This is a genomic window from Ensifer sp. EB106-05-01-XG146 (assembly GCF_058791875.1).
In genome coordinates, this window is the sequence record NZ_JBYTDX010000002.1 from 168811 (window position 1) to 225760 (window position 56950).

At 62.9% G+C, this 56950-nt stretch carries 50 protein-coding genes (2 of these 50 running past the window's edge); 32 read left to right on the forward strand and 18 right to left on the reverse strand.

What is annotated here, in order from left to right:
• The 3 genes from AC3WVQ_RS21010 to AC3WVQ_RS21020 all read right to left on the reverse strand — a co-directional run.
• Window positions 1-734 carry the 5' end (the start) of an autotransporter outer membrane beta-barrel domain-containing protein gene (locus AC3WVQ_RS21010; protein ID WP_440657432.1) on the reverse strand. The gene continues 2251 nt to the left of window position 1, outside the view, so 734 of the gene's 2985 nt are visible here — the first part of the coding sequence; its start codon is at window positions 732-734; its stop codon lies beyond the left edge, outside the window.
• Between the two features lie 186 nt (window positions 735-920).
• Window positions 921-2315, reverse strand: coding sequence for an NAD(P)/FAD-dependent oxidoreductase (locus AC3WVQ_RS21015; protein WP_192356920.1), 1395 nt, complete (start codon window positions 2313-2315; stop codon window positions 921-923).
• 14 nt (window positions 2316-2329) lie between these two features.
• Window positions 2330-2707: a cupin domain-containing protein gene (locus tag AC3WVQ_RS21020; protein WP_192356918.1), complete on the reverse strand. Its 378-nt coding sequence runs from the start codon at window positions 2705-2707 to the stop codon at window positions 2330-2332.
• Between the two features lie 385 nt (window positions 2708-3092).
• On the opposite strand from AC3WVQ_RS21020, the gene AC3WVQ_RS21025 reads away from it, so the two are divergent.
• The gene (locus tag AC3WVQ_RS21025) at window positions 3093-3977 is read left to right on the forward strand and encodes a helix-turn-helix transcriptional regulator (protein WP_051659169.1); all 885 of its coding nucleotides are present in this window, start codon (window positions 3093-3095) and stop codon (window positions 3975-3977) included.
• Window positions 3978-4036: 59 nt separating this feature from the next.
• On the opposite strand, the gene AC3WVQ_RS21030 is transcribed toward AC3WVQ_RS21025, so the two are convergent.
• The 4 genes from AC3WVQ_RS21030 to AC3WVQ_RS21045 are packed head-to-tail and all read right to left on the reverse strand — an operon-like array spanning window position 4037 to window position 7974.
• Window positions 4037-4831, reverse strand: a complete 795-nt coding sequence (locus AC3WVQ_RS21030; RefSeq protein WP_192356916.1) for an ABC transporter permease — start codon at window positions 4829-4831, stop codon at window positions 4037-4039.
• Between the two features lie 10 nt (window positions 4832-4841).
• Window positions 4842-5759, reverse strand: coding sequence for an ABC transporter permease subunit (locus tag AC3WVQ_RS21035; RefSeq protein WP_404524493.1), 918 nt, complete (start codon window positions 5757-5759; stop codon window positions 4842-4844).
• 11 nt (window positions 5760-5770) lie between these two features.
• Window positions 5771-6838 carry an ABC transporter ATP-binding protein gene (locus AC3WVQ_RS21040; protein ID WP_348646561.1) on the reverse strand — a complete coding sequence of 356 codons (1068 nt, stop codon included), beginning with the start codon at window positions 6836-6838 and terminating at the stop codon, window positions 5771-5773.
• A gap of 29 nt (window positions 6839-6867) precedes the next feature.
• A complete protein-coding gene (locus AC3WVQ_RS21045) occupies window positions 6868-7974 on the reverse strand; it encodes an extracellular solute-binding protein (RefSeq protein WP_060585636.1) in 1107 nt (368 codons plus the stop codon).
• A 239-nt stretch (window positions 7975-8213) separates the two neighbouring features.
• Between AC3WVQ_RS21045 and speB the strand changes: the two genes are divergently transcribed.
• Window positions 8214-9167: an agmatinase gene (speB, locus tag AC3WVQ_RS21050; protein ID WP_089042994.1), complete on the forward strand. Its 954-nt coding sequence runs from the start codon at window positions 8214-8216 to the stop codon at window positions 9165-9167.
• Window positions 9168-9242: 75 nt separating this feature from the next.
• Here speB and AC3WVQ_RS21055 read toward each other — a convergent pair whose 3' ends face one another.
• Window positions 9243-10211, reverse strand: a complete 969-nt coding sequence (locus AC3WVQ_RS21055) for a DUF808 domain-containing protein (protein ID WP_192356914.1) — start codon at window positions 10209-10211, stop codon at window positions 9243-9245.
• Window positions 10212-10475: 264 nt separating this feature from the next.
• Between AC3WVQ_RS21055 and AC3WVQ_RS21060 the strand changes: the two genes are divergently transcribed.
• Genes AC3WVQ_RS21060 through AC3WVQ_RS21070 form a run of 3 tightly spaced genes read left to right on the forward strand, consistent with a single transcriptional unit; the run spans window position 10476 to window position 15474 of the window.
• Entirely contained in the window at window positions 10476-11084 is a 609-nt protein-coding gene (locus AC3WVQ_RS21060) for a TetR/AcrR family transcriptional regulator (protein ID WP_034789660.1), read from the forward strand.
• 56 nt (window positions 11085-11140) lie between these two features.
• Window positions 11141-12292: an efflux RND transporter periplasmic adaptor subunit gene (locus AC3WVQ_RS21065; protein ID WP_192356912.1), complete on the forward strand. Its 1152-nt coding sequence runs from the start codon at window positions 11141-11143 to the stop codon at window positions 12290-12292.
• A 26-nt stretch (window positions 12293-12318) separates the two neighbouring features.
• The gene (locus AC3WVQ_RS21070) at window positions 12319-15474 is read left to right on the forward strand and encodes an efflux RND transporter permease subunit (RefSeq protein WP_404524489.1); all 3156 of its coding nucleotides are present in this window, start codon (window positions 12319-12321) and stop codon (window positions 15472-15474) included.
• 54 nt (window positions 15475-15528) lie between these two features.
• On the opposite strand, the gene AC3WVQ_RS21075 is transcribed toward AC3WVQ_RS21070, so the two are convergent.
• Complete coding sequence (locus AC3WVQ_RS21075; RefSeq protein ID WP_440657431.1) at window positions 15529-16326, reverse strand: C1 family peptidase; 798 nt, start codon at window positions 16324-16326, stop codon at window positions 15529-15531.
• Window positions 16327-16666: 340 nt separating this feature from the next.
• On the opposite strand from AC3WVQ_RS21075, the gene AC3WVQ_RS21080 reads away from it, so the two are divergent.
• The 21 genes from AC3WVQ_RS21080 to AC3WVQ_RS21180 all read left to right on the forward strand — a co-directional run bounded on the left by AC3WVQ_RS21080 (window position 16667) and on the right by AC3WVQ_RS21180 (window position 40104).
• On the forward strand, window positions 16667-17596 hold the full coding sequence (locus AC3WVQ_RS21080; RefSeq protein WP_404524485.1) for a sugar ABC transporter substrate-binding protein: 930 nt from the start codon (window positions 16667-16669) through the stop codon (window positions 17594-17596).
• 111 nt (window positions 17597-17707) lie between these two features.
• A complete protein-coding gene (locus tag AC3WVQ_RS21085; RefSeq protein WP_113188592.1) occupies window positions 17708-18199 on the forward strand; it encodes an EamA family transporter in 492 nt (163 codons plus the stop codon).
• 19 nt (window positions 18200-18218) lie between these two features.
• Window positions 18219-18599 carry an EamA family transporter gene (locus tag AC3WVQ_RS21090; RefSeq protein WP_404524482.1) on the forward strand — a complete coding sequence of 127 codons (381 nt, stop codon included), beginning with the start codon at window positions 18219-18221 and terminating at the stop codon, window positions 18597-18599.
• 276 nt (window positions 18600-18875) lie between these two features.
• The gene (locus AC3WVQ_RS21095) at window positions 18876-20495 is read left to right on the forward strand and encodes an ABC transporter substrate-binding protein (RefSeq protein ID WP_404524824.1); all 1620 of its coding nucleotides are present in this window, start codon (window positions 18876-18878) and stop codon (window positions 20493-20495) included.
• Window positions 20496-20514: 19 nt separating this feature from the next.
• Entirely contained in the window at window positions 20515-21498 is a 984-nt protein-coding gene (locus AC3WVQ_RS21100; RefSeq protein ID WP_034789647.1) for an ABC transporter permease, read from the forward strand.
• Window positions 21495-22397 (forward strand): ABC transporter permease, encoded by a 903-nt coding sequence (locus AC3WVQ_RS21105; RefSeq protein WP_192356905.1) that lies wholly within the window; start codon window positions 21495-21497, stop codon window positions 22395-22397. Before AC3WVQ_RS21100 ends, AC3WVQ_RS21105 begins: the two co-directional genes overlap by 4 nt.
• Entirely contained in the window at window positions 22394-23209 is an 816-nt protein-coding gene (locus AC3WVQ_RS21110; protein WP_060519302.1) for an ABC transporter ATP-binding protein, read from the forward strand. The genes AC3WVQ_RS21105 and AC3WVQ_RS21110 overlap by 4 nt, the downstream gene beginning before the upstream one ends.
• Window positions 23206-24147: an ABC transporter ATP-binding protein gene (locus tag AC3WVQ_RS21115; RefSeq protein WP_113188590.1), complete on the forward strand. Its 942-nt coding sequence runs from the start codon at window positions 23206-23208 to the stop codon at window positions 24145-24147. Before AC3WVQ_RS21110 ends, AC3WVQ_RS21115 begins: the two co-directional genes overlap by 4 nt.
• 86 nt (window positions 24148-24233) lie before the next feature.
• Complete coding sequence (locus AC3WVQ_RS21120) at window positions 24234-26258, forward strand: beta-N-acetylhexosaminidase (RefSeq protein WP_440657428.1); 2025 nt, start codon at window positions 24234-24236, stop codon at window positions 26256-26258.
• A gap of 256 nt (window positions 26259-26514) precedes the next feature.
• Window positions 26515-27393: a LysR substrate-binding domain-containing protein gene (locus tag AC3WVQ_RS21125; protein WP_192356904.1), complete on the forward strand. Its 879-nt coding sequence runs from the start codon at window positions 26515-26517 to the stop codon at window positions 27391-27393.
• A gap of 195 nt (window positions 27394-27588) precedes the next feature.
• Window positions 27589-29013, forward strand: a complete 1425-nt coding sequence (aldA, locus tag AC3WVQ_RS21130; RefSeq protein ID WP_060528954.1) for an aldehyde dehydrogenase — start codon at window positions 27589-27591, stop codon at window positions 29011-29013.
• 107 nt (window positions 29014-29120) lie between these two features.
• Entirely contained in the window at window positions 29121-30398 is a 1278-nt protein-coding gene (locus AC3WVQ_RS21135) for an MFS transporter (protein WP_210333180.1), read from the forward strand.
• A gap of 5 nt (window positions 30399-30403) precedes the next feature.
• Entirely contained in the window at window positions 30404-31621 is a 1218-nt protein-coding gene (locus AC3WVQ_RS21140; protein WP_034789633.1) for a mandelate racemase/muconate lactonizing enzyme family protein, read from the forward strand.
• A gap of 21 nt (window positions 31622-31642) precedes the next feature.
• Complete coding sequence (locus AC3WVQ_RS21145) at window positions 31643-33256, forward strand: GMC family oxidoreductase (RefSeq protein WP_060519375.1); 1614 nt, start codon at window positions 31643-31645, stop codon at window positions 33254-33256.
• 242 nt (window positions 33257-33498) lie between these two features.
• Window positions 33499-35238, forward strand: a complete 1740-nt coding sequence (ggt, locus tag AC3WVQ_RS21150) for a gamma-glutamyltransferase (protein ID WP_113135817.1) — start codon at window positions 33499-33501, stop codon at window positions 35236-35238.
• Between the two features lie 207 nt (window positions 35239-35445).
• Window positions 35446-35802: an SPW repeat protein gene (locus tag AC3WVQ_RS21155; RefSeq protein WP_034789629.1), complete on the forward strand. Its 357-nt coding sequence runs from the start codon at window positions 35446-35448 to the stop codon at window positions 35800-35802.
• 679 nt (window positions 35803-36481) lie between these two features.
• Window positions 36482-37615 (forward strand): YdcF family protein, encoded by a 1134-nt coding sequence (locus AC3WVQ_RS21160; protein ID WP_113135818.1) that lies wholly within the window; start codon window positions 36482-36484, stop codon window positions 37613-37615.
• 235 nt (window positions 37616-37850) lie between these two features.
• Window positions 37851-38561, forward strand: coding sequence for a 7-cyano-7-deazaguanine synthase QueC (queC, locus tag AC3WVQ_RS21165; RefSeq protein WP_113135819.1), 711 nt, complete (start codon window positions 37851-37853; stop codon window positions 38559-38561).
• Window positions 38561-38917, forward strand: coding sequence for a 6-carboxytetrahydropterin synthase QueD (queD, locus tag AC3WVQ_RS21170; protein WP_113135820.1), 357 nt, complete (start codon window positions 38561-38563; stop codon window positions 38915-38917). Before queC ends, queD begins: the two co-directional genes overlap by 1 nt.
• Window positions 38914-39651: a 7-carboxy-7-deazaguanine synthase QueE gene (gene queE / locus AC3WVQ_RS21175; RefSeq protein ID WP_440657426.1), complete on the forward strand. Its 738-nt coding sequence runs from the start codon at window positions 38914-38916 to the stop codon at window positions 39649-39651. Before queD ends, queE begins: the two co-directional genes overlap by 4 nt.
• Before the next feature lie 102 nt (window positions 39652-39753).
• Window positions 39754-40104: a DUF488 domain-containing protein gene (locus AC3WVQ_RS21180; RefSeq protein ID WP_060585677.1), complete on the forward strand. Its 351-nt coding sequence runs from the start codon at window positions 39754-39756 to the stop codon at window positions 40102-40104.
• Between the two features lie 14 nt (window positions 40105-40118).
• Here the strand turns inward: AC3WVQ_RS21180 and AC3WVQ_RS21185 are convergent, their stop codons facing one another.
• Window positions 40119-40967: an arylamine N-acetyltransferase family protein gene (locus tag AC3WVQ_RS21185; RefSeq protein WP_113135821.1), complete on the reverse strand. Its 849-nt coding sequence runs from the start codon at window positions 40965-40967 to the stop codon at window positions 40119-40121.
• Between the two features lie 2 nt (window positions 40968-40969).
• The gene (locus tag AC3WVQ_RS21190) at window positions 40970-42136 is read right to left on the reverse strand and encodes a serine hydrolase domain-containing protein (RefSeq protein WP_404524472.1); all 1167 of its coding nucleotides are present in this window, start codon (window positions 42134-42136) and stop codon (window positions 40970-40972) included.
• 198 nt (window positions 42137-42334) lie between these two features.
• Between AC3WVQ_RS21190 and AC3WVQ_RS21195 the strand changes: the two genes are divergently transcribed.
• The 3 genes from AC3WVQ_RS21195 (at window position 42335) to AC3WVQ_RS21205 (ending at window position 45052) form a co-directional block, all read left to right on the forward strand.
• The gene (locus AC3WVQ_RS21195; protein ID WP_113135823.1) at window positions 42335-43150 is read left to right on the forward strand and encodes an SDR family NAD(P)-dependent oxidoreductase; all 816 of its coding nucleotides are present in this window, start codon (window positions 42335-42337) and stop codon (window positions 43148-43150) included.
• Between the two features lie 7 nt (window positions 43151-43157).
• The gene (locus AC3WVQ_RS21200) at window positions 43158-44051 is read left to right on the forward strand and encodes a LysR substrate-binding domain-containing protein (RefSeq protein WP_162733032.1); all 894 of its coding nucleotides are present in this window, start codon (window positions 43158-43160) and stop codon (window positions 44049-44051) included.
• A gap of 149 nt (window positions 44052-44200) precedes the next feature.
• A complete protein-coding gene (locus AC3WVQ_RS21205; RefSeq protein WP_113135825.1) occupies window positions 44201-45052 on the forward strand; it encodes an alpha/beta fold hydrolase in 852 nt (283 codons plus the stop codon).
• Between the two features lie 57 nt (window positions 45053-45109).
• Here AC3WVQ_RS21205 and AC3WVQ_RS21210 read toward each other — a convergent pair whose 3' ends face one another.
• From AC3WVQ_RS21210 to AC3WVQ_RS21240, 7 genes are all read right to left on the reverse strand, one after another.
• Window positions 45110-46192, reverse strand: a complete 1083-nt coding sequence (locus tag AC3WVQ_RS21210; protein WP_492382958.1) for an ABC transporter ATP-binding protein — start codon at window positions 46190-46192, stop codon at window positions 45110-45112.
• Entirely contained in the window at window positions 46189-48453 is a 2265-nt protein-coding gene (locus AC3WVQ_RS21215) for a glycoside hydrolase family 2 protein (protein WP_404524468.1), read from the reverse strand. The genes AC3WVQ_RS21210 and AC3WVQ_RS21215 overlap by 4 nt, the downstream gene beginning before the upstream one ends.
• 8 nt (window positions 48454-48461) lie before the next feature.
• On the reverse strand, window positions 48462-49283 hold the full coding sequence (locus tag AC3WVQ_RS21220; protein WP_051659165.1) for a carbohydrate ABC transporter permease: 822 nt from the start codon (window positions 49281-49283) through the stop codon (window positions 48462-48464).
• Complete coding sequence (locus AC3WVQ_RS21225; RefSeq protein WP_034789839.1) at window positions 49280-50179, reverse strand: carbohydrate ABC transporter permease; 900 nt, start codon at window positions 50177-50179, stop codon at window positions 49280-49282. Before AC3WVQ_RS21225 ends, AC3WVQ_RS21220 begins: the two co-directional genes overlap by 4 nt.
• Before the next feature lie 82 nt (window positions 50180-50261).
• A complete protein-coding gene (locus tag AC3WVQ_RS21230) occupies window positions 50262-51530 on the reverse strand; it encodes an ABC transporter substrate-binding protein (RefSeq protein WP_060585687.1) in 1269 nt (422 codons plus the stop codon).
• A 126-nt stretch (window positions 51531-51656) separates the two neighbouring features.
• Entirely contained in the window at window positions 51657-52685 is a 1029-nt protein-coding gene (locus tag AC3WVQ_RS21235) for a LacI family DNA-binding transcriptional regulator (RefSeq protein ID WP_034789603.1), read from the reverse strand.
• Window positions 52686-52819: 134 nt separating this feature from the next.
• The gene (locus AC3WVQ_RS21240) at window positions 52820-53707 is read right to left on the reverse strand and encodes a LysR family transcriptional regulator (RefSeq protein ID WP_492382959.1); all 888 of its coding nucleotides are present in this window, start codon (window positions 53705-53707) and stop codon (window positions 52820-52822) included.
• 91 nt (window positions 53708-53798) lie between these two features.
• Here AC3WVQ_RS21240 and AC3WVQ_RS21245 point away from each other — a divergent pair, with 91 nt between their 5' ends.
• The 3 genes from AC3WVQ_RS21245 to ytfR all read left to right on the forward strand — a co-directional run.
• A complete protein-coding gene (locus AC3WVQ_RS21245) occupies window positions 53799-54698 on the forward strand; it encodes an EamA family transporter (RefSeq protein ID WP_060643592.1) in 900 nt (299 codons plus the stop codon).
• A gap of 202 nt (window positions 54699-54900) precedes the next feature.
• Window positions 54901-55863 carry a galactofuranose ABC transporter, galactofuranose-binding protein YtfQ gene (gene ytfQ, locus AC3WVQ_RS21250; protein ID WP_034789595.1) on the forward strand — a complete coding sequence of 321 codons (963 nt, stop codon included), beginning with the start codon at window positions 54901-54903 and terminating at the stop codon, window positions 55861-55863.
• A 133-nt stretch (window positions 55864-55996) separates the two neighbouring features.
• Window positions 55997-56950 carry the 5' portion of a galactofuranose ABC transporter, ATP-binding protein YtfR gene (gene ytfR / locus AC3WVQ_RS21255; RefSeq protein ID WP_440657421.1) on the forward strand. 561 nt of this gene lie beyond the right edge of the window, so 954 of the gene's 1515 nt are visible here — the first part of the coding sequence; the start codon lies at window positions 55997-55999; the stop codon falls past the right edge of the window.

Consider the following 56950-nt stretch of genomic DNA (forward strand, 5'->3'; position numbering starts at 1 on the left):
ACGAAGGCGGCCGCGGCCGCGACATCCGCGTCGGTGACGACGAAGTTGTTGGTGACGGTTCCGCCCGCCACCGTCGTTTTCCCGGTGATCGTGCCGCCGGTATTGTTGGTGAAGTTCCCCTGGGTGTTCGTCAGCGAGCCCATGGTTCCGGCGTTGGAGGCGGTGCCGGCATTCACCGTCGCGCCGGCGACGGCGCCGGTGTTGTTCACGAAAGTGCCCCCAGCCGAGACGTTGACGTCACCAACTTGGCCGTTGTTGGAAAGCGACGTGGCGCTGCCGACGCTGGCGCTGTCCAGCGTTCCGTTCACCGACACGTTGCCGTTGTTCAGCGTCAGCCTTCCGTTGAGGTTCCCATCGATCGACAGGCTGCCGCCGTTCAGCTCGACATTGGAGGTGAGTGCGCCGCCCGCGTTGATGCTGACGCTCCCGGAATTGATCGTGCTGCCGTTGGTGACGGTCAGCGCGCCGGTGTTGGAGATGGTGACATTGCCGCCGTCGACGCCAAGCTGGCGGATCGTACGGCCGTCGTTGACCTGCGGAGAGCCGGTGTTGACCTCCGCTGCGTCGCTCGCGCCGGGCAGGACCGGCGCCCAGTTCGCGCCGTTGCCGAATTCGTTGTCGGCTCCCCCGTCCCAAACGGACTGGGCAAGCGCCGGCGTCGAGAGGGCAAGAGAGGCTAGTGCCGTGAAAAGGCCGAGGCGTTTGGAAAGGACCGCGAGCGGTGTTTGTCGCATGGGTGCCGCCGGTGCTACGAACGCTCGCGAATCAGCCAGCGGAATGGGTAGCTTTGGCTATCTAATCATGGTTAACGATTTACTACCACCGTTGCTCCCGGGCCGGATGGGCCACCGCCATCGCCCGGTGGCAGAGCCGAAAGTTTCGGCTCCGCTTGCGCTTTGAAGCCGCCGGGAAACGTATGCTCAACTGAGCGGGAAGCCCATGGCCGAGACCATCTTGAGCCAGGGCCTGCGCCAGCCACCGGACTTGTCGGCGGTGTCGAGCGCATACATGGTGATCTGGGCGCCGAGCCAGCGGAACGGCTCGGGTGGGATCGTATTCGGAAGGCTGGTGGCGAAATCCAGCCGGCTCTCCGGGGTCTTCGAGCCGTCGAGGATATCGAGCGCTATGCGCGCGCCGAAACGTGAGGCCGAGACGCCGAAGCCGGAATAGCCGCCGGCATAAACGACCTTTTCGTCATGGTAACGCTGGAAGTGTACGGCCATGCGGGTGCTGAGGTCGATCGGCCCGCTCCAGGCATGGCTGAAGCGCAGGCCTTCGAGCTGTGGAAAGGTGTCGAAGAAAGCGGCGGCAAGGGGCTCATAGGTATCGAGTTCCCGGTCGATCGACGGAAACGGATCGCCGGCGAAGGCATAGGCGAGGCGGCCGCCGAAGATGATCCGGTTGTCCTTGGTGAGCCGCATGTAGTTCATCTGGGTGCGAGTGTCGTAAACACCCTGACGATGGCTCCAGCCGATCGCTGCCATCTGCTCCGCTGACAGGGGCTCTGTCGCCAGCACCCGATCGCGCACGGCGACAACCCTGTTTTTGATCTTCCTGTGGCCGGCGGCAAAGGCATTGGTGGCGAGCAGCACCTTCGGCGCGGTCACGCTGCCGGAAGCCGCGTGTGCCTTCATCCGGTCGCCGAGGTCTTCAAGGCCTGTCAGCTCGGTGTTCTCGAAGATCCGTACGCCGAGTGTCAGGGCTACCCGCTTCAGTCCGAAGGCGAGCAGGGCAGGGTGGACGGTGCCGCAGATATGCTTCGACCAGACGCCGGCCTTGTAGCGCGGCGAATTGATCTCGGCGCGGACGGCGCCCTGATCAAGGAAGACCGCCTGGTGGCCGTACTTCAGGTGAAGCTCGTGCTCCTCGTGCAGCGCTTCGATATGGGCGTCGTCGACCGCGACCGTTAGCTCCCCGCCCCACTCGGCATGACAGTCGATCGCATGCTCCTCAAGCGTCTTGAGGAAGCCGTGCATGTTCTCCTGGCCGAGCTTCTCGAGCGTTGCGATGTCTTTCGGGAAAATGCGCACGGCGTTCGACAGCCCGTGCATGACCGAGGTCGAGACGACACCGCCCGGCCGACCCGAGGCGCCGTTTGCGACCGAGCCTTTCTCGATCAGAATGACGTCGATCTCGGGCTGGCGCTGCTTTGCCTGGATGGCGCCCCACAACCCGGTAAAGCCGCCACCCACAACGAGCAGGTCGGCCTTCAGATGACGCGTCAGTCGCTCTCGCGGCTCGGGCGCATCCGGCCGGTCGAGCCAGAAGGGCGTCATCGTCACGTCTGCAAGGGCTTTGCTTCTTACCTGGGTCATGGGGACGGCTCACATCACTTCGCGGCAGGGGCGGTGTAGAGGACGTAGACCTTGCGCATCGTCTCCAGCACTTCGAAACGCACTTCGACGCCGGCTGGAAGCACGTAGCTTTCGCCCGCCGAAAAGGTCTCGACCGAGCCATCCGGGTTGGTGATCGCGACCTTGCCAGAGAGGATGACGCTGTATTCATTGCCATCGGGATAGGAGAGCATTTCCGCATAGGGCGTCGACTGCCACGTGCCGATGATGACGGCCTTGTCGGGGCTTTCGAAATGAACGTCGCCGAGCTCGTCCGCAAAGCCCGAAAGGATCGCCTCCGGCGGCACGACGCTGCATTTTTCAAGCGCGTTGAGGCCGACACCATCGCGCCCGAGTTTGATGACCTTCGACATGTTCACTCCAGTTCAGAAAGACGAGCGCCAAGTCGATCGGCCGCGCGCCAGGGTTTCGTTGTTTCATTCTTCTACGGAACGATAGGATGTCCGAGATCAATATGCCGTCTCGACAATCACGTGCCGCCTTGCCTGCCGCGGATCTACTGTGCGGCTTGCATCATTTTTCTAGGCGTCGGTATCGCTGCTCGGAATACGCCAAAGGGCTAGGTTCGCTCCCAGGCGGGCCATCCGTGCCGCGCCGCAAGGCCTTGCCCCGCCGGATGTCGGCCACCTATGCCGTTGTTTTGGTTCGCCAAAAGATAGTTTTGGAAATCCCGTAGTGAAATTCCGTTACTTGCGACCAACCCAACCTTCGCCTAGTCTGCGCTTGGAGGAGAACAACATGAACGACGATACGATCATCAAAGTCTGCGCGCCGGCGCAGCAGGTGTCCGGTGTAGGCGATCTGGCGCTGTCGCTGATGGAGGGGGTGGGCCGTTCGGATTTCCAGGACCGGCTGACACATTCGCTCAAGCGGCACATTGCGATCGATGCCGGTCTGATGCTCCTCTATCGACGCGACGCCGCGCCGAAGATCCTGTTTAACGACTGGCGCACGGACAGGGGGCTGTCGGATATTCGCGCCTATCTGCAGGGGCCGTACCGGATGGATCCGTTCTACCGGCTGGCGCTCGACAATGGCGACGACGGGCTTTATCGCCTTCGGCAAATCGATCCGTCCTTCGACCGGTCGCAGTACTACCGCGACTACTACCGGCATTCGGGTCTGCACGACGAATTCAACGTCTTCATCGGCATCGATGCCGACACGAAGATCGCAATCTCTCTGGCGCGGCGCCATGCGCACGCGGCCTTCAGCGGCGAAGATCAGGATTTCCTGCAGAATGCGGCGCCGCTCATCAGCATGGCCGTGCTTCGGCATTATCGCGACCTCAGACCCGAAGGCCTGGGCGACGACGGCTCGCCGCTTCAAAGCGCCCTGGCGCAGGCGGTGCGCAACTTTGGCCGCAGCCTGCTGACCGATCGCGAATGCCAGGTGGCGCAGATGATCCTGCGCGGTTACTCGGTCAAGGGTGCTGCCGAAAAGCTCGGCATCTCGCCGGCGACCGTCAAGCTGCATCGCCGCAACCTCTACGCCAAGCTCGACATCACTTCGCAGACGGCATTGTTCTCGCTGTTTATCGATGCCGTATCTTCGGCAAGCAATGCCTTCGAGGATCCGCTGGCCACGTATCTTTCGCCGGCTGGCGCGCTGAGGCCGCACTGACCCGGCGCATTGCGGTGGCAAGCCAGGAAAAACGGCTCACGCCCTTCCTGGGACTTGTGTTAAGCGGCGCTCACCCGTTGTTCGGAGCGCCGCGAGACCAGTTGAGCGGCCACCAATCCAAACACGACGATGCCGAGGATAATCGTCGAGATCGCGTTGATCTCCGGCGTCACGCCGAACTTGATCTGTGAATAGATCTTCATCGGCAGGGTCGATGCACCCGGCCCGGTCGTGAAGCTCGAGATGACCAGGTCGTCCAGCGACAGGGTGAAGGACAGCAGCCAGGCGGAGACGAGCGCCGGGATCATGTTCGGTAAGGCGACGCTGACGAACGCCGTTGCCGGAGGGCAGCCGAGATCGCGCGCCGCCTCCTCCAATGAGGGGTCGAGTTCGACCAGCCGCGATTGCAGCACGACAGTCGCAAAACAGAGCGTGAAGGTGGTGTGCGCCAGCGTGATGGTGAGCGGCCCGCGGTCGATCCCGAGCGTCACGAACATCAGAAGCATCGACACGGCCATCACCACCTCGGGCATCACCATCGGGGCGAGCAGCATACCGTTCAGCAGTGCCCGGCCACGGAAGCGACGCAGCCGCACCATGACGACGGCGGCAAGCGTGCCGAGAAGGGTGGCGGCGGTGGCCGAGACCGCCGCGACCAGGAAGCTGACTTTCGCGCCCTCGATGATCGAGGGATTGTTGAGAACAGTCGCATACCATTGGGTGGAGAAGCCGCCCCAGACCGTCACGAGCTTCGAGCCGTTGAAGCTGTAGACGACGAGCACGACGATCGGCAGATAGAGGAAGGCAAGACCGAACAGGATCGACAGCCGATTGAACCAGCTTGGTTTTGTCATGGCTTGCTCCTCAGCCTTGTTCACGCGATTGGCGCGACTGGAAATAGACGATCGGTACGACCAGCAGAGCGAGCAAGACGATCGTTACGGCAGCGGCCATCGGCCAGTCGCGGTTGTTGAAGAATTCGAGCCAGATGGCGCGGCCGATCATCTGCGTGTCGGCGCCACCCAAGAGATCCGGGATCACGAATTCACCGACGACCGGGATGAAGACCAGCGCGCCGCCCGCGAGCACGCCGGGCAGGCTCAACGGGAAGGTGATCCGCCAGAAGGCGGAGATGCGCGAGCAGCCGAGATCGCGCGCCGCCTCGATCAAAGTCCGATCGGCGCTGCTCAAGGTCGAATAGATCGGCAGCACCATGAAGGGCAGGTAGGTGTAGACGATGCCGATATAGATCGCCGTCTCGGTGTTGAGGATTCGCAGCGGCTCGCTGATCAGCCCGATCTTTAAAAGCAGCGCGTTCAAAAGACCGTCGTTCCTGAGAATGCTCATCCAGGAATAGACGCGGATCAGCATCGAGCTCCAGAACGGCACGATCACCAGAAAGACCAGCAGGGACCTGGAGGAGGGCGAGCAGGACGCGATGCCATAGGCGAGGGGATAGGCGATGAAGAGCATGGCAGCCGTGGAGATCGCCGCGATCTTGAGGCTCGTCAGATACGCCAGAAGATAGGTGTCGTCGGTCAGCACATAGAGGAAATTCTCGAAATTCAGCCTGAGGTTCAGCATCAAGCCGTCCCAGGCGGTCAGCGGCTCGAATGGCGGCATGCCGAGGCGGACGGTCGAAAGGCTGATACCGGCAACCAGCGCGAAGGGCGCGAGGAACAACACCAGCAGCCAGGCATAGGGGATGGCGATCAGCAGGCGCTTGCCCCAGTTCGCCTTTGCGGAGGGGGCGGCTGCGGAAGAATGGGCGATGGAAGACAAGGGTCGCCCTCCTATTCGGCCAGCAGCCGGCTTGCCTGCGGCGGCCAGCTTGCGAACACGCGGTCGCCGACGCGAAGATCGCTCTCGGCGCCGAGATTGACCCGGCGCGCGTCGAGCGTCGCGCCCGACTTCAGCCGCACGCGGTAGTGTCTCTCGACACCGGTATAGGTGAGCTGTTCCACGTTGCCTTCGAGGCCGCTGCCCGAAGCTGCAAGCTCTACCCGTTCAGGACGGACCGAAACCCAGAACGGCCGGTCGAGCGCCACCCGGTCGGTGAAGGCGGCGCGGACACCGCCGCCGGCCTCATCGCTTTCGATCCGCAGTTCTTCGCCATCGCGTTCCGATCGTCCGCCGGCAAAGACATTGGTTTCGCCAAGGAATTTCGCGACGTAGCGGGACCGCGGCGCCTCGTAGACATCTGACGGTGAGCCGACCTGCAGCACCTGTCCCTGTTTCATTATGGCGATGCGGGTGGAAACGGTCATCGCCTCGTGCTGATCATGGGTGACGATGATGAAGGTGAGGCCGAGTTCGCGTTGCAGGCGGACGAGTTCGAGTTGGGTTTCGGTGCGCAGGTTCTTGTCGAGCGCGCCCAAGGGCTCGTCAAGCAGCAGTACCTTCGGCCGCTTGACCAGCGCGCGGGCGAGCGCCACGCGCTGGCGCTGGCCGCCGGAAAGCTGCGCCGGCTTGCGGTCGAGCAGTGCGGTCAGCTGCAGCTTTTCCGAGACCTCATCGATCCGCTTCCTGATCTCGCTCTTGTCGAGACCGTCCTGCTGCAATCCGAAGGCGATGTTCTTGCCGACGGTCAGATGCGGAAAGAGCGCATAGGACTGAAACATCATGTTGGTCGGACGCCGATGCGCCGGAACGTCGGTGACGTCGGCGCCTTCCAGCCTGATCGCGCCCGAGGTCGGCGTCTCGAAGCCGGCGATCATCCGCAGCAGCGTCGACTTTCCGCAGCCGGAGGGCCCAAGGAGCGAGAAGAATTCGCCCCTCTCGATGCCGAGGTTGATGTTGTTGACGGCCGTGACGACGCCATAGGACTTCGCCAGGTTCTCGATCGAAATATAGGATGGCACGGGATCTGGTCCTGCTGTTGACGGTTGGCCTATTGGCCGGCCCGGAATGCTGACCAGACGCGGGTGCGCTCGCGCGTCTGGCGCGGTGGCAGCGACTTGTCGACGAAGAGCTTGGAACGGACCTCGGCAGGCGGATAGATGTTCGGGTTGTCTCGGATGCCGGCGTCGACCTCTGCCGTCGCCGCGGCATTGGCGTTGGCGTAAAAGACGTGATTGCTGATCGCGGCGACTGTCTTCGGCTCGAGGATATAGTCGATGAAAGCCAGCGCCTGTTCCGGATCCGGTGCGTCGGCCGGGATCGCCATCGTGTCGAAGGAAATGATCGTGCCTTCCTTCGGGATCGAGTAGGCGACCGCAACACCGGTCTCCGCCTCTTCGGCGCGGGCCGCTGCAATGCCGGCGTCGCCGCTCCACATCAGCGCCAGGCAGAGCTGGCCGGAGGCCATGTCGGCCACGAGCTGGCCGCTTTGCATGTGCCGGATAAAGGGGCGCAGCTTCAGCAGCAGTTCCTTGGCTTTGTCGAGATCCTCCGCCTGTGTGGAATAGGGATCGAGGCCGAGATAGTTGAGCGCGATCGGGATCACCTCGTTCGGCGCATCGACGATGCCGATGCCGCAGTCCTGGAATTTCTGGGCGATCTCGGGCTTGAAGAACATGTCGAGGCTATTGACCGGTGCCTCGGGCAGGCGCTCGTTGACCAGCTTGGCGTTGTAGGCAACGCCCGTCGTCAGCCACATGTAGGGAACGAGATACTTGTTCTCCGGGTCGTGCTCGGCGACAAGCTTCAACAGGTCCTTGTCGAGATTGCCGTAGTTCTTGAGCGCTGTGACATCGATCGGCTTCAGTGCGCCGGACTGGATCAGGCGCTCGCCGACCGTGGCGCTCGGGAAGGCGACGTCGAAACCGCTGCCGCCGGCAAGCAGCCGGGTTTCAAGCACTTCAAGGGAATCGTAGAAGTCCACCCGAGTTTCAACGCCGGTCTTCGCCTGGAAGTTCGAAACGGTGTCTTCGGCGAAGTAGTCGGAGAAATTGTAGATGAACAGCTTGTCCTGCGCCTGGGCGGTCGTTGAGGCCGCGATGGCGGCGAGCGACGCGGCGAACATGGAGCGCAGGGCGGTGCGGGTTAGGTTTTGCATGGTTCCTCCCAAGAACAGCGTATTTTTGTTTTCGCCAAAGTGATTGGCCGGTCCTTGGAGGGCAACACTCCCTTTGGCTAGGTGTGGGAGACGCGGCGGCGTCGTAAACGGCAATCGACGCTGGCCTTTGCCGCATCGGGCATGTTTGTTTGACCGCGATCGAAGTAACGTTCGATCGAAGGGCATTTCTCGGATGGCAATGGCTGCTAGGGTTCCGGCGACAGAAAGGGAGAACTTCCATGGACGAAAAATTCAACCAGCCGCTGGGCGGCAACGATATGCCCCGCTTCGGCGGCCCCGGCACGATGATGCGTCTTCCCACCGCGACCTCGGCTGAAGGCCTCGACGCCTGCTTCGTTGGCATCCCCATGGATATCGGCGCGTCCAACCGGTCTGGTACGCGCTACGGACCGCGCCAGATCCGCGCGGAATCCGTGATGATCCGTCCCTACAACATGGCGACCGGCGCCGCCCCGTTCGAAAGCCTGCAGGTCGCCGATATCGGCGACATCGCCATCAACACCTTCAACCTGCCGGCCAATATGGAGATCATCACCCGCGGCATCCGCGAGATCCTTAAGCATGACTGTATCCCGCTGACCCTCGGCGGCGATCACACGATCAGCTACCCGATCCTGAAGGCGATTGCCGAAAAACACGGGCCGGTCGCCCTCATCCATGTCGATGCGCATGCGGATATCAACGACACGATGTTCGGCGAGAAGATCGCGCACGGCACGCCGTTCCGTCGCGCCTATGAGGACGGCTGCCTCAATCCCAATCTCGTCTTCCAGATCGGCCTGCGCGGCACCGGCTATGCTTCCGACGATTTCGACTGGTCGCGCGACAGGGGCTTCACCGTCGTCCCGGCCGAGGAATGCTGGCACAAGTCGCTGGTGCCGCTGATCGAAGGCATCCGCGCGAAGATCGGCAACCACAAGGCCTACCTGACCTTCGACATCGATAGCCTTGATCCGGCCTATGCGCCGGGCACCGGCACGCCCGAGATCGGGGGCCTTACCGTCATCCAGGCACTCGAGATCATCCGCGGCTGCCGCGGTCTCAACCTGGTCGGCGCCGATCTCGTCGAGGTGAGCCCGCCCTTCGACACGACTGGAACGACCGCGATCACCGCGGCGAACTTGCTTTATGAAATGCTCTGCGTGCTGCCGGGGGTGAAGTACAAGCGGTAACGGCTCCGGCAAGCTTGATTGCGGATTGGCAGGAGGCCGGAGGCGGCCTCCTTTCCGAAAACCTTTCGAACGCCTTTAGCGCTTTGCCGGGCGCAGACGCCCCCAGATCGGCGCGACGACATTGCCCATGACGACGATCGTCGCAGCGCCGACGACGATGGCAAGCAGGGCCTGCTGTGCCGAGGTCGCAAACCAGCCGACGAACCCGGGGGCGAACTGCAGCGCCTGCGCGACATGCTCGGAGATGTCGTGGATGAAATGTTCCGGCCTGGCCTCGCCAAGTTGCGCCATGCCGTGCACGAGAATGCTGCCCCCGACCCACAGCATGGCGGCGGTGCCGATGGCGGCGAGAGCCTTGAGGAACACGGGCATGCCGAGCACCAGTCCGCGGCCGAGCGGCCGCAGGAGCGCGACGGGGTTTTTGGCAAGCGCGACGCCGGCGTCGTCGGCCTTCACGATCAAGCCGACCGCTCCGTAGACGGCAAGCGTGATGAGGATGCCGACCCCGGCCAGAACTGCTGCCTGTGTGTAGATGCTGGCGTCGGCAACGGTCGAGAGCGTCAGCGCCATGATCTCGGCGGAAAGAATGAAGTCGGTTCGGATGGCGCCCGCAACCTTCTCGTTTTCGAGCGCTGCCGGATCGCTCGTTGCGCCGAGCACGGCTTCCTCATGTGCGTGGGCGGCATGGGGGAAGAGGGCACCATAGAGCTTCTCGGCGCCCTCGTAGCAGAGATAGATGCCGCCGAGCATGAGCAGCGGCGTTATCGCCCAGGGTGCGAAGTAGCCGAGCAGAAGGGCTCCCGGCAGAAGGAAGAGCAGCTTGTTCTTGAGCGAGCCGAAGGCGATCCGCGCGATGATCGGCAGTTCCCGTTCCGGCGTCAGGCCAACGACGTAGCGTGGCGTCACGGCCGCATCGTCGATCACGACGCCAGCGGCCTTGGTGCTGGCCTTCACCGTCTGGGCGGCAACGTCGTCAAGCGAGGCCGCAGCCATCTTGGCGATCGCAGTGATGTCGTCGAGGAGGGCGATGAGACCTGTGGCCATCGATGGCTGAACCCTTTGAGAGAAATCCGAAAACACGGCAGTTAAGTCGCCAGTAACCACCATAGCGTGTCGAGTCAACGGCGCCGCGGTTGCACCCCGTCACCCAGTCTGCGTCGCGGAGGCCCTCGTGTGTCAGAGGAGGGCGTCTCGCTCGTTCTTCAAAACGTGATCAACCACGCCCGACTGTGCCATTGACGCACACCTCGTTTCGATTTACGACTGACGAAATACGAAATTCGTCAGTCGTAAATCGAAAGGCCAGCGATGCCGGTGAGCAACGATATCGTCGTCGACCAGACACGGCAGGACAACATCACGCGCATCCTCGATGCAGCGGAGGGGCTGTTCCGGCACTTCGGCTACAGCAAGACCAATGTTGCCGACATCGCCCGCGAGCTCGGCATGTCGCCGGCAAACATCTATCGTTTCTTTGCCTCGAAGACCGAGATCCACCAGGCGCTTTGCGCGCGCATGCTCGCGGCCAGCTACCAGATGGCGCAGGAGATCTGCCAGTTGCCGCTGAGCGCGAGCGAGCGCCTGCACCGCTACGTCCACGCACAGCACAAAATGACGGTCGAACTGATGCTCGACGACACGAAGGTGCACGAGATGGTGATCGTTGCCATCGAACGCGAGTGGCACGTCATCGACAAGCACATCGACAGGATCGACGCGCTCCTCGCCGACGTCATCCGCGAGGGGATTGCCGCGGGCGAGTTTCGCGACCAGGACGCCGATGCCGCGTCCCGTTGCTTTGGGGCGGCGACCGTCACGCTTTGCCACCCGCAAATGGTCGCCCAGTGTCTGAGCAAGACGAACCGCGCAAGCCCGGAAGAGCTGGTCGAGTTCGCGATCAACGCATTGAAAATTTAGCAGAAATATTTCCGGCGCGGCTTCGGCCTGCGCCAGCCTGTTTTGGGAGTGCGAACATGTTTAAGCTCATAGAATTTCGCCGCCGTATTTCATTTTTTGCCACTGCTGCACTCCTCTCGATGCTCGCGGCGACACTGGCCGGCTGCTCGCAGGAAAAGACCGAAGCCACTGCGGTGGTGCGCCCGGTCAAGGTCGTCGAGATTGCTGAGGCCGACACGGCCCGCCAGCTCAGCTATTCCGGCTCCGTGCGGGCGCGGACCGAAATGAACCTCGGCTTCCGCGTCAGCGGCAAGATCGTCGAGCGGGTCGTCAATGTCGGCGACCGCGTAAAGGTCGGCGATCTGCTCGCCCGCGTCGACGCCACCGATTATGAGCTCGCCGTGCGCAGCGCTTCGGCCAATCTGGAAGCGGCCGAGCGTCAGGTCGAGACAGTCAAGCTGGTGCGCGATCGCGCCGAACAACTGCTCGCCCGAAAATTTGCCTCGCAGGCCCAGTTCGATCAGTCGGTGCTGAGCTACAATCAGGCCGTGGCGACGCGCGACGCTGCGAAGTCGGCGCTGTCGCAGGCGGAGAACCAGGTGACCTATACGAACCTCGTCTCCGACCGGCCGGGCATCGTCACCACGATCAATGCCGATGTCGGCCAGGTCGTCGGTTCGGGCACGCCTGTCGCGACTGTCGCCGTCGAAGGCGAAAAGGAAGTGCAGGTCGCCGTGCCCGAGACGGAGATCGCCAATTTCAAGACCGGCTTGCCGGTCAAGGTCGGGCTCTGGTCCGACACCGGGTTGTCGCTTGACGGCACGGTACGCGAGGTGGCGGGCAGCGCCGACCCGCAGTCGCGGACCTTTTCCGTGCGGGTAAGCCTGCCGAACGATCCGCGGGTTCTGCTCGGCATGACCGCGACCGTCGAGGCGTCGGCCGGCAACGGCAAGCCTTACGTCTCGGTCCCTTTGAGCGCGCTTGCACAGAAGGACGGCTACACCATCGTCTGGGTTGTCGATCGCGGCACCGAGACCGTCAGCAGCCGTCCCGTCACGCTTTCCGACTTCACCGCTGACGGCGTGCGCGTCACCGATGGGCTTGAGGTCGGCGACCTTGTCGTTGCTGCCGGGACGCAGTTCATGGCCGACGATCTCAAGGTGACGATCTCGAACGCGACGACGCAGCACTCCGCTTCGGCCCAGGCCGAAGTCCCGCTCCTGCGCTGACACTCGAAAACCGCGGAACCGAGCCGATGACCACCTCCACTTCCGACGAAAAGCGGCCCTTCAACCTTTCGCGCTGGGCGATCGCGCACCCGAGCATGGCGCGCTTCCTGTTCGGCCTCATCATCCTTGCCGGCGTCTTCGGCCTGATGCGCATGGGGCAGAAGGAAGACCCGGACTTCACCTTCCGCGTGATGGTCGTGCAGGCCTTCTGGCCGGGGGCCTCGATCGAGGAGATGCAGGACCAGGTCGTCAACAAGATCGAACGCAAGCTGCAGGAAACGCCGCATCTCGATTTCGTGCGCTCCTATACGCGTGCCGGCAGCGCGATCATCACGTTGCAGGTCGAAGGCGACACCAATGCCGAACAGGTGGCGGATGCCTTCTACCAGGTCCGCAAGAAGGTCGGTGACATCTCCAACGAACTGCCCGAAGGTTTGCTCGGTCCCTATTTCAACGACGAGTTCGGCGACACCTTCATCACGCTGCATTCGCTGAGCGGCGAAGGCTACAGCTATCCGGAGCTGAAGAAGTTCGCGATCCAGGCGCGTGACATGCTTTTGACGACGCCCGGCGTCGAGAAGGCCGTCATCATCGGCGACCAGCCGGAGAAGATCTATATCGACGTCTCATCCAATGCGCTGGCCGAGCGCGGGCTGACGCTCAACGACCTGCGCAGCACGATTGCCGGCCAGAACAACATCGACCCGGCCGGCGCGGTCGATACCGGCACGCGCTCGGTGCGCATCTCGGTCGAAGGCAGTCTTGACAAGGTGGAGGACCTGAAGAACCTGAGGCTTCGCGCCGGCGGCCAGATCACCCGACTTGGCGATATCGCCACGGTCAGCTCCGGTCTCGAAGATCCCTATTCGCGCAAATTCCGTTTCAACGGTGAAGACAGCGTCCAGATCGGCGTCGTCATGGCCAAGGGCTTCAAGGTGACCGATGTCGGCAACGCGGTGGAGGCGACCTATCAGCACTTCGAAGCGTCGCTGCCCTATGGCGTCAAGGTCGACCAGGTCTCCAACCAGCCTGAAGTGGTCAAGGAAGCCGTCGGCGAATTCATGAAGGCGCTCGGCGAGGCGCTGGCGATCGTGCTCGTCGTGTCGTTCCTGTCGATCGGCTGGCGCTCGGGCCTGGTGATCGCGATCACCATTCCGCTGGTGCTGGCTGCAACCTTCGCCATCATGTACGAGCTCGGCATCGACCTGCAGCGCATCTCGCTCGGCGCACTGATCATTGCGCTCGGCCTTCTGGTCGACGACGCCATGATCGTGGTCGAGATGATGGAACGAAAGCTGGAAGAGGGCTTGGTGAAGGTCGAGGCTGCGAGCTTCGCCTATACCTCCACTGCCTTCCCGATGCTGACCGGAACGCTGATCACCACGGCCGGCTTCATTCCCGTCGGTTTTGCCGCTTCGACCGCCGGGGAGTATGTGCGCTCGCTGTTCTACGTGGTCGGCATCGCGCTCGTCGTCTCGTGGTTCGTTGCCGTCTATTTCACCCCCTGGCTCGGCAATATGCTCCTGAAGCAGCGCAGCCACGCCGGCAATCATCACGACGTCTTCGACACGCGTTTCTATCGTCGCCTGCGCACGACGGTCACCTGGGCCGTACGCCATCGCATCATCGTGCTGTCGACGACGCTCGCCCTCTTCTTCGTCAGCCTCTGGGCCTTCCAGTTCATTCCGAAGAACTTCTTCCCGCAGTCGTCGCGGCCGGAGATCCTCGTCGATCTCTGGCTGCCCGAGGGCACCAGCATCAAGGAAGTCGAGAAGCAGGCCAAGGCACTCGAAGCCCGCATGATGGACGACGAGGACAAGCGCTTCATCGCCACCTATATCGGCGAGGGCGCGCCGCGCTTCTTCCTGCCGCTCGACCAGCAGCTTCGCAATCCGAACTTTGCCCAGCTTCTCGTGATGGCCAAGGACGAGCCGGCGCGCGAACGGTTGATCGCCAAGATGCGCGGAATTCTAGCTGCCGACTTCCCCTCGATCCGCGCCAAGGTCGATCGCCTGTTCCTGGGCCCGCCAACCGGCTGGCCGGTGCAGATGCGCATCATGGGGCCGGATCGCGACGAAGTCAGGCGTATTGCCGATCGCGTCAAGGCGAAGTTCCACGAGAACCCGCTGCTCGGCGCCGTGCACGACGACTGGCTGGAGCCGGTGCCGGGCATGAAGCTGGTGATCGACCAGGACCGCGCCCGCGCGCTCGGGGTCACCTCGCAGCGCATTCGCCAGATACTGCAGGCAAGCGTCACGGGTGCGCCGCTCGACAATTTCCGCGATGGCGAGGAGACGGTGGCGATCGTTGCCCGCGAGCCCGCTGAAAGCCGCAAGCTGTTGAGTTCGGTCGACTCCATATACATCCCGACCGACTTCGGTGGCTTCGTACCGCTTTCGCAGGTTGCCAAGGTCGTGCCGGTGCTCGAGCAGGGCATCGAATGGCGCCGCGACCGCCTGCCGACGATCACCGTGCGCGGCACCCTGCCGGATGGTGTGCAGCCGAACGACGTGGCGATGAAGATGTTTGGCGAAATGCAGCCGCTGCGCGACAGCCTGCCCGCCGGCTACTCGATCGCCATCCAAGGGGGCGCGGAGGACTCTGCCGAAAGCCAGGCCTCGATCGCCGCCAAGGCGCCGATCATGCTCGGCGTCATCGTCATCCTGCTGATGATCCAGCTGCAGCATTTCGGCAAGGCGATGCTGGTTCTCGCGACCGGTCCGCTCGGCATCATTGGTGCGGCTGCTGCCCTTTTGATCAGCGGTGCGCCTTTCGGCTTCGTTGCGATCCTGGGCGTCATTGCGCTGCTCGGCATCATCATGCGCAACTCGATCATCCTCGTCGACCAGATCGACCAGGATATCGCCGCGGGCATGGACCGCGCCGAGGCAATCATCGGCTCCGCCGTCAGGCGTTTCCGGCCGATCACGCTTACCGCCTTGACGGCCGTGCTGGCGCTGATCCCGATCTCGCGCGGTGTCTTCTGGGGGCCGCTCGCCTACGCCATGATGGGTGGCATCCTGGTCGCGACCGTGCTGACCATCCTGGTTCTGCCGGCGGGCTATGCGCTCTTCTTCGGTCGCGAACCGAAGAAGAGCTCCGTCGAGCCTGAGACGCCGGCAAGCCTTGAGGCCGAGGACACGAAGACCGTAGCCTATCCCGCTGCCGTGGCGGCGGAGTAGGGCCACGGCTCCGTTCAGGGATGGTAGATCGGGCGGCGGGCAAGCCGCCCGACGTCAGCCGGTGATGTACATCGCCTGGCCCTGGGCGAGGCATTGGAACAGCTCGTAACCCATCCAGATGTAGCCGCGACGCCCGTTCCATTCGCAGCCCCAATTCTCACCGAAGCTGTTCTGGATGAGAATGGCCTGCTGCTCGTCGTCATAGCCGATGATCAACATGCAATGGCCGGTGTTCGGCAACTTTTCCAGAGGCCCTCTCAATGCGCCCGGCCCTTCATATTGCATGAAGCCCTTGTTCAGTGACGTGCCGTAGCAGAGCGCTCCGCCCGCGACGATGACGGCCTTGATCGCGTCGAGATCGCTGGTCTCGACCGTCGCCCAGCCGGGTATCTGGAAGCTGGCGTCGGGAAGGGCGCCGGGATCGTAGTGCGACCACAGCTCGGGACAATTCGGAAAATAGGGAGCCGTCTCCCAGTTCGGGGTGCCGCCCTGCTTGAGCAGATTGAGATAGGAGGCCAGCTGTGATCCCGCGCAACCCGTTTTCCCGTAGCTCTTCATCACTTCGATGTAGATATGGGCCGGACTTGCCTGCCGCACGGGTTGCAACGGCGCCTCGGCGGTCGAAACGGCCGCCCAATAGGTGGCAAGCCCGTAGGTCGTGGCCCATGCGGCGCAACTGCCGGGGCTGCCGACATGGCTCGGTGTGCCCTGCGCCTTGGGCGGCGGCAGGTAGAGCGCGTTCACGGTTGCCGCGCTCGGCAGTGATGCGGGTATCGGCGGCCGGAGCGTCGGGCCATCTTCCTTGATCGTGGGATCATAGCCGAAGTTGAGGATTGCTTCCTGTACGGTCATCGGGATCTCCTGCCGACAGCGAGGGTTGCGTGGGTTAAAGGCGTGATGTCACAGGCGTCGCGCGCCGCCGGCGTTTCCGGTGAGACACAGCCGAAAGCGGCTCCCTCGTTTCCCGAAGGCGCAGTCGAAATCTCCCCGGGAAACGCGGCGCTCGTATCAAGATGATGCACTCATAGGTAGATCTTATCAGGATTTTGCATGCCGAAAATCCCGAGTTTCGCGGGGTTTCGATCATTCCATTGAAAGTCAATAATGAAACGCATGTTTCATTATTGACTTTCAATGGACCATGTATTCCGTTTATGACTCACAGGTCATCTGTTCCTTTGGGAGGTTTCGAATGAGGAAGTTGCTGTTTGCCGCCACGTCGGTTCTGCTGGCTGGTACCGCTCACGCCGAAAACATCGGCATCACCATCGCCCGTTCCGACAGCGCGTTCCTGACGATCCTGCGTCAGGGCATGGAAGACCGCGCCGCCAAGCTCGATGGCGTTTCGGTTCAGGTCGAGGACGCCCAGAACGATCCGAGCAAGCAGCTGGACCAGGTACAGAACTTCATATCCTCCGGCGTCGACGCGATCGTCGTGGTTGCCGTCGATGGCGACGGCACGCCGGCGCTGACGAAAATGGCGAGTGCCGCCGGTATTCCGATCGTCTACGCCAACCACCCGCCGGCCGATGCCGATGCGCTCCCGGCGACTGCCGCCTTCGTCGGTTCGAACGAGGTCGATTCCGGCACGCTGGAAACGAAGGAAGTGTGCCGGCTGCTTGGCGGCAAGGGTTCCGTTTATGTGCTGATGGGGCCGCTCAACAATCATTCGTCGCTGACCCGGACGAAGGATATTCACGACGTCATCGCCACCGATGACTGCAAGGGCATGAGCGTGATCGAGGAACAGAGCGCCAACTGGGATCGCCTCGAGGCGAGCAACATCATGACCAACTGGCTCTCGACAGGACGGGAATTCGATGCCGTCATCGCCAACAACGACGAGATGGCGATCGGCGCGATCCAGGCGATGAAAGCGGCGGGCACCGACATGTCGAAGGTGGTGGTCGGTGGCATCGATGCGACGCCGGACGGGCTTGCCGCCATGGCCGCAGGCGATCTCGACGTCACCGTCTTCCAGAACGCAATCGCGCAGGGCGCGACCGCGATGGATGCCGCCGTCGCCCTGGCGCGGGAGGAAAAGACCGAACGGCATATCTGGGTTCCGTTCGAACTGGTGACACCTGAGAACATGAAGGACTACGCCAAGGCGAACCAGTAGACGGCCGTTCTTGTCACAATCCGAACAATCACTGGTAGATCTCGGTTTTAACCGACAGAGAAGCCGGCAGACCGCTCGCTACGGCCTTTCGGCTTCTCTGGTGTCCAACAGATGACCCCTGATCGTTCCGCCCAGCCCCCTTCCCAGCCGATTGCCGATCTGCAGATCGCGATCGCGGCCTTTGTGGCGGGCGCCGGATGGCTGTTTTCGATCCACGCTCTTGCCGAGTTTCCGCCACTGCTCTTCCTCGGCAGCCGTTTTGTCATCGCCGGTCTGCTGATCGGTCTCTTGGCGAGGTTCGCATCCTTTGCCGAACTCGGCAGGGCGGTGCGCCTGCTGCTTCCCGCCGCGCTCGCCCTTGCGGTCGCCATGATGGCCTGGATTTTCGGCCTGAAACAGACGACGAACCCGGGCGTTGCGGCCTTCATCACCTCGACCGGCAACCTGCTGGTGCCGGTTTTCGGTCTGCTGTTCTTCGGCTGGCCGGTCGGGCGAGCGCTCTGGATCTCGATCGCCGTCGCGCTTGCCGGGATGGGCTTGCTGTTTCTTGGCCCCGGCGCTCGGGTCGAGGTGGCTCACCTCTTTTTGTGGTCTCGGCCCTGATTTGGGCGGCGAGCTTGCGTTGGTCAAACGCAATTCCACCGAAATAGGCGCGGTGGCCACAGCCGCGATCCAGCTGGTGGTCGCAGGAGTGGTCATCCTCGCGGTCTCGCTGCCTGTCGAACAGATGCCTGCGGCAGTCCCTTCGATCGCGATCTGGGGCTGGTTTCTGGCAAGCATCCTGATCTCGACCTGCCTGCGCTTCGTCCTGCAGTTTCGCGGCCAGCAGATGATCTCTGCGGCGCGGGCATCGGTAATCATGTGCTGCGAACCGGTATGGGTTCTCGTCTTCGCGCTGGCGTTTCTGGGGTCACCCTTGAGCCTTTCCCAGATCCTGGGCTGCGCGGTGATTCTGCTCGCGATGCTTGGCCAAGTCGTTTTCCGACCAAATTCCGCCGCCTGAAAGAGCCGCCAAATCGCAAGATTTCGGAAGTGGTATTCTCGTTCGAAATACCACTTGGCGGTTCGGACCATAACTTTAGTCTCGGCGAAAATACCCCGATTGACAGCGCGACTTTGACGGACTTATCGTTAAGTCAAATTACTTGACTTAATAGTTCGATCAACGAAACCTGAGGGGGAATTCGTCATGACGGCAGTCGAGGAAATGCGGCCTTTGCGCAATGCGCCGGGGGTCGGGAGGAGCGGTACGACACGGCGTTTTGTTGGCGTCGCGACCATGCTGATGATGATCGGCGCCGCTGAGGCCCGCGCCGAATCCGTGCTCACCATGCACATCGAGGAGCAGACGAGCTGGGTGCAGAATTTCAACCCGTTCGACCTCGGCGGTCGGCGGCAGAGCACCATGGATTTCGTCTACGAGCCGCTGGTGATCTTCAATGATTACGACGGCGGCAAGCCGGTCTTTCGGCTTGCGACCGCCTACAAATTTGCCGACGACCTGAAGTCGATCACCTATACATTGCGCGACGGCGTGAAATGGTCGGACGGCAAGCCGCTGACCTCGGCAGATATGAAATTCACGCTCGAGCTGATGCTGAAGAACCCGGCGGTCGATACCGTCGGCGTTGGCGAAACCGTCGCTTCGGTGGAGGCACCGTCGCCGACCGAGGTGAAGATCAACCTCAAGGATGTCGACACGCATTTTCCGGAGTCGCTTGCCGATTTCCCGGTGGTGCCCGAGCACATCTGGAAGGACGTGAAGGATCCGCTGGCCTTCAAGAACGAGACGCCCGTCGGCTCCGGCCCGATGACCGAGATCCGCCGCTTCACGCCCCAGGTCTACGAGCAGTGCCGCAACCCCAACTATTGGGACGCGGCGACGCTGAAGGTCGATTGCCTGAAGCTGCCGCAGATTTCCGGCAACGACCAGATGCTGGCGCTCCTGCCGGAGGGCTCGATCGACTGGTTCGGCTCGTTCCTGCCGCAGATCGACAAGACCTATGTCGGCCTCGACCCTGACCATAATGGCTACTGGCAGCCTCCGGCCGAAACCGTTTCGTTCCAGATGAACTTCAAGTCGTCGAATCCGGGCAACGCCGAGGCCTTCAACGATATGACGTTCCGGCGCGCCTTCAGCCTTTCCATGGATCGCACCGCGATGGTCGATATCGCCGGTTTCGGCTATCCCGTCGTCAACACCCATGCGAGCGGTCTGCCGCCGCGCTTCGACAGCTGGCGCAACAAGGCCGCCGAGGGTGCTCAGGACGAGTGGCTCGCCTATGACATCGACAAGGCCAACAAGCTGCTTGACGATGCCGGCTACAAGAAGGACGGCGAGGGCTTCCGCACCACGCCGAGCGGCAAACCGATCGCCTTTCCGATCATCGTGCCGAACGGCTGGACCGACTGGATCGACGCGGTGCAGATCGCGGCCGAAGGCTTGCGCAAGATTGGCATCAACGCCTCTGTCGCAACGCCCGAATACGAGCAGTGGCAGAAACAGATCCTCGACGGCAGCTTCGAGGCGGTGATGAATTCGCGTGCCGACGGCCCGACGCCTTTCCGCGGCTACTTCCAGTCGCTGTCGACCGGCTTCGGTGGGCGTATCACCAGCGCGCCGTCACGCTATTCCAACCCCGAACTCGACAAGGTCTTCGATGATTACCGCCGGGCGGCGACGGACGACGACCGCAAGAAGCTGTTCGATCAGGTGCAGGTGATCGTCGCCGACAACCTGCCCGTCGTTCCCGTCTTCAACGGTCCGACCTGGTATCAGTTCTCGACCAAGCGCTTTACCGGCTGGGTGACGAAGGACGAGCCTGTCATGAACCCCGAGGATCACGACAACAACCGGATGCGGCTGGTGCATCTGCTCCGCCTGAAGCCCGTACAATAAGTGGCAGCGGGTTCCAGCGATGCGACTTTCCCGTCGACGGCTTACCGTCTACTGCGTGGCGTTCCTCTTCGCGATCGTCATGAACTTCGCGGTTCCCCGGCTGATGCCGGGGTCCCCCGTCGACAGCATGATCGCCCAACTCGGACCGCGGGCAACGCCCGCGGCCATCGAGGCGATCAAGGCGCGTTTCGGTGCGATCGAGCAACCGATCTGGCAGCAGTTCGTCGACTATGTCGTCGGGCTCGCCCATTTCGATCTCGGCGTCTCGGTCAAGTATTATCCGCAGACGGTGCTTGAAGTTCTCGGCCGCTCGGCCGGGTGGACGGCGTTTCTCGTGGTCACCGCCATAACCTTCTCTCTTTGCATCGGTGTGCTGCTCGGCGCCGTCGCCGCCTGGCGCCGTGGCGGGCGTTTCGACAGTTTCGTCTCGCCGTTCTCGGTGGTGCTGATTGCCGTTCCGCCCGTCATCATCGCGCTTGCGACGCTTTTCACTTTCGGCGTGACGCTCCGGCTGCTGCCGGTCGGCTACGCCTATGATCCGAGCCTCGACCCGGGGCTCAACTTCACCTTCTTCGGCAGCGTCTTCCTGCATGCAATCATGCCGGTGCTGACGCTCTCGCCCTATCTGATTGGCGAGTTTCAGACGACGATGCGCTCCAGCATGATCTCGGTGCTCGGTGAGGACTACGTCACCATGGGGCGAGCCAAGGGCCTCTCGGAAGCAGCCGTCATGTTCGGCTACGCGGCGCGCAACGCCATGCTGCCGGTGCTCACCAACCTGGCGCTGATGCTGGGGGCGGTCTTTGGCGGCTCGATCGTGACCGAGATCGTCTTCAACTATCCGGGTCTCGGACTGACGCTCTATACGGCAAGCGTTGCCCGCGACTATCCCGTGATCCAGGGGCAGTTGCTGCTGATGACGATCGCCACGCTCGGCGCCAATCTTCTGGTCGACATCATCTATGGCGTGGTCGATCCGCGCATAAGGGAGGGCAGGGCATGAATGCGGCCGTCTCCTTGTTCTGGCGGCAGAAGAAAGCCGTCGCCGGCCTTGTCATCATTCTCACGCTCTGCCTGATGGCGCTGCTCGCGCCGGTTCTCGCACCGGGTGATCCGAGCGAGCGTGTCGGTCGTTCGCATCAGCCACCAACCGTCGAGCATGTCTTCGGCACCACGAAGATGGGCCGCGACGTCTTCTCGCAATTCGTCTGGGGTGCCAGGCCGTCGCTTGCCGTCGGCTTTGCCACCGGCCTTGCGATTACCGCGCTCGGCACCATCGTCGGCCTCGTCGCCGGTTACTTCGGCGGCCGCACGGATGCGACGCTTGATCTCGCCACCAATGCCGTCCTTGTCATACCGAATATTCCGCTGCTGATCCTGCTTGCGTCTTTTGCCGGCACGGTCGGGCCGATGGCGATCATGGCGATCATCGCGCTCACCTCGTGGCCCTGGGGCGCGCGCATGACGCGGTCGCAGACCATGGCGCTCCGGCAGCGTGAATTCGTGGTGGCGGCGCGCATGGTCGGCGAGCCGCATTGGCGGGTGATCTTCGTCGAGATCCTGCCCAATCTGGTGCCGCTGATCGGCATCAACGTGGTCGGCAGCATCATCTATGCGATCGTCGCGCAGACGACGCTCGAATATCTCGGCTTCGGCGATCCGCTCCGGGTGACCTGGGGCACCATGCTCTACAATGCGCAAAACTCCTCGGCGATCATCGTCGGCGCGTGGTGGGACATCGCCGTTCCGGCCGCGGGCATCGCGCTCGTCGGTCTTGGTCTCGCGCTCATCAACTTCACCTTCGACGAGATCGCCAATCCGCAGCTTCGCTCCGGTCCGGCGCTCAGCCGCTGGCTGCGTCTCACGCGGCTGCGCCGTCGCGAACTGGAGGCGGCCCGATGAGCGATGCACTCCTGGAAATCCGCAACCTGAACGTCGATTACCTGCTTGACGACGGCGCTTTCCGCGCGGTTAACGATGTCTCCTTCGAGGTGCGCCGCGGCGAACTCTTCGGCCTTGCCGGCGAATCCGGCTGCGGCAAGAGCACGATCGCCTATGCGATCACGCGGCTGTCAAAACCGCCGGCCTGGGTCGCCGGCGGCGAGATCCTGCTCGATGGTCAAAACCTCCTGAAGATGCCGGAAGCGTCGCTTCAAAACGTCCGCTGGCGGCGGATCGGCATGGTGTTCCAGAGCGCAATGAACTCGCTCAACCCGCTGATGCGGGTTGAGGCGCAGTTTTTCGACGTCTTGCGCAAGCACACCGGCGCGACCAGGCCGCAGGCCCGTGCACGGGCCGAGGAGATGTTCCGGCTCGTTGGAATCCCGATCAACCGCCTCGACGACTATCCGCACCAGTTCAGCGGCGGCATGCGCCAGCGCATCGTTATCGCAATCTGCCTGGCGCTGAAGCCGGAACTGATCATCATGGACGAGCCGACGACGGCGCTCGACGTCGTCGTGCAGCGGGAAATCCTGGAGCAACTCGTCGACCTGCAGCGCAACCTCGGTTTTTCGGTGCTGTTCATCACCCACGACCTGCACCTGATGGCGCAGCTCTGCCATCGCATCGGTGTTATGCTCAAAGGGCAACTGGTTGAGGTCGGCGACACGCAGCAGATCAGCCGTGCGCCGGAACACGACTACACGCGGAAACTCTGGGGCGCGATCCCGCAACTGCCCTCATCCGTCCGCAGCCTGGGGGTCGTCGAATGAACGTGATGCCGCTAACGACGACCATGGCTGATGAAGACGACGCGATCGTGCGCCTCAAGGACATCAGGCGCAGCTTCGGTACCGTCGAGGCTTTGCGCGGCATTTCGCTTGCCTTAAAGCCCGGCCGGGCGCTGGCGCTCGTCGGCGAATCCGGTTGCGGCAAGACCACCTGCGCCCGCATCGTCGCGCGGCTCGATGCGCCGACATCGGGGACGATGGCGTTTCGCGGCGCCGACGTTACCCAGGCCGGAGGAAGGGCCGACGAAAAGACGCGTCGGCGGGCGATCCAGATGGTGTTTCAGGATCCCTTCGCCTCACTCAACCCGGTGTTCTCCGTCTACCATCACCTCGCGCGGCCACTGCTTTTGCATGGTCACGCCAAGAACGGGGGCGAGGCGAAAGCTGCCGTCGCGCGTCTGCTCGCCGATGTCGGTCTGGACGCCGATGTGACGGCACGAAAGTTTCCGCACGAACTGTCCGGTGGCCAGCGCCAGCGCGTCAACATTGCCCGGGCGCTTGCCGTTGGGCCGGATGTGCTCGTTGCCGACGAGCCGACATCGATGCTCGACGTTTCGATCCGCCTCGACATCCTGGAACTGCTCGCGCGCATCAAGCGCGAGCGGAACCTCGCCATGCTCTACATCACCCACGATATAGCCACGGCCGCCCACATCGCCGAGGAGGTCGTGGTGATGTTTGCCGGGCAGATGGTCGAGTGGGGCGAGACCAGCGCCGTCATCGGCAATCCCCGCCATCCCTATACGCAACTGCTTCTTTCCGCGGTCCCCGACCCCGATCGCCCCTTTGTGCCAGGGCAAAGCGCCCGCTTCCTTGCCCATGCCGACGACGTGCGGCGAAAGAGCCGTCCGGCCTCCGACAACGTGGAAGAAGTTACCGTGAATCACTTCGTCCGTGCCCTTGGCCGAACGCCGGCGTGAGCTATGTGAACCGAGGACCCGCATTCCCCAAGAAACGCGCTGGCCCCCGGCCGGCCGCAGAGACCAATCACTCATGGAGCCATTTGATGACGTTTGCCGCCAAATCTGACTATCTTCTGGAAACGCTCTGGGTGCCCGTCGGCACCGCCGACAGGTCGGTCTATGCGCTGACGCTCACCAACAATTCGGACCGGCCGATCAAGGGCTTTCGCCTCGGCGTCTCGGGCCCGGCGCGCATCGATCCTGCCGCTGACGTCGAGGGCGGGCAGCTTCTTGTCCGGCTCTCCAACTATGCGGAATTCGCGCCGCCGGAAGGTTTTGAGCTGAAGCCCGGCGCGACCTGGACGCTCAAGGCTCACGGCATGAGCTTCGAGCCGCGCCACTGGACCGATGGCGCAAACGCCGCCTTCCTCGTCCTGTCCGATGGCACGAATGCGCCGGTTGCCGTGCTTGCCTCGCGGGCGCACGGTGACAATGCCGAGCTGAAGCGTGGCGCCGCCGTCTATCCGGTGCCGAAGGTGGCTCCGGTGCCAGTCTCGATCGTGCCGTGGCCGCAAGCGGTTGCGGTCTCCGGTCAGCTATTGGCACCTCCGGGCCTCGATCTGAAGGCCGAAGGCAGTGAAGCGTCCGCCGCGGCGAAGGCGTTTGCCGATCTCACGGCCAGCCTGTTTCCGGTCGAGGGCATTGTCCGGCCGGCGGCGGAGGGCGGTTTCCCGGTCGAATTGTCAAAGGCGTCGCACCTTGGTCCGGAGGCCTACACGATCCGTTTCTCGCCTGCCGGCGTCGCCATTTCGGGCGGTAGCCAGACGGGTATTCTCTACGGCCTGATCACGCTCGGCCAGGTCCTGCGCGGGGCGCGGTCGCATCCGGGCACCTTCGTGTTTCCGACGGGCGGGGAGATCAAGGACGAGCCGGCGCTCGCCTGGCGCGGCACCCATCTCGACGTCGCCCGGCAGTTCTATAGCACCGCCGAGGTCGAGCGTTTCCTGCAGCTGATGGCCTGGAACAAACTCAACCGTTTCCACTGGCACCTGACCGACGACGAGGCCTGGCGCGTGGAGATTGACGCCTATCCGGCGCTCACCGAAATCGGCGCCTGGCGCGGCCATGGTCGCAAAATCCCGCCGCTGCTCGGCTCCGGTCCTGAACCGACCGGCGGCTACTACACCAAGGCGGCGGTTCGTCAGATCGTAGCGCTTGCCGCCAGCCTCGGCATCGAGGTGATGCCGGAAATCGACATCCCCGGCCATTCCTATGCGATGCTGCAGGCAATCCCGGAACTGCGCGATCCCGAGGAAAAGGGAAGCTATCATTCAGTCCAGGGCTTCCCGGACAACTGCCTGAACCCGGCGCGCGAAGAGACCTATCGCGTGCTGGAAGTCATCTTCGACGAGTTGATCGAACTCTTCCCGATGCGGGCGATTCATGTCGGCGCCGACGAGGTGCCGCTTGGTGCCTGGTCCGGCTCGCCGGAAGCGCTCACGCGGCTTCGTGCACTTGCCGGCGACGAGGTCGCCGAAACCCACGCCAAGCGCCTGAACGTCGTCACCAACACCCATGGCGCCGACGAGATCGACGGTTCGGGTGCGGCGGTGCTGCAGGGCGAGTTCCTGGCGCGCGTCCAGGCGTTCCTGGCGAGCCGAAATTGCGTTACCGGCGGTTGGCAGGAGGCGGCCCACGGCAACGTCATCGACAAGGCGAAGTCGTTGCTCTTCGGTTGGCGCACGGTCGAGGCGTCGGCCGCGCTTGCCGAGGAAGGTTACGACATCGTCGTCTGCCCGGGCCAAGTCTACTATCTCGACATGGCCAACAGCCCGGCCTGGTCGGAGCCCGGCGGCAGCTGGGCCGGCTGGTCAGACCCGGAAAAGCTCTACACCTTTGACCCGGTCGAAGGCTGGACCGACGCACAGAAAAAGCACCTGCTCGGCGTGCAGTGCTGCATCTGGTCCGAACCGATGACCGACCGCGCCGTCTTCGACCGGCTCGTCTTCCCGCGGCTTTCGGCGCTCGCCGAAACCGGATGGACGCGACCCGAACGTAAGTCCTTCAAGCGCTTCGAGGCGCTGGTCGGGCTGATGCCCGTGCTCTACGGCTTTTATGCTGCGGAGTAGGCGCGGTTAAGTTTCCAGTTTTCGTCTGGGCTTGGCCAGGCGATGGATTGGATAGGCAAACGGCGGCGAGAGCCGCCGTTCGTCGTTCGGAGCTAGCCAGGCGTGCGCTTCCGCTTTGCTGGATACGATTTGGATTTTCGTGCTTGTGCGCCGGAGCGTGACACGCAAAGGTGCGCATCGATCCCGCGACGACCCGCGGGATGCAGCGTTTCCTGAGGCCAAGTTATCGATGCGAAGACTTCCTGGATTGTCGGCGATGAAGGTCTTCGAAGTGGTCGGGCAGACCCGCAGCTTCACGCGGGCGGCCGAGCGGCTCAACCTCACGCAAAGTGCGGTCAGCCGCCAGGTTCGCAACCTCGAGGATGAGCTTGGCGAAGACCTGCTCATCCGTCGCCACCACCATCTCGAGCTGACGCCGGCCGGTGCCGAACTGCTGGCGACGATCCAGGAAGCGTTCCATAGTATCGAGGTTTCGCTGCGCAGCATCACCGAGAAGAGCAACCAGAACCGCTTGCGGATCAACGTTCCGCCGACCTTTGCCAAGCGCTGGCTGCTGCCGCGTCTGCCGCGGCTGCGCGAGGCTCTGCCCGATGTTGATATCAGCCTCAGCACCGAAGCCACGGACACGATTGCCGAGCGCGGTCTTCTCGACTGCGCCATCCGCTTCGGCGATGGCGAGTGGCCGATGCTGGATGCCAGCATCCTGATGACGGAGCGGCATGTGGTCGTCTGTGCGCCATCACTGCTCGAAGGGGTGAAAGTCGAGGGTCCGACGGACCTGCAGCGCTTTACCTTCCTGCACGTGCTCGCTTCACCCGACCGGCGCTATCTGACGTGGCGGCACTGGCTCGACGCGGCGGGGTTCCAGGATGTCGATACCCGCGGCGGGCTAGAGTTCGACCTGCTCGATCTTGCGATCGAAGCGGCCTGTGCGGGCCTCGGCGTCACGGTCGCCGACCGTTCGATGGTGCGCGGTCAGTTGGAAACTGGGCAGCTCGTGCAGCTTTTCGACGTCGAAGTCGAAGGGCATGAATCCTACTGGTTCGTCACGCGGCCCCAGGCCGGAAACGACCGCAAGGTCGACGCGTTTCGTGCCTGGCTGCTTACGGAAGTTTCGGCCGACCGGGCTGCCTGAGCCAAGCATTCCATTTTGGAATGCTCTCGCTGAAAATTACTCGCTTGTGCCTCCGGCCCTATCGTCGCAACAGTTTCGTGACGGTCTCGGTCGGGGAGAGAGACGGGCCGTCGCTCATTGTGCTCTCTCCCGCGCAGTCCGCTTGTCCTGCGCGCCTTTGGCGCCGGGAGCTGCGGCCAACACATCCGAGATGCCATGAGCCCCTATCGCAATTTTTCCGGCGGTCGTTTCATCGAAAGCACGTCTGCGGTGACGATCGACGTCCGTAATCCGGCGACAGGCCAGGTCTTCACATCGGTGCCGGCAGCAACGGATGAGGAGGCAACAGCAGCGGTCGAGGCAGCCATGAAGGCGCAGCGCGCCTGGGCGGCACTGCCGGCCATCCAGCGTGGCGATGCGCTGCGTCGACTGGCGACGGTGCTGGAAAGCCGGGCTGAGACCATCGGCGCTGCCCTGGCGAAAGAGTCGGGCAAGAGCCTCGCCGACGCGACCGCGGAAGTCATCTACGGCGCCGAACTGATGCGCTACCACGCCGAATGGGCGCGCCGCATCGAGGGCGAAGTGATCGAGAGCGACAATCCCGGTGAAACGCTGCTCTTGAAGCGCGTTCCGATCGGCGTCGTTGCCGGGCTGATCCCGTTCAACTATCCGATCTACACACTGGTGCGCAAAATCGCCCCGGCGCTGATTGCAGGAAACGCCGTTGTCGTACGGCCGAGCAACAATACGCCGACATCCGCCTTCGTTTTTGCCGAAGCGATCGTCGAGGCCGGCCTGCCGGAAGGTCTCGTCAACATCCTGACGATGTCGCATGACGTCGCGAAGACGCTCTGCACCCATCCCGGCGTCGGCATGATCACGCTGACCGGCAGCGTTTCGGCCGGCCGCATCGTGCTCGACTACTGCAAGGAAAACATCGCCAAGCCCTCTCTCGAACTCGGCGGCAAGACCCCCGTCATCGTCGAGCCGGATGCGGATCTCGATGCTGTGGCACAGGCGATCATCGCCGCCAAGACCGCCCATTGCGGCCAGGTCTGCACCAGTGCCGAGCGGCTCTATGTACACGAAAGCGTGCATGACACGCTGCTCGCCAAGCTGCGCGAAGGTTTCGCTGCCCGCGCCTTCGGCGACCGCGCCGAGGATGCGACCCGCATGGGCCCGCTCGCCAACGCCGCCGCGCAGAAACGCGTGCATGAAATGGTCGAGCAGGCGCGGGCGGAAGGCGGAACGGTCGAGACCGGCGGTTACCTGCCGGAAGGACCGGGCTACTTCTATCCGCCGACGCTGATTTCCGGCTGCCGCCAAGAGATGGAGATCGTGCGCGAGGAGGTCTTCGGGCCTGTTCTCGCGGTGATCCGCTACTCGACCTTCGAGGAAGCGCTGGCGCTGGCGAGCGACCATCAGTTCGGCCTGAGCTCGGTACTCTTCACCGAGAACTATCGCACCGTCATGCGGGCCAGCGACGCCATCGAGGCCGGCGAACTCTACGTCAACCGTTTCCCGGCGGACCCCTATCAGGGCTTCCACGCCGGTTGGAAACGCTCGGGCCTCGGCGGCGACGACGGCAAGCACGGCATGCTGGAATTCACCCAGACGCGCCTCGTCGTCCTGAAACACTGATCATTTGAAATGACGCAATTCCGGACGGGAACCGGAATTGTTCGGACATCAACATCAAGACCGGGCCGATGGCATGCTCCCGCCATCGGTCGGGGAGGAGACTACCCTTGAGCTCAATTTCCGAAACAGAAATCGCTGCGCCGTCCGTGTCGGCCCGCAGCCGTTACCTGCAACTGGCGCTGATCGTGATCGCCGCCGGCGCGATCTATCCGATCCTCTACCTGCGCCAGTCCTACCAGACGACGATGCTGGAGGTACTTAAGCTCACCAACACCGAGCTTGGCGTTCTCTATTCCATTCTCGGCACCAGCTTCCTGGTCGGCTACCTGCCGAGCGGCTGGCTCGCCGACCGCGTCCAGCCGCGCATCCTGATCCTCGTTTCCATGGTCGGCACGGGACTGCTCGGCCTCTGGTACGCGACGCTGCCCGGCTACTCATCGCTTCTCGTCATCTATTGCGGCTTCGGCGTCACGACGGGCCTGACGTTCTGGGCGGCGACGCTGAAGCAGGTGAACCTGATCGCCGGCGCCAATGAGCAGGGACGCTTCTTCGGCATTCTCGACGGCGGCCGTGGCCTGGTCGAGGCGCTGCTTGCCAGCGTCGCCATCGCGCTCTTCGTCTTCACGACGGAAACGCGCGGTGCCGGGCTTGCCATGGGTTTCCGTGATGTCGTGCTGCTCTATGCCGTTTTCTGCATCGTCGTCGGCATCGCCTATTTCGCCGTGTCGCAGCCCGTCGCTGTCGAGAAAGGCGCGCGCAAGCGCGAAGGCAACCTGCTTGCCGACATCAAGACGCTGCTCCGTATCCCCGAGGTCTGGCTCGTCGCCGCCATCATCTTCTGCGGCTATCACGTGTTCCTCGCGACCTACAGCTTCTCGGCCTATCTGCAGGAAGGCGGCTTCGGCATTTCCGCTGCCATGGCCGGCGTAATCGTCACGATCAAGCTGTGGCTGCGCCCGGTCGGCGGTATCGGCGGCGGCCTGCTCGGCGACCGCCTTGGCAAGACCGCGATCCTGCTCCTGAGTTTCATCGTGGCAGCCGCCAGCCTCGTGGCGATGATCGCCCTGCCGGGCATCGGCTCGACGGTCCTCTTCGTCGGGCTGGTGCTGCTCGTCGGCCTCATCACCTATACGATCCGTGGCCTCTACTGGGCGATCCTCGACGATTGCCACGTGCCGGCCAACATCACCGGCCTTGCGATCGGCATCATCTCGCTCGTCGGCTACGCGCCCGACACCTACCTGCCGCTCGTCAACGGATACCTCTCAGACCGTTATCCGGGCATCGCCGGCTACCAGTTCTATTTCGGCTACATCGCCGCCATCTGCGTCCTCGGCGCCATCGCCACCCTGGTGCTGATGGCCCGCCTCAAGAAAAAGGGATGACACAAATGAAGATCGCGTCTCTCAAGACCTATGCCGTCGCCGTCCCGCCGCCGCATGTGGGCGGAATGTACTGGATCTTCGTGCGCCTCACGACCGCCTGCGGCATCGAGGGCATCGGCGAGATCTACGCGACCTCGTTCCATCCAAAGGCGCTGACGCCGCTGATCGAAGACGTCTTCGAGCGGCATCTGCTCGGCCATGATCCGCACCAGATCGAGCGCTTCTGGCGCTCGGCCTATTCGAGCGGCTTCACCCAGCGCCCGGACCCGACGATGATGGGTATCGTCTCGGGTCTCGAAATCGCCTGCTGGGATATCATCGGCAAGGCCGCCGGCCGGCCCGTCGCGGACCTGCTCGGCGGCACCGTGCACGAGAAGCTCCGCGCCTACACCTATCTCTACCCGAAGAACGCGGCTGGAGAGTTCGACTTCAACGATCCGGATCTCGCCGCCGGATGCGCCGTCGAAATGGTCGAAATGGGCTTCACCGCCGTCAAGTTCGACCCGGCCGGTCCCTACACCAACTATTCCGGCCACCAGCTTTCGCTCGGCGTGATGGACCGCTCGGAGGAATTCTGCCGCAAGATCCGCGACGCCGTTGGAAGCAGCGCCGATCTGCTCTTCGGCACGCACGGCCAGATGGTGCCGTCCTCGGCGATCCGGCTGGCGCGGCGTCTCGAAAAATACGACCCGCTCTGGTTCGAAGAACCGGTTCCTCCCGGACAGGAAGCGGCGATGGCAGAGGTGGCGCGCGCGACCTCGATCCCGATTTCGACCGGCGAGCGCCTGACGACCAAGTACGAGTTCCAGCGCGTCCTCGAACTGAAGGCTGCCTCGATCCTGCAGATGAACGTCGCACGCGTCGGCGGGCTTCTCGAAGCGAAGAAGATCGCCGGCATGGCAGAAGCCTATTACGCCCAGATCGCCCCGCATCTCTATAACGGCCCGGTCGGGGCTGCGGCCAGTATCCAGCTGTCAGCTGCGTCGCCGAACTTCCTCATCCATGAGGCGATCCTCGATTTCAGCGGATTTCATGCGGATGTGCTGAAGACCAAGCTCGCCGTCGAGGATGGCTACATCATCCCGTCGCGCGAGCCTGGCCTTGGCATCGAGCTCAACATGGACGTCGTCGAAAAGCACACGCCGTACACCGGCGAGCGCCTGCACCTGCAGATGGACAGCCGGCCGGCGGACGTGAAGGCCTTCGCGCCGGCACGCGGATAACTCCGACGATAGGACATGCAGATGATCTACGACTACATCATTGTCGGCGCCGGGTCGGCCGGCTGCATTCTTGCGAGCCGGCTCAGCGAAAATGGTCGCCACAGGGTGCTTTTGATCGAGGCTGGCGGCAACGACAATTCCTTCTGGTTCAAGATCCCGGTCGGCTACGCCCGCAGCTACTACAATCCCCAGGTCAACTGGATGTATTCGAGCGAGCCGGAGGCCGAGCTTCAGGATCGCAGCATCTACGTGCCGCGTGGCAAGGTCCAGGGCGGATCCGGCTCGATCAATGCGATGATCTATGTGCGCGGCGCGCGCGACGACTTCGACGACTGGAAAAACGCCGGCAATACGGGCTGGGGCTATGACGATGTCCTGCCCTATTTCCGCCGGCTCGAAACCCATGCGCGCGGATCGTCCGAATGGCACGGCGGCGAAGGCCCGATCCACATCACCCCGATGCGCGGCATGACGCACCCGATCACCGACGCTTTCCTCGAAAGCTGCGGATCGTTGCAGCTGCCGCTGAACGAGGATTTCAACGGCGCCTCGATCGAGGGCGCCGGCGTCTACGACGTCAACACCAACAACGGCCGCCGCTCGCATTCGAGCGCGGAGTATCTGAGGCCCGCCCTCAAGCGTCCCAATCTCACGATCGAACGCTACGCGCAGGCAGAAAAGCTGGTCTTCGGCGAAGACGGACGCGTGACCGGTGTCGATGTCATCCAGAATGGGACGCGGCGTCGCTTCACGGCGGGGCGCGAGGTCATCCTGGCCGCCGGTGCGGTCGGTAGCCCGCAGCTGCTGCAGGTCTCGGGCATTGGCGACGGCAAGCAGCTGTCGTTGCTCGGGGTCGAAACGCGCCGGCATCTGCCGTCGGTCGGCTTGAACCTGCAGGATCATCTCTGCGCCAGCTTCTATTATCGCGCGACGATCCCGACGCTCAACGACGAGTTCGGCAGTCTGTTCGGCCAGATGCGTCTCGGTCTGCAGTATCTCTTGACCGGCAAAGGACCGTTCTCGATGAGCGTCAACCAGGCGGGCGGTTTCTTCCGCGGCCGGCCCGACGAAGAGCGGCCGAACATCCAGCTCTATTTCAACCCGCTCTCCTACCGCATCCCGACGGATCCGAAGGCCGGGCTGAAGCCGGAGCCCTATCCCGGCTACCTGATCTGCTTCAATTCCTGCCGGCCGACGAGCCGCGGCAGCATCTCGATTGCGTCCGGCGACCCCTCGGTGAAACCGCTGATCCGGCCGAACTACCTGACGACCGATCGCGACATCGACGAAGTGCTGCAGGGAAGCCGGCTAGTCCGCCGGATCGCGTCGGCCTCGGCACTCTCATCGTTGACGGCGGAAGAGATTTCGCCGGCGCCGCGCGTGGAAAGCGACGAAGCGCTGATGGACTATTTCCGCGAAAACTCCGGCTCGATCTACCATCTTTGCGGCACCTGCGCGATGGGGCCGGAGCAGGAGAGTTCGGTGGTCGACAGCCGCCTGAAGGTTCACGGCGTGCCCGGTCTCCGCGTCGTCGACGCCTCGATCTTCCCCAACATCACCGCGGGCAACATCAACGCGCCGACGATGATGGTTGCGGAGAAAGGTGCCGATCTGATCCTTGCCGATGCCGCCTGAGCGGCACGGCTTTTCTGTCGACTGGGGGACCCGACGCAGTGGCCGGTCAGGCGTAGGGGTGTCGTTGAACGTCAGGCGTGATTTGCCATCGTCGATTGAGCGTGACTATACTTCCCGCACTTCATAGCCGTCCATATCAGGTGCTTGCCCCTACCGAACGATCGTTGCCACCGCGCTCGACGCGGCGAGACCACGGTCATTGAAATCTGGCAATGCGCCGCGAGCCTGCGAGGGAGAGACGCATGCCGAGTTTCCGCTTGAAGACCCTGTCGATTACGTTGCTCTTTGCATCGAGCCTGACGCCCTGGGCGGTGCAGGCGGCTTCACCCGAGCCCGTGAAGGCGGAGCACGGCATGGTGGTCACCGCCCAGCACCTGGCATCCGATATCGGTGTTGCCGTGCTGAAAAGCGGTGGCAATGCCGTGGATGCAGCCGTTGCCGTCGGCTATGCGCTTGCCGTCACCTATCCGACCGCCGGCAATATCGGCGGCGGCGGTTTCATGACCATCCGCTTTAAGGACGGCAAGACGACGTTCCTCGATTTCCGCGAGCGGGCGCCTCAAGCTGCGACCAAGACCATGTATCTCGACGCCAAGGGCAATGTCGTCGATGGCCTGAGTACCGAGGGCTATCTCGCCGTCGGCGTTCCCGGTCCGGTCATGGGCTTCGAAATGGCGCGCAGCCGCTATGGCACCAAGCCGCTTGCCGAATTGATCGCTCCGGCGATCGCGCTTGCCAAAGACGGCTTCGTGCTGGAGCAGGGCGATATCGATTCCTTCGAGGGCGAGACGGACAGGCTCGCCAAGGACCCGGCCGCGGCCGCGATCTTCCTGAAGGACGGCAAGCCGTTCGTCGCCGGCGAGAAGCTGATCCAGGCCGATCTTGCCGCATCGCTTTCGAGCATCGCCGAGAAGGGCACCGACGCCTTCTACAAGGGCGCGATCGCCGACCAGATCGTCAAGGCGAGCGCGGAGAAAGGCGGCGTGCTCGTCAAGGCAGATTTCGAGCGCTACGCCGTGCGCGAACTGGAGCCGGTCAAGTGCAACTACCGCGGCTATGACATCGTCTCCTCGCCGCCGCCATCCTCCGGTGGCGTGATCATCTGCGAAATCCTCAACGTTCTCGAAGGCTACCCCATTTCCTACATGGGCTATGGCGCCGCCGACACCGTGCATGTGATGATCGAGGCCATGCGCCACGCCTATGTCGACCGCAACACGTCGCTCGGCGATCCTGATTTCGTCGAGAACCCCGTCGCCAAGCTTACCGACAAGGCCTATGCCAAGGACATCCGCGACAAGATCGATCCGTTCCGCGCCGGCGTTTCCGCCACGCTGATCCCCAAGGGTTTCGGCGAAAGCAAGGAGACGACGCACTATTCGATCATCGACGACGAGGGCAATGCGGTTGCCGTCACCTATACGCTGAACGGCTCCTTCGGCGCCGGCGTCGTGGCGCCCGGAACCGGCATCCTGCTCAACAACGAGATGGATGATTTCACCGCCAAGCCAGGCGTGCCCAATCTCTACGGTCTGGTGCAGGGCGAGGCCAATGCGATCGCGCCCGGAAAGACGCCGCTGTCATCGATGAGCCCGACGATCATCTCCAAGGACGGCAAGCCCTTCATGGTGATCGGCAGCCCCGGCGGTGCACGCATCATCACCATCACGCTCGAAGCGATACTCAACGTCATCGACCACGGCATGAACATCCAGGAAGCGGTCGACGCGCCGCGCGTCCATCACCAGTGGCTGCCGGACAAGGTGTTCATGGAGCCCTATGCGCTCTCGCCAGATACCCGCAAGCTGCTGTCGGCCATGGGCCACAATGTCCAGATCGATGAAAGCTGGACGATCTGGGGACAGGCGACCGGCATCCTCGTCGGCGGCGAGAGCCTTTCGGACATCGAGGCCGGCGGCGGCGCCCGCTACAATGGCGCAGTCGACAGCCGCATCGGCGCGGGTGCTGCGCGCGGTTACTAGACGCACGCGAATCGGCGCAAAGCTGCGCCCTCGACACCCATTCAGAGCGGCGGATCGTCAGTTCGCCGCCTGATTTCGCGCATGCGACCACCGCGTGCTCACGCGAAAAAGATTTGAAAGCGGTTCCGGTTGAATTTATTATGTTTTCAGAGCGTGCGACCGCACGCGATCGTACGCTTTGGCCAAGCTTCATTCGTGGAGGTTGTCATGGCACTGATGGAAGGAAAGAAAGCACAGGACTGGATCAATCTGGTTCTTGCCGTCTGCCTGTTCGTCTCCCCCTGGATCATGGGTTTCGTTGTCGAAAGCGTTCCGGCCTGGAACGCTTGGGGCGCCGGCGTCGTGCTCGGCGTTCTGGCTATCGCGACGCTTGCCATGTTTGCGGAATGGGAAGAATGGGCAAGCCTCATCGTCGGGCTCTGGCTGATCGCTTCACCCTGGCTGCTCGGTTTCTCGACCAGTCCCAACCCCATGTGGACGCATGTCGTCCTTGGGGTGTTGGTGACCGCGCTCGCGATCTGGGCCGTCTGGGACGAACGGCAGCATCCGCATGCACATGCATGACGATGAGTAGAGAAGATTGCGGCCCGGCGCCGCAGCGCCGGGCCGCAATCAGTTTGCATCATTCGCTGCAATTTTGCGTTTGCGGCTGGCCGGATCGAGAGCGAAATCTGAAAAACCGTGCGGAACTGTCCTCTTCGGATTTGCGTGAGTTCAAAGGTCAGATCCCTTCGAACAATCCAAACGGGCCAGCGCATGGATTCACCTTACGGTGTCTTCGACAGCACGGCGCGCAACGACCGCCACGAACTCCCGAGCGCCGGGGTAGGTTTTCGGCTACCCATCGGCAGCGAGATCGTTGAAGCAGGCTTTGCTCTTGCCGAACCATGGAAATCACTGCCGGCAAGCCAATGTTCATGACATCCTGGTCATTCAGCGATTGCGCACGCACGCTGCGCGGGCGATGGCGTGCAATTGGATAATACCAATATAACGCCAATCAGCGACTGTTTCGGAACGTGAACGCAACTTGTATGCGCTATCTGTAAGAAATGTAACACGAATTATTCCGGCTTCAGTCGCCATTACGGATAGTTGCGCCGCCGCGATCTGGACAGGTGGTCATGTTTTGGTATTTCTAATACTGGCCGCAAGGAGATGGGCCAAATCGGAAGTGAATACGGAACGCTATCGGCCCGAGGGCGAGCAAGCCGGCGGGCAACCGGAAAACTGGGAGATTTAAATGAAGCCGAGTTCCATTTTTGCCCCGTTGGGGTCGACCGTGACAGCATCGGGCACCCCGCGTTCGGTGAAGGCGGGTAGCGCACGGCGCCGCCTCCTTGGACTGTTGACAGCGACAGCGTGTCTCATTTCAGCGGTTCCAGCCGGCGCCTTCGACCAGGCAAACGCTGCCCGTATAAAACAGCTGGTCGACACCGGCATGCAGTATTACTGGTCGGGCGGCGACGTCAAAAAGGCGGAAGCCGAAGTCTTCAAGGGCATTACGCTGCATGGCAAATATGATGTCGTGGAGGAAGCCTTCAAGGAAGCGTCGACGCTCGCGCCTGAGCGGTTGGATTTCCAATATGCCGTTGCTGCGACCCAGATCATCCAGAAGAAGCTCGACGACGCGCAGGCGACCTTCCAGAGCATCCTCAGCAAGGACCCGACCGCTTTTGATGCGCAAAGCTGGCTTGAGGCAATTGCCCGCATCCGTGGCGATGAGACCGGCGCGGCGCTTGCCCACCAGGCTCTGGCCGGTCTCGATCGCGAGAAAGCGGAAGAGTATCGCAAGCGGTTTGTTCGCGCAGAACAGATCATGGCTGAAAAGCCGAACTTCGACGTCCCGACTGTGCCAGGCAAAGTCGTGATCGTCGCGCTGGGCTACGCGCTCGCCGATGACGGCAAGGCGCAGCAAACCTTGCTCGATCGTCTCGAGGTGACGTTGAAGGTCGCCGAGGCCAACCCGACAGCGCTCGTCATGGTGAGTGGCGGCGTGCCGAAAAATGGCGTTACGGAAGGTGACGTCATGTCCAAGTGGCTGGTCAACAAGGGTATCAGTCGCGATCGCATCATGATTGAGGACAAGTCGAAAGATACGATCGGCAATGTGATCAATGCCGCCAATCTCCTGGTGCGGCATCAGGCCGACACGGTAATCCTGGTGACCAGTTCGAGCCACATGCGCCGCGCGCGCACGGTCATGGAGGATGCCTTGAAGCAGCGCGACCTGCCATCGGCAGTGGTGCCGCTGAATGCACTGGACGCGCCAACCCAGGATGAAGCGGCAAAGATCGGGGCGGACGAGCGGTTGGTCATTTACCGTGATCTGATGCGTGTTTCGGGCGTATGGGCCTATCCGGGGCTGCAGCAGTAGTCATCGGAACATCCCCGAAAGCGCCTGATGCTTGCGCGTCCCACCCTTGCACTTAAGGGTGGGACGCGTGCGTTTCTGGCTCAGTTTGAGAATGCGCCGGTCGCGTGTATGGCACGCAGGAAGAGGCTGCGTACTCCCGCACTTCAACATAATGCTTCCCATCCGTCCTGCTTTGCCCTAGAAGGCGCGCCGTAATCCGGTCGCAGCCTACCCGGTCAAAACAAGGACACCTATCATGAAGACAATCGTCATCTGCTCCGGCGGATTGGACTCGGTATCGCTTGCCCACAAGGTCGCAGCCGAACACGAACTCATTGGCCTGCTCTCCTTCGATTACGGCCAGCGACACCGCAAGGAGCTGGACTTTGCCGCCGCCTGTGCCAAGCGGCTCGGCGTTCCGCATCAGGTCATCGACATCAGCGCGATCGGCGCCCATCTCACCGGATCGGCATTGACGGACGATGTCGACGTGCCCGACGGCCACTACGCCGAGGAAACGATGAAAGCGACGGTGGTTCCGAACCGCAACGCCATCATGCTCGCCATCGGCTTCGGGTTGGCAGCGGCGCAGAAGGCGGATGCGGTGGCCGTCGCCGTGCATGGCGGCGACCATTTCATCTATCCCGACTGCCGTCCCGGTTTCATCGACGCGTTTCAGGCGATGCAGAACCACGCGCTCGACGGCTACGCCGACGTCACGCTCTACGCGCCCTATGTGACGATTTCGAAGGCGGATATCGTCACCGACGGCGCGAGCCACCAGACGCCCTTCGAAGCGACCTGGTCCTGCTACAAGGGCGGCGCGCTCCATTGCGGGCGCTGCGGCACCTGCGTCGAGCGGCGCGAGGCCTTCCATCTGGCCGGCGTTGCGGATCCGACCGACTACGAAGATCCGGATTTCTGGGTGGCGGCGACATCGGCCTTTGCGGCCGAGGAGGTGAAGTGATGTTCCGGATCACCAAGGAATTCCATTTCTCCGCCTCGCATCAGTTGAAGAGCCTGCCGGCCGAGCATCAATGTGCGCGACTACACGGCCACAACTACATCGTCGAAGTCGAGCTTGCCGGCGCGGAGCTCAACGAGCACGGCTTCGTGCGCGACTATCACGAGCTTTCGCCACTGAAGCGCTACATCGACGAGAGTTTCGATCACCGCCATCTGAACGACGTTCTCGGCCACGACCGGGTGACGGCCGAATGTCTGGCGAAGCACTTTTACGACTGGTGCAAGGCGAGGCTGCCGGAAACCTCCGCCGTGCGTGTCAGCGAGACGCCGAAGACCTGGGCAGAATACCGGCCATGAGCGGGCCCGGCGAAACGCGCATCCGTGTCAGCGAAATCTTCGGGCCGACGATCCAGGGCGAGGGCATCCTGATCGGGCTTCCGACCGTGTTCGTGCGAACCGGCGGCTGCGACTATCGCTGCAGTTGGTGCGACACGCTGCACGCGGTCGACAGCGAGTATCGCGACCAATGGCGGCCGATGGGCGTCGAAGAGATCTGGAGCGAGGTCGTCACGCTCTCCGGTGGCAAGCCGCTGACGGTCTCGCTTTCCGGCGGCAATCCGGCGATCCAGCCGCTGGCGCCCCTGATCGCCCGCGGGAAAGCCGATGGCTATCGCTTCGCGCTGGAAACGCAGGGCAGCATCGCCAAGGACTGGTTTGCGGACCTCGACGCGCTGGTGCTGAGCCCGAAGCCGCCGTCGAGCGGCATGGAAACGGACTGGCGGGCCTTCGACGACTGTCTTCGAATGGCAGCGGATGGGCCGCAGGTGGCGCTGAAGATCGTCGTTTTCGACGAGCGCGACTATGCCTATGCCCGGGATACGGCGGCCCGGTACCCCCATCTGCCGCTCTACCTGCAGCCTGGCAACCATACGCCTCCACCCCCTGACGACGACGACGCCAAAGTCGACATCGACGGCATCATCGATCGCATGCTCTGGCTTGTCGGCAAGGTGACGGAAGATCGTTGGTTCGAGGCCCGCGTCCTGCCGCAGCTGCACGTCCTGCTCTGGGGCAACAGGCGCGGGGTGTAGGCGGCAGGCGCCCCTTTACCGCTTGCCGGCAAGCGCCTTCGCGCTTGGATCGCCAATCGGCGGCAGCTATGGTCCTCAAATCAAGACCAATGAGGGGCGTTCATGCAGCTGAAGACGAAACGTGTCTATGAGCCGAAGGCCGATGGCGACGGGATGCGCGTCCTCGTCGATCGCCTCTGGCCGCGCGGTTTGACCAAGGCGGAAGCCGCGGTCGATCTCTGGCTGAAGGACATAGCGCCGACCACGGAGCTGCGCCGCTGGTTCCATGCGGATGAAGGTACGTGGGAAGAGTTTCGCGAGCGCTACCTTGCCGAGCTCGACGGCAATCCGGAGGCAGTTGACCTGTTGCGACAGCGCATTGCTGAGGGCCCGGTGACTTTGCTTTACAGCGTGAAGGATGAGGCCCGCAATCATGCGGAGATCCTCAAAGGCTACATCCTCACCCATCGATAGACGAGGCGCCGGGTTCACGTCATGTCGTTGGAATGGATGCCTCGAATGCGCCGCCGGCGCGCAGCGACCCGGCGCCAGTCGCCGTCGAGGGGTAATCCGAAGACGTTGATAAGGGCAGATTCGATTGCCGGTGCATCGAATTCTTGGCGCGTCACGGTGCCGTTCCTGTCACGGATCGTCAGCCGGTTTCCAAGCAGGATGTTACGTGTCTCCTCGGTGGTCAACGTCACCAGCAGGGTCTGTCGGAAAAGCGAATGCGGATCCGTGTATGTCGCGATGTTTGCGATCCGATACGCGTCCTCTCCACAAATGCTCGGCGATACCTCGTAGACCGGTACCCAGTCACGACCAAGTAATGCCTCCAGCACGTAGCCATCGAGCGTTCGGCTGAGACGGAACGGCTCATGCGGCGTCGGTTGCGGCGTGGTCCGGTCGAAACGCAGCGGCGCGGTCGGCACGCAACTGCCGAAGCCGACATCGACCAGATAGCCGACATCGTTCACGAAGACGCGGAGCGCCATGTGCGACCAGGCCGGCGGCGGCGCACCCGGGGCGCGCATCCACAGGACGCGGGCAATCAAGGGATCCACCCGGTAGCCGAGCGACGTGAGCACGCGCTGCAACAGGCTGTTCTGCTCGAAGCAATAGCCGCCACGCCGGCGGTCGATGAGCTTGGCGTCGACCGCCGCCGGCGAAAGGTCGATCCGACGGCCGAGAAGCACGTCGATGGCCTCGAAGGGGATCGACGCGGCATGGCGGGCGACGATCCTGCCAAGCGTTGTGAGATCGGGCGAGAGCGGCCCGACATGACCGATGCGGGCGAAGTAGCGGCCGAGGTCGACGGGAAATGGGGCGTTCCGCATGGCTAGAGGCTCCGATAGATGGCGTCGCGAAGATCGTCCGGGAAGCGTCCGTTCATGCCCTCAAAAGCGGTGTTGGTGAGCGCAACGACTGTCAGGCCGCGGGCCGGGTCGATGAACCACTTGTGCCCGTAGGCGCCGTCCCATTGCAGCGTGCCGCGCGACTGCGGTGTTCCCGCCATCTCGGGTTCGACAAGCACGGCGCCGCCGAAACCGAACTCCCACCCGGCGCCGGCGGCCAATCCGCCCGTCCTTGCCTGAATGTCGAACATCGAGCGGGTGCTGGCGGCGTCGAGCACCGGCGAGTGTCCGGTCCTGAGGCTTTCGAGAAGGCGGATCACGTCGCCGGCCGTGCCTGCCATGCCGGCTCCTCCGGAGGGAAAGGCTCGAGGATTGAAGATCCGGCCGGGCGAGAGGCGTACGGGATTGCCAAAGAAGGGGACCGCGTCGTCGCCAACGAGCCGCCGTGGCCGCGGCGAGGCATCGCCATAGTGGACCACGAGCTTGCGTTTATCGGTCACGGAAAAGGCGGTGTCGTTCATCCCCATCGGGCGTGTGACGAGCGTAGCAATCGCCTCCGGCAGCTTTGATCCCGTCGCCTCTTCGATAACGGCGCCAAGCACGTCGAGGCTCATCGAATAGCCCCAGCCGTGTCCGGGCGGATAGGATAACGGAATGGCGGTGAGCTTGCCGATGAGGGCGGTGAGATCATCGTCGGTGTCGTCGAGGCCGCTGCTGATGGCGTGCCGGCGATAAGGGCCGTCGCCTCGCTCCATGAACACGTAGCTCAAACCGGCACTGTGCGTCAGGAGTTGGCGGATGGTTATCCGAGGCTCGCTGCCGTCCGGCAGCTGCGGCCTGAACGCGGGCAGCCATTCCGACACGATATCGTCGAGACCGATGGTGCCCCTTTGCACCAGGTTGAGAGCGGCGACCGTGACGATCGGCTTTGCGACCGAGGAGAGCAGGAAGATGCTGTCCTCGGTCATCGGCCGGTCGGCCTCGCGGTGCGCAAGCCCGGCGGCATGTCGGTAGCCGGGCTCGCCGTCGATAAGGATCTCGACGACTGTGCCGACGATGCGCTGTTCATCCAGGGCTTCCGCAATCACCCGGTCGAGTTCGGCCTTCAGCCGCGTTCTGCGCTGCGATCTTCCTTGTCTTGTCGCATCCATGATCGTCTCCTGTGCTTCTCGAAACTGCGGCCCGGTCGACGCTTCAGGGCGAAATTCGGGCTCCCGGACAAAGGCAAAGCCCGTTCGCAGCGAAAGTCGATCGTCTGTTCCCGTATGGGAGGCATACGCGCCTGCACGAGGCAGCCGTCGTCGTCCGGCGCTAAAAACGGTGCGACAACGTCAGATGGAGTCGGGTTGATGAACACAAACAATCTGGGATTTGCAGGCAAAGTCGCCTTAGTCGCAGGCGCCAGCAAGGGTATCGGCGCGGCCACCGCCCGCGCCTTTGCGCAGGCCGGCGCATCCGTTGTCCTTCTTTCCCGCTCGCAGCCGGCGGTCGAGGCGTTGGCGGTTTCCATCCGCCAGGCGGGCGGCGACGCACTGGCGATCGCTGCCGATGTCGGCGACGAGAGTGCTATGAAGCAGGCGCTTGCAAGTGTGATGCAGCACTATGGCCGGCTCGACGCCGCCTTCAACAATGCGACGGATGGAACCATGCCGGCCCCGCTTGCCGATCTCGATATCGAAGGGTTCGATCGCGGCATCCGCACCAACATTCGCGGCACCTTTCTCGGCATGCGTTACCAGATCGAGGCGATGGCGAGGGGCGGTGGCGGTGCGATCGTCAACATGGCGTCGGTTGCCGGCATCAACGGCACCTCCGGGCTTTCCGCCTATGTCGGTGCGAAGGCCGGGATCATCGGGCTGAGCAAGGCGGCGGCGCTGGACTATGCCGACCAGGGCATCCGGATCAATGTCGTTGCGCCCGGGCCGATCCTCACCCACCATCTCGAGGCCGCCGGCGCGGACATCCAGCGGCACGCAGCACTTTCGACGCCGATGCGGCGGCTTGGCCGGGTGGAGGAGGTGGCCGCCGGCGTGCTCTGGCTCTGTTCCGATGCGGCGAGTTACATCACCGGCGTGGTGCTGCCGATCGACGGGGGCATGACGGCGGGCACGAAAGTGCCTATGAATTACCGTCGAGGCGAGCCGCCTCGGCCGGCTGAACCCTGAGGTGCCTGTGGACTGGGAAGAACTCCATCTTGTTCAGTACTTGTTCCGCCACGGCTCGCTGAGTGCAGCCGCCCGTGCGATGGGCACCACGCAACCGACGCTCAGCCGTCGCCTCGAGGCTTTTGAGCAGAAGACGCGCAAAACACTGTTCGAGCGGCAACCGGGCGGCCTCGTGCCGACCGCCGTGTGCCTCTCCATCCTTTCTGCGCTCGAGCACATGGAGGCGAACGCGCTTGCGGTGGAGCGGCGCCTTGCGGTGCAGGACGACGCACTTGAAGGCACCATCACCGTGACCAGCCTCGACTGGATCGGAGACTACCTCTTGGCGCCGATCCTGACCAAGTTTGCAGCAATGCATCCCGGCGTCAGCATTCACCTTTTGAACGATGGCCGGCGCTTCAACCTGTCCAGGCGGGACGCAGACATCGCCTTGCGTTTCGGCAGTTTCGACCAAAACGATATCGTCGAGCGCAAGGTTGCCGATGTCGCCTACGGCCTGTTTGCAACAGAGGCCTACCTTGATTGTTTCGGCCATCCGGATGTTGCGGGCGAAGGCAGGAACCAGACGATTGTCGAGCTGGTGGAGGTGCCTGTGCGGGTATCGCTCTCGACCTGGCTGAAAGATCTTTTGCCGGAGGCGAGAGTGCTGCTGCGCACGAATTCGATCCGCTCGCAATTGAGTGCGGTTGAGACCGGACAGGCACTTGCCACGCTGCCGCACTTTATCGCCGCCGGCCGGAATGGCCTTGTGGCCCTTGACCTCGGCGTTGCCGCGCCGGTTCTGCCGCTGAAGCTCGGTGTTCACCCGGAATTACGTGAATTGCCGCGGGTGCGAAAGCTCATGGATTTTGCCGTATCGCAGTTCGCGCCCCTGCGGGTGAGCCTCAACCCGTCAGGCTGAAGCGCCGGCGGACCAAGGCGCGACGCGTTTGCTGGGCACTGCAACGAATGCGCGAAATTTTCTTGGCTGTCGATGTCGGGAGATGACGACGTCATGCGTCTTAATCTCGAAGGCGGTGCTCAACCGCGCTGACAACAAGGAGATTGAGAATGTTTCGTACCGCTTTGATCGCTGGCGCCCTGCTCATGTCCGGCACTGCCTTTGCCGAGGCTGAGACCGTCGAAGTCAACGGCATGAAGATGTATTACGAAGTCTCGGGCGAGGGCGAGCCGCTCGTCGTGCTGCACGGCGCCTACATGAACATTCCCTCGATGGGTGCGATCATCCCGAAGCTGGCCGAGACCCACAAGGTCTATGCAATCGAGTTCCAGGGCCATGGCCGCACCACCGATATCGATCGCCCGATCACCTATCCGAACCTCGCCGACGACGTCGCCGCCTTCATGGATGCGGTGAAGCTGGAGAAGGCCGATGTCTTCGGCTACTCGATGGGTGCGGCTGCCGGCCTGCAGCTGGCGATCCGCCATCCGGACAAGGTGAACAAGCTAGCCGCCGCGTCCGTCGGCTACGATGCCGAGGGCTGGCAGCCGGAATTCAAAGCATTCATCCCGCAGATGACTGTCGAGATGTTCGTCGGCATGCCCTTTGCCGAAGACTACCGCAAGCTTGCTGCCAATCCGGATGGGTTTCCCGATCTGGTCAAGAAGCTGATCCAGCTCGAAAAAGAACCGATGGCCTGGGAGCCGGATGTCAAGGCACTGAAGACCCCGGTTCTCGTCGTCGCCGGCGATGCCGATGTGGCGACGTTGGAGCACACGGTGGCACTGTTCCGCCTGCTTGGTGGCGGCGCCATGGGCGACATGGGAAAGCCGCTGTCGCCTTCGCGGCTCGCGATCCTGCCGGCGACGTCGCACACCGCCGTCATCAACCAGACGGAACTGTTGGAGGCTTTCATCGAGCCCTTTCTGAAGGGTGAGACACCGAAGGGCATGTTCCCGTGACAACAACGAACGGCGCCATCTTCGCAGGTGGCGCCGCCCTCCTATGGTGGATAGCTTCTAGCGCAGGCGCCTGCCGTCTGCGTCGAACACCAGAGCGGCTGTGGGTTCGAAACGGGCGGCGATGCTGTCGCCGGACTTCAGGCCGCGGCCGTTTTTTGTTTCGATGATGATCAGTTCGCCGTCGCCGTCGCCGTGCCGGGCATAGGCAAAGGTCTCGCCGCCCAGATGCTCCAGCATGTCGATCGTCAAATCGAGGCTCGCCGAGCCGCTGTCGCCGAAATGCTCGGGGCGAATGCCAATGGTCACGGTGCTGCCGGGCGTTACGTCCTTGACCGCAATCGGCAGCGTCGCATTGCCGAAATCCGCCAGGCGGACATGTCTCTCCCCGCCCGCGTTTGTTTCGACGATCCCCTTCAAAAAGTTCATCTTCGGCGAACCGATGAAACCGGCGACGAAGAGATTGGCCGGATCGTCGTAGAGGTCGAGCGGCGAGCCGACCTGCTCGACCACGCCGCCGCGCATGACGACGATCTTGTCGGCAAGCGTCATCGCCTCGACCTGATCGTGGGTGACGTAGATGATTGTCGTCGCAAGCTTCTTGTGCAGCCTGGCGATCTCGATACGCATGTGCACGCGCAGTTCCGCATCGAGGTTCGAGAGCGGCTCGTCGAAGAGAAAGATCTTCGGGTGCCGCACGATCGCCCGGCCGATCGCCACGCGCTGGCGCTGGCCGCCCGAAAGCTGTTTCGGCTTGCGGTCGAGCAGCGGCCCGAGTTCCAGGATGTTCGCCGCTTCGCCGACGCGTTGTGCGATCTCGGCCTTCGGCTCGCCGGCAAATCGCAGCGCGAAACCCATGTTCTCCCGAACCGTCATATGCGGGTAGAGCGCATAGGACTGGAACACCATGGCGATGCCTCGTTTCGACGGATCGACATCGTTCATGCGCTCGCCGCCGATCGTGAGATCACCTGACGAGATCTCCTCCAGTCCGGCGATCATCCGAAGCAGGGTCGACTTGCCGCAGCCGGATGGCCCGACGAAGACGACGAACTCACCGGTCTTGATGTCGAGGTCTACACCCTTGATGACCTCGAAGTTGCCATAGGACTTTCTGACGTGCTTAAGTTGGAGTTCGCTCATGCAGCCGCCGCCTCGTCCGACACCGCCGAAAGCTCCAGCCTCACGGTTCCAAGCCGCGTCGAGGTCACCGCGACGGCGATGCCGCCGGCAGCACCCGTCGTTTCCAGCCAGAAGCCGGTCGAACCGCCCTGGAAGATCAGGCGATCGGGGCCGAGCAGGCGGGCAGGGCCGGTGACTGTCACGTCGACCGCGTCATTGAGGAAGGGCAGGATGTTGCCGGCCTGATCGAGCGCGCGCACGATCACCCGCACGCTGTCGCGCCCTTCGGCCCGAAGCGCCGTGCTGTCGGGGACGACTTCCAGCGCCGTCGGCACCGGATCGGCGACCATGCGGAGGTTGGCGACGGGCTCGCCGTCGATAAAGCCGGTGAAGGCTGCGTCATCCCACTTCATGCCCCAGACGCCGAGTTCGTCCTTGGTGAAGTGGCGATGGTCGATGACGACGGGCGGGTGCGGCAGATGCGGGAAGTTCTCGCGGTCGGGACCGACGCGCTTGACGAGCGATCCGTATTTCAGCTCGACCTCGTCGCAGTTGGTGAGCACGATCAAGGGCAGCACGCCGCCGATGTTGCGCTCGCCGCGTGCCCAGAAGGTGACCGGCTTCATCACCACGCCCTCCGACGGTTCACATTGGCTGGCATAGACATGGGCCGCGAATTTCGGCTGGCGGAACATGTCCATGACACCGTGATAGCAGATCCGGTCGCCGGAGCCGAAGTCCTTGTGGGTGTTGTAGTCGAACATGCACCAGCCGACGGCGCCTGAAATGCTTGGGTCGCCATAGGCCGCGTTCAGCACTTCCAGGTGCCGGCGCACATGCTCTGCCTGCCGTTGCTCCTGGTCGTAGATCTTCGTCGGAAACATGTGGCCGCCGAATTCGGTGATGAGATAGGGCACCTTGCGGGTGAGCCCGGTGCATTCCTGCTGCGGACGTAGCGCCGTGCGCGGGCGGTTTGCGCCCGGCAGTTCCTCGTTGCCGAGGATAAAGTCGTTCATGGTGTAGACGTCTTCGAGGTATTCGCTGTCGGTAATGTAGCGCACGCCGCCGGTCTGGCGCGTGGGGTCGAGTTCGCGTGCGAGCCGGTTGGTCTCGACGTAGAAATCATGCGAGTCCTGGGATTCGTTGATGCGTACGCCCCAGATGATGATCGACGGGTGGTTCCAGTCGCGCTCGATCATGCGGCGGACGTTTTGGATCGCCTCCTGTTTCCAGCCCTCGCCGCCGATATGCTGCCAGCCGGGGATTTCCTCGAAGACGAGCAGGCCGATGCGGTCGCAATGGTCGAGGAACCACTTGGATTGCGGATAATGCGAGGTGCGCACGAGGTTGCAATGCAGCGTGTTCTTCAGGATCTCGGCATCGCGCTCCTGCGCCGTGCGGCCCATGGCGTAGCCGACATAGGGGAAAGCCTGATGGCGGTTGAGGCCGCGGATTTTCAGCGGCCGTCCGTTGAGCTTGAAACCATCCGTGGTGAACTCGGCGGTGCGGAAGCCGAAGCGTGACGACAGCCGGTCGCTGCCGCGATCGCTGCGCAGCTGCGCTTCCACTTCATAGAGAACGGGGCTGTCGATATCCCAGAGCAAGAGGCCCTTCAGGCCCGTGATCTCAAGGGTGACGCTCTCGCCGCGGCTTTCACCGGCTGCTTCCGCCAGCACCTTGCCGTTCGCGTCCTTGAGGAGTGCCGTGACCGTGCCGGCAAAGTTGACGCCTTGCGGATTGCCGAGATCGCAGCGGATCGAGACGGACTTGGCATCGCTGAGCGCATCGCGGGTTTCGATCTTGAGATTGGCGATCGAAACGGCATCGGTGACCTTCAACCAGACGTCGCGATAGATGCCGGCATAGGTGAGATAGTCGATGCGGCCGCCGAAGGGCGGGATCTCAGGGTTTTCGCTGCCGTCGATCTTGACCGTGATCAGGTTGTCGCCTTCCCGCAGCTTATCCGTCAGTCTTGCTTCAAAGGGCGTGTAACCGTCCTTGTGGGCGATGATCTCCTCGCCGTTGAGATAGACGACGGCGTCGGCCATGGCGGCGTCGAACACGAGCGAGACCTCGCGGCCGTGGAACTCGCGACGCCAGGTAAGCACCTTCTGATAGGTGAAGGCGCGCTGATAGGATGCCTCGTCGAAATAGTTGAACGGCAATTCCACCGCATTGTGCGGCAGGCTGACCGATTTGCCTGCCTGCAGGCGGCCAGCGCTCGCCGTATCGAAGCCTTCGGAGAAAATCCAGGTATCGTTGAAAGAGGTAACAGAACGCATGATCATTCCTATTTGACTGAGCCCAGCATTCCCTGGACGAATTGGCGTTGCATGAAGAAGAAGACGGCGAGGGTGGGAAGTGTCGCGAGAATGGTGCCGACCATGACGACGCCGTAGTCGGGGTAGTAGGCGGAAGCGAGCGAGGAGATGACCAGCGTGATCGTCTTCTGCTCGTTCGACTGCAGCACGATCAGCGGCCAGAGATAGTTGTTCCACGCCGTCATGAAGACGATGATGAAGGCCGCCGCATAGGTCGAGCGCATGACCGGCACATAGATGAATAGGAAGATCTGCCATTCCTTGAGCCCGTCGACCTTGGCGGCGTCCCGCAGTTCCGACGGGAAGGCCTTGGTGGTCTGGCGGAAATAGAAGACGACGAAGGCAGAGCCGATGGTCGGCAGCACGACAGCGAGGTGCGTGTTGATCAGCCCCGCCTTGCCCATCATGATGAACAGCGGAATCATCAGCGCGGCAAACGGGATCATCATCGTCAACAGAAGGGCGCTGTAGATCCTATCGCGGTGGCGCGAGCGGAACATCTCGAAGCCGTAGCCAGCCAGCGACGACACGGCGAGCGTCAGCACCGTCGCGAGAATGGCGATCTTGGCCGAATTCCAGAAGACCAGCGGTGCGTTCACCTGGGTGAAGAAAGTGGCGATGTTGGTGGCAAGCGCGCTGCCCGGCATCATCCTGCCCTTGATGATGTCGATCGAAGAATTGGTCGCGCCGAGCAGCATCCAGACGAAGGGAAAGATCGAGAGAAAGGCCATCAGCCCGACGAAGCCGTAGGTGACGATGGTGCCGACGATACGTGTGGTTCCGTTGTTCATCGGTCGCGCTCCCGTGCCGCGAAGAATTGCAGGCAGGCGAGCAGGGCGACGAGCACCACGATCACATAGGAGACCGTCGCCGCGTAGCCGAAATTCGGCATGAAGCGGAAGGTCAGGTTGTAGATATAGAGCGACAGGGTCAGCGTGGCGTTGGACGGTCCGCCCTTGCCTTCGGTGAGGTTATAGACCTCGTCGAAGAGCTGGATCGTGCCGATCGTCGAGATGATCGTCGTGAACAGAATGACGGGCTTCAACAGCGGGATAGTGATGTGGGTGAAACGCGCCCAGGCGGGCACGCCGTCTATCCGCGCGACCTCGTAGATCGACTTGTCGATGTTCTGCATCGCCGCGAGATAGAAGATCATGTTGTAGCCGGTCCAGCGCCAGGTGATGGCGAGGATGACGAGCACCTTCGCCCAGAAGGGATGGGTCAGCCACGGGATCGGCGAGGCGATGAGGCCGATCGCCTCGAGCGTCGAGTTGACGATCCCGTCGAGCGCGAACATGCCCTTGAACAGCACCGAATAAGCAACCAGCGAGGTGACGCAGGGCAGGAAGATGGCGGTGCGGAAGAAGCCGCGGCCGACGAGTTTCGGATTGTTGAGCAGCGACGCCAGGATCAGCGCCAGCAGGATCATGATCGGCACCTGCACGACGAAATAGGTCAGCGTGTTCGTCAGTGCCTTGATGAAGACCGGATCGTTCCAGAGGCGGATGATGTTCGAAAAGCCGGCGAATTTCAGCATCATGCCGCGGCCGGACTGGAACGACATCCACAGCGACCAGACGATCGGATAGATCATGAAAAGGGCGATCAGCCCGAGTGCCGGCGCGACGAAGAGCCAGCCATTGACGTTGTAATATCGGCCGATGCCGCCGCGACGCGCGAGAGCCATCATCATCCCCATGGATAGCAGGAGCCGTTGGCCGCGGCGTGTTTACCGCGGCCAGGAGCAATGCAGATAATCGCCGCGGCGATTACTGGACCTGTGCGCTGACCTCGGCGTCGATCGCCTTCAGGATGTCGTCGACGGGCGTTCCCTGCTGCAGTGCCGGAAGCTGTGCGGTAACGGCCGTGTCCGCCTCGTTGGTGAAGACGCCGTAGTTGACCGAGGGGACCTTCGCGAGCCAGTCGGAGAAGTTCTGCCAGACCTTTTCGCCACCGAAGAAGGCATCGGCCTCGCCATAGGCGGCACCGCCGCGGGCAGCGAGCAGTGAGCCGACGGCGCCGCGGTCCGTAAGGATCGTCTGGTAGAAGTCGACGTCCTTGGCGTAGACCTCGTTCAGGAAGTCGATCGCTTCGGCCTTCTCGGCTGAGCTTTCAAGCACGTACCAGCTCGAGCCGCCGAGGTTCGAGGCGTGCGTCGCGCCGTCGATCGAAAGCGCCGGGATCGGCGCCACGCCCCATTTGCCCGACTGGTCCGGCTGCGCCTTGACGGTGCCGGTGATCCAGACGCCGGTGATGACGGTGGCGACATCGCCGGACGTGAAGGTGCCGACCCAGTCGGCCCAGCCGGCGGCGGGCTTGTAGATGTTGGCGGCCATGATCTTGCCGACCGTCTCAAGCGACGCCTTCAGCGCCGCGTTGCCGGTGATGTTCGTCTTGCCTTCCTTGTCGAAATACCATTGCCCGGCCGATTGCATGATGATGCGCACGAGCCCGGCGTCGGTCGGGTCGAGACCCATCATCTTCTTGCCGGTCTTGGCTTCGACCTGCTTTCCGATCTCGATGAAGCGATCCCAGGTGATGCCTTGCATGTCCTCCGGCTTGAAGCCGGCCTGCTCCAGATAGTCCTTGCGGTAGTAGAGACCGGTGACGCCGGAATCGAACGGCATGCCGTAGACCTGGCCATCCAGCGTCATCAGCTCGACCTTGTAGGGAGCGAAGCCGGAGTAATCGACGGTGCCGGAGAGCGGCGCGAAGGCGCCGGGGAAGGACTGCAGATATTTCTGCGCGCCGTAGTCCTCGATGAGAACGATATCGGGCAGGGCGTCTGCGGTGCCGGACGAGAGGCCGGTCTGCAGTTTCTGCTCGACGTCGGCCTTGGCGAAATCGACGATGTTGAAGGTCACGTCCGGGTGCGTCTTGGTGTAGCGCGCGCCGGCCTCCTTCATGATCGCGACGTTGAAGTTCGGATCCCAGCACCAGATGGTGATTTCCTTGGCCTCGGCGGCCGTGACGGCCAAGAAGCTGGCGCCTGCAAGCGCGATGGCGGCAAAGCGCGGCAGATAGGTACGCGTGTCCATAGTTTCTCCTCCCTCGAAATTCGTTCCCCGAGACGTTCCTCCTAGTCTCGGCGCGGAGTATTTCGCAAAATTCTGAAGAAGGCAATATTTCAGTAAATTTTTACCACGCGTTTTTTACCGACCGTTTTACGCACCGGGAGCGGCGGCTCTCGCCATCGTGCTGCCGCGCCAGACCATCTCGGTTCCGAGGATCACCTTCTTGGCCACGTCTCGCCCGGTCAGCCGCTCGACCAGGAGGTCAACGGCGGTCTCGCCGATCACTTCGGCGGGGATCTTCACCGTCGAAAGCGGCGGCCCGAGAAACTGGGCGACAGGAATGTCGTTGAAACTCGCCACGGCAACATCATCCGGGATCCGCAGGCCCATTTCGTGAATCGCGCGGTAAGCGCCGATCGCCATATTGTCGTTGCAGGTGACGAGGATCTTGGGCGGATTGGGCTTCGACAGCATCGCCTTGGCGAGCGTATAGCCGCTATCGGGCGTCAGCTTTTCGACCATGCAGAGTTCGGGATCGTAGAGGCCGGCCTTCGTCATCCATTGTATGAAGGCGCGGCAGCGACGCTCCGAATGGATGTCGTCCTTGTCTCTGAAAGCGTCGATCCAGCCGAGAAAGCCGATGCGGCGGTAGCCCATGCCGTAAACGCCGTCGAGCAGGCGGTTCATCGCGATCGAGACGTCGCTCATCACGCTGTCGTCGACGTCATCGTCGGGGGCAAAGTCCGCAAAGACCAGATGGCGGCTGTGCCGGCGCAGCCAATGGACCTCTTCGCCATAGTGGTGGCCGACGGCGACGACGCCGCTGGCGCCCTGCAGGATCGCGGCCTCCGGCAGGTTGCCGTTGTGGAAGACCTTGACCACCTCGATCTTCAGCGCCTGACAGCGGTTTTCGATGCCGAGCCGGACGCCGACATAATAGGGGTCGATCAGTTCCTGGGCGGGTTGAAGGAAATGCACCAGCGCGAATTTCAGGCCCTGCATTGCCCCGGCGCCGCGGCCGCGGTTGCGTGGCGTCGCATAATTCAGCGCCTCGGCCGTTTCGATGATCGCCTGTCGCTTCTTGGTGGAGATCGAGAGGGTCGGATCGTAATTCAGCACCCGAGAAACAGTCGCCGAAGAGACCCCGACAGCCGAAGCGATTTCCTTGATTGTTACCATGTCCCACGTCCTGCCCGCCGCCGCGGCCCTCCTTTCGGGCGCGGCGCAATTTTTATTTAGTAAAATTTTGCCTGGGTTTTTTCAATCGCTGGGCGTCTTATTTCGTTCATAGAACGGGACGCAACCGCGCGTGGTCACGCCGCGCGGCCAATTGCCAAGGCCTGCGCTTGCAGTTCGTCGGAAAGAAACGCCCAAAGAGCCGAGACCGGGCGGGACGCCAGACCCTGATCGTCGGCGGCGAAAAGCCCAAACTCGATCACCGGGGCAGGGGGCAGACCCTCTTCACCACCGAGAACCCGCATCGTGTTGGGACGGATGTTGAGATCGAGGAGAACGGCTACGCCGAGGCCCGCCTCGATCATCGACTGGATGGAAGACAGGCTGGCGCTCGTCAGCACCGTGCGCCAGGGGCGATCCCCGCCCTTCAGCGCCTCGATCATCTTCTGCCGCCAGGTGCAGACGCCGTCGAAGGTGATGAGTGGCAGAGGCCCTTCCGCCGGCACCTCGAAACCGCGCGCCGCAACCCATCGGAGCGGCAGTCGCCAGGTAAGGATCGCCTCGCCGTGGATCAGCGCCGGGTCGCCGATCGCGACATCGAGCCGGCCCTGCGACAGCTTCTCCGACAACACGGTGCTTTCGGTCACCGTCAGTTCGAGCGCGACATTCGGATGGCATTCGGCAAACCGTTGCAACGCTTTTGGTAGCGAGCCGACCGCGATATCCTCGATCATGCCGAAGCGGATCGGTCCCTGGACGGCCTGCCCGGCAAGCGCCCGCCGGGCGCCGGCGCTCAGGCCCAACATCTTCTGCGCATAGGGCAGCAGCACATGCCCGGCTTCGGTCAGGTCCATGCCCCTTGCATTGCGGTTCAGGAGCTTGGCGCCGAGATCGTCCTCCAGCCGGCGCAACTGCATGCTGACGGCCGCTTGCGTCCTGGCCAGCCGCTGCGCAGCGCCGCTGACGCTGCCGCATTCGGCGGTCACGACGAAGGCGCGCAAAAGGGCGATATCCAGATCATGCATATAACGATCCTTTATGAAGGTATCACAATTATTAGCGTTCCTTATTGTGCCGGGATTGTTATGTCTGTTCAAGCCCAAGGGGAGAACGGACATGGCGGAAACAGAGACGACAGCGGATAGCGCGTGGAGCGAACCGGGTGCGACGGATGACACCAACGGGCGCGTCACGCTTGCCATCGTCTTCTGCCTGCTCTCGATGTCGAGCGTGCAGTTTGGCGCAGCCCTTTCGAAGCCCGCCATGGAAAGCGTCGGAGCCTTTGGCGCAACCTGGCTACGGCTATCCTGGGCGGCCGCCTTCCTGCTCATCCTCGTCCGCCCGCCTTTTCTCCGCTACACCCGGGCGCAATGGATTTCCGCGCTTTCGCTCGGCGCGACGATGGCGGTGATGACGCTCTGCTTCTTCGCGGCGATCGCCCGCATTCCCCTCGGCCTTGCCGTGGCGATCGAGTTTCTCGGTCCCCTGACTGTCGCTGCCGTTTTCGGCGGCCGTGGCTGGCGCCTGCTTTGTCCCGTTATCGCTGCGGCCGGCGTGCTCTGCCTCTCCTGGGACGGTTCCTCCTGGGTCGCAGATACGCGCGGGCTTCTGTTTGCCTTCGGTGCGGCGATCGGTTGGGGCGGCTACATCATCCTGATGAAGCAGGCTGGCCAACGCTTCAAGGGACTGGAAGGGCTCGCCGTTTCGCTGCTGTTTGCCGCGCTCTTTGCGACTCCGTTCGGCCTGTCTCAGGTGCAGTCCGGCTTCTCCTTCGACATGCTCTTGATGACGGCCGGGCTTGCCATCCTGGTGCCGCTGCTGCCTTATGCGCTCGAATTCATGGCGCTGCGGCGCATGCAGCCATCGGCCTTCGGCATCCTGATGAGCCTGGAGCCGGCGATCGGCGCGGGTGCCGGCTTCATCGTGCTGGGTCAGGCGCTTTCCCTCAACCAGATCTTCGGCGTGGCCCTCGTGATGCTCGCGAGCGCCGCCGGAACCTTGCTGGCGAAAGCCTAGAGCGCAGCAACCAGGCTGTTTTGCCTGCTATCGGCTTTCTGAAACTCGCAGTTGAGGGCTGGCGCTTCAGCCCGCCGCGCCAACCTCTCCAAAAAAATAGGCACGTTGCGCACGACAGGCGAGATGTGCCCGTTTACAAAAGTAATATTATATGATTTTTTCTCGATGGCTGCGTGGAGGCAGCTTTCTTTGGGAGGAAATCATGAAAATCGCCAAGGCACTTGCGAGTGCAACGATCCTTGCTGCCTGCACGTTTGGCAGCGCATCCGCGGCCGATCTGGTCGTCGGCTTTTCGCAGATCGGCTCGGAGTCCGGCTGGCGCGCCGCCGAGACGACACTGACCAAGCAGCAGGCCGAACAGCGCGGCATCGACCTCAAATTTGCTGACGCACAGCAGAAGCAGGAAAACCAGATCAAGGCGATCCGCTCCTTCATTGCGCAAGGGGTGAACGCCATTCTCGTGGCGCCAGTGGTTGCAACCGGCTGGGACGAAGTGCTGCAGGAAGCCAAGGACGCGGAAATTCCGGTCATCCTGCTCGACCGCACGGTCGATTCGTCAAATGAGCTTTACCTGACGGCCGTCACGTCCGACCTCGTGCATGAGGGCAATGTTGCCGGCAAATGGCTGGTCGACACGACCGCGGGCAAGCCCTGCAACGTCGTCGAGCTTCAGGGCACGACCGGCTCCTCGCCGGCGATCGACCGCAAGAAGGGATTTGAACAGGCGCTATCCGGCCACGACAACCTGAAGATCATCCGCAGCCAGACCGGCGACTTTACCCGCACCAAGGGCAAGGAAGTCATGGAAAGCTTCCTCAAGGCTGAGGACGGCGGCAAGAACATCTGCGCGCTCTATGCCCACAACGACGACATGGCCGTCGGCGCCATCCAGGCGATCAAGGAAGCCGGCCTGAAGCCGGGCAAGGACATCCTAGTCGTGTCGATCGATGCCGTTCCTGACATCTTCCAGGCGATGGCCGCCGGCGAAGCCAATGCCACGGTCGAGCTGACGCCGAACATGGCCGGTCCCGCTTTCGATGCGCTTGCCGCCTTCCAGAAGGACGGCACCGCGCCGCCGAAGTGGATCCAGACGGAATCGAAGCTCTACACGCAAGCCGACGAGCCGCTGAAGGTCTACGAGGAAAAGAAGGGCCTCGGCTACTGACGTCGGCCGTGGCCCGCGCTGCTTCTCGCGCGGGCCACGCTCTTTCCCGAGTTTCCGTCTGAAGAGCACAGCTTGCCGCAGCTAGGCGCTGTGCTTCTCGTCAGTAGATACCAGCATCGCGGAGACGGTATCGATGCAGACCAATGACCACATTCTCCAGGCGATCCGGATCGAAAAGACTTTTCCGGGGACCAGAGCCCTCGACAAGGTCGATTTTCACCTCAGGCGCGGAGAGGTTCATGCGCTGCTTGGCGAAAACGGTGCCGGCAAGTCGACCCTGATCAAATGCCTGACCGGCGCCTATCGTCGCGACGGCGGCGCCATCCTGCTCGACGATGCCGAGGTTGATCCGCGCGACACCTTCGAAGCCCAGGCGCTCGGCATCGGCACGGTCTATCAGGAGGTCAATCTGCTGCCGAACCTGACGGTTGCCGAGAACCTCTTCCTCGGGCGCCAGCCGCGCCGCTTCGGCATGGTCGACGCCCGTGCCATGAATCGGCGGGCTCGGGATCTGCTTGCCGATTATGAACTCGACATCGACGTCACCCGCGATCTCGCCAGCTATTCGGTGGCGATCCAGCAGGTGGTCGCCATTGCCCGCGCCGTCGATCTCTCCGGCAAGGTGCTGATCCTCGACGAGCCGACGGCGAGCCTCGATGCGCATGAGGTGGCGATGCTGTTCCGCATTATCCGGCGCCTCAAGGCACGCGGGCTCGGCATCGTATTCGTCACCCACTTCCTCGAACAGGTCTATGAGATTTCCGACCGGATTACCGTGCTTAGGAACGGGCAGCTCGTCGGAACGCGTGAAACCGCCGATCTCGATCGCCGCGAGCTGATTGCGATGATGATTGGCCGCGAGCTGGCGGCGGAAATCCACGCGCCGCGCGCCGAGGCCGAGCAAGGGCCGTTGCGCTACCGCTTCCGAAACTACGGCCGCAAGGGGCGCGTCCGACCCTTCGACCTCGATGTCCGGGCCGGCGAAGTGGTCGGCATGGCCGGCCTGCTCGGCTCCGGACGGACGGAGACCGCCGAGCTTCTCTTCGGTGCCCATCGCGCTGACAGCGGCGGGGCCGAGATCGATGGT

Excerpts from the sequence above, each read along its gene's own strand:
- queE (WP_440657426.1), top strand. The coding sequence starts at position 38,914 with ATGAGCGGGCCCGGCGAAACGCGCATCCGTGTCAGCGAAATCTTCGGG.
- speB (WP_089042994.1), top strand. The coding sequence starts at position 8,214 with ATGGACGAAAAATTCAACCAGCCGCTGGGCGGCAACGATATGCCCCGC.
- AC3WVQ_RS21045 (WP_060585636.1), bottom strand. The coding sequence starts at position 7,974 with ATGCAAAACCTAACCCGCACCGCCCTGCGCTCCATGTTCGCCGCGTCG.
- aldA (WP_060528954.1), top strand. The coding sequence starts at position 27,589 with ATGAGCCCCTATCGCAATTTTTCCGGCGGTCGTTTCATCGAAAGCACG.
- AC3WVQ_RS21105 (WP_192356905.1), top strand. The coding sequence starts at position 21,495 with ATGAATGCGGCCGTCTCCTTGTTCTGGCGGCAGAAGAAAGCCGTCGCC.
- AC3WVQ_RS21115 (WP_113188590.1), top strand. The coding sequence starts at position 23,206 with ATGAACGTGATGCCGCTAACGACGACCATGGCTGATGAAGACGACGCG.
- AC3WVQ_RS21065 (WP_192356912.1), top strand. The coding sequence starts at position 11,141 with ATGTTTAAGCTCATAGAATTTCGCCGCCGTATTTCATTTTTTGCCACT.
- AC3WVQ_RS21225 (WP_034789839.1), bottom strand. The coding sequence starts at position 50,179 with ATGGCTCTCGCGCGTCGCGGCGGCATCGGCCGATATTACAACGTCAAT.
- AC3WVQ_RS21195 (WP_113135823.1), top strand. The coding sequence starts at position 42,335 with ATGAACACAAACAATCTGGGATTTGCAGGCAAAGTCGCCTTAGTCGCA.
- AC3WVQ_RS21110 (WP_060519302.1), top strand. The coding sequence starts at position 22,394 with ATGAGCGATGCACTCCTGGAAATCCGCAACCTGAACGTCGATTACCTG.
- AC3WVQ_RS21210 (WP_492382958.1), bottom strand. The coding sequence starts at position 46,192 with ATGAGCGAACTCCAACTTAAGCACGTCAGAAAGTCCTATGGCAACTTC.
- AC3WVQ_RS21070 (WP_404524489.1), top strand. The coding sequence starts at position 12,319 with ATGACCACCTCCACTTCCGACGAAAAGCGGCCCTTCAACCTTTCGCGC.
- AC3WVQ_RS21220 (WP_051659165.1), bottom strand. The coding sequence starts at position 49,283 with ATGAACAACGGAACCACACGTATCGTCGGCACCATCGTCACCTACGGC.
- AC3WVQ_RS21155 (WP_034789629.1), top strand. The coding sequence starts at position 35,446 with ATGGCACTGATGGAAGGAAAGAAAGCACAGGACTGGATCAATCTGGTT.
- AC3WVQ_RS21230 (WP_060585687.1), bottom strand. The coding sequence starts at position 51,530 with ATGGACACGCGTACCTATCTGCCGCGCTTTGCCGCCATCGCGCTTGCA.
- AC3WVQ_RS21160 (WP_113135818.1), top strand. The coding sequence starts at position 36,482 with ATGAAGCCGAGTTCCATTTTTGCCCCGTTGGGGTCGACCGTGACAGCA.
- AC3WVQ_RS21205 (WP_113135825.1), top strand. The coding sequence starts at position 44,201 with ATGTTTCGTACCGCTTTGATCGCTGGCGCCCTGCTCATGTCCGGCACT.
- ytfQ (WP_034789595.1), top strand. The coding sequence starts at position 54,901 with ATGAAAATCGCCAAGGCACTTGCGAGTGCAACGATCCTTGCTGCCTGC.
- AC3WVQ_RS21085 (WP_113188592.1), top strand. The coding sequence starts at position 17,708 with ATGACCCCTGATCGTTCCGCCCAGCCCCCTTCCCAGCCGATTGCCGAT.
- AC3WVQ_RS21060 (WP_034789660.1), top strand. The coding sequence starts at position 10,476 with ATGCCGGTGAGCAACGATATCGTCGTCGACCAGACACGGCAGGACAAC.
- AC3WVQ_RS21190 (WP_404524472.1), bottom strand. The coding sequence starts at position 42,136 with ATGGATGCGACAAGACAAGGAAGATCGCAGCGCAGAACGCGGCTGAAG.
- AC3WVQ_RS21055 (WP_192356914.1), bottom strand. The coding sequence starts at position 10,211 with ATGGCCACAGGTCTCATCGCCCTCCTCGACGACATCACTGCGATCGCC.
- AC3WVQ_RS21215 (WP_404524468.1), bottom strand. The coding sequence starts at position 48,453 with ATGCGTTCTGTTACCTCTTTCAACGATACCTGGATTTTCTCCGAAGGC.
- AC3WVQ_RS21145 (WP_060519375.1), top strand. The coding sequence starts at position 31,643 with ATGATCTACGACTACATCATTGTCGGCGCCGGGTCGGCCGGCTGCATT.
- AC3WVQ_RS21095 (WP_404524824.1), top strand. The coding sequence starts at position 18,876 with ATGCTGATGATGATCGGCGCCGCTGAGGCCCGCGCCGAATCCGTGCTC.
- AC3WVQ_RS21140 (WP_034789633.1), top strand. The coding sequence starts at position 30,404 with ATGAAGATCGCGTCTCTCAAGACCTATGCCGTCGCCGTCCCGCCGCCG.
- AC3WVQ_RS21125 (WP_192356904.1), top strand. The coding sequence starts at position 26,515 with ATGAAGGTCTTCGAAGTGGTCGGGCAGACCCGCAGCTTCACGCGGGCG.
- AC3WVQ_RS21075 (WP_440657431.1), bottom strand. The coding sequence starts at position 16,326 with ATGACCGTACAGGAAGCAATCCTCAACTTCGGCTATGATCCCACGATC.
- AC3WVQ_RS21240 (WP_492382959.1), bottom strand. The coding sequence starts at position 53,707 with ATGCATGATCTGGATATCGCCCTTTTGCGCGCCTTCGTCGTGACCGCC.
- queD (WP_113135820.1), top strand. The coding sequence starts at position 38,561 with ATGTTCCGGATCACCAAGGAATTCCATTTCTCCGCCTCGCATCAGTTG.
- AC3WVQ_RS21120 (WP_440657428.1), top strand. The coding sequence starts at position 24,234 with ATGACGTTTGCCGCCAAATCTGACTATCTTCTGGAAACGCTCTGGGTG.
- AC3WVQ_RS21030 (WP_192356916.1), bottom strand. The coding sequence starts at position 4,831 with ATGACAAAACCAAGCTGGTTCAATCGGCTGTCGATCCTGTTCGGTCTT.
- AC3WVQ_RS21020 (WP_192356918.1), bottom strand. The coding sequence starts at position 2,707 with ATGTCGAAGGTCATCAAACTCGGGCGCGATGGTGTCGGCCTCAACGCG.
- AC3WVQ_RS21025 (WP_051659169.1), top strand. The coding sequence starts at position 3,093 with ATGAACGACGATACGATCATCAAAGTCTGCGCGCCGGCGCAGCAGGTG.
- AC3WVQ_RS21235 (WP_034789603.1), bottom strand. The coding sequence starts at position 52,685 with ATGGTAACAATCAAGGAAATCGCTTCGGCTGTCGGGGTCTCTTCGGCG.
- AC3WVQ_RS21185 (WP_113135821.1), bottom strand. The coding sequence starts at position 40,967 with ATGCGGAACGCCCCATTTCCCGTCGACCTCGGCCGCTACTTCGCCCGC.
- ggt (WP_113135817.1), top strand. The coding sequence starts at position 33,499 with ATGCCGAGTTTCCGCTTGAAGACCCTGTCGATTACGTTGCTCTTTGCA.
- AC3WVQ_RS21100 (WP_034789647.1), top strand. The coding sequence starts at position 20,515 with ATGCGACTTTCCCGTCGACGGCTTACCGTCTACTGCGTGGCGTTCCTC.
- AC3WVQ_RS21015 (WP_192356920.1), bottom strand. The coding sequence starts at position 2,315 with ATGACCCAGGTAAGAAGCAAAGCCCTTGCAGACGTGACGATGACGCCC.
- AC3WVQ_RS21245 (WP_060643592.1), top strand. The coding sequence starts at position 53,799 with ATGGCGGAAACAGAGACGACAGCGGATAGCGCGTGGAGCGAACCGGGT.
- queC (WP_113135819.1), top strand. The coding sequence starts at position 37,851 with ATGAAGACAATCGTCATCTGCTCCGGCGGATTGGACTCGGTATCGCTT.
- AC3WVQ_RS21080 (WP_404524485.1), top strand. The coding sequence starts at position 16,667 with ATGAGGAAGTTGCTGTTTGCCGCCACGTCGGTTCTGCTGGCTGGTACC.
- AC3WVQ_RS21180 (WP_060585677.1), top strand. The coding sequence starts at position 39,754 with ATGCAGCTGAAGACGAAACGTGTCTATGAGCCGAAGGCCGATGGCGAC.